This window comes from Rhizobium sp. NZLR11 (genome assembly GCF_019685115.1).
In the GTDB taxonomy this organism is placed as follows: Bacteria; Pseudomonadota; Alphaproteobacteria; order Rhizobiales; family Rhizobiaceae; genus Rhizobium.
The window spans coordinates 1-55,108 of sequence record NZ_JABDWD010000003.1 but is presented as its reverse complement, the minus strand read 5'-3'; the positions used below and the strand labels follow the sequence as shown (position 1 = coordinate 55,108).

58 protein-coding genes and 1 pseudogene (1 of these 59 cut by a window edge) are annotated in these 55,108 nt (G+C 62.1%); 22 read left to right on the top strand and 37 right to left on the bottom strand.

Annotated elements, in window-relative coordinates; translation table 11 throughout:
• Positions 1 to 1,211: the 3' portion of a PAS domain-containing sensor histidine kinase gene (locus tag HJB83_RS06555; RefSeq protein ID WP_221131463.1), read on the top strand. Its footprint begins 1,099 nt before the window's first position; the window shows 1,211 of its 2,310 coding nt (coding positions 1,100-2,310); the start codon falls outside the window, past its left edge; it ends in the stop codon at positions 1,209 to 1,211.
• 24 nt (positions 1,212 to 1,235) lie between these two features.
• On the opposite strand, the gene HJB83_RS06550 is transcribed toward HJB83_RS06555, so the two are convergent.
• The 12 genes and pseudogenes from HJB83_RS06550 to HJB83_RS06495 all read right to left on the bottom strand — a co-directional run bounded on the left by HJB83_RS06550 (position 1,236) and on the right by HJB83_RS06495 (position 15,420).
• Positions 1,236 to 4,193 carry a bifunctional [glutamine synthetase] adenylyltransferase/[glutamine synthetase]-adenylyl-L-tyrosine phosphorylase gene (locus tag HJB83_RS06550; protein ID WP_221131462.1) on the bottom strand — a complete coding sequence of 986 codons (2,958 nt, stop codon included), beginning with the start codon at positions 4,191 to 4,193 and terminating at the stop codon, positions 1,236 to 1,238.
• 137 nt (positions 4,194 to 4,330) lie between these two features.
• Positions 4,331 to 5,740: a HAMP domain-containing sensor histidine kinase gene (locus HJB83_RS06545; RefSeq protein WP_221115325.1), complete on the bottom strand. Its 1,410-nt coding sequence runs from the start codon at positions 5,738 to 5,740 to the stop codon at positions 4,331 to 4,333.
• Entirely contained in the window at positions 5,737 to 6,492 is a 756-nt protein-coding gene (locus HJB83_RS06540; protein ID WP_405048986.1) for a response regulator transcription factor, read from the bottom strand. Before HJB83_RS06540 ends, HJB83_RS06545 begins: the two co-directional genes overlap by 4 nt.
• 67 nt (positions 6,493 to 6,559) lie before the next feature.
• On the bottom strand, positions 6,560 to 8,161 hold the full coding sequence (locus tag HJB83_RS06535) for a Do family serine endopeptidase (RefSeq protein WP_207583553.1): 1,602 nt from the start codon (positions 8,159 to 8,161) through the stop codon (positions 6,560 to 6,562).
• A gap of 170 nt (positions 8,162 to 8,331) precedes the next feature.
• Entirely contained in the window at positions 8,332 to 8,787 is a 456-nt protein-coding gene (locus HJB83_RS06530) for a cytochrome c-type biogenesis protein (RefSeq protein ID WP_207583552.1), read from the bottom strand.
• On the bottom strand, positions 8,784 to 10,781 hold the full coding sequence (locus HJB83_RS06525) for a heme lyase CcmF/NrfE family subunit (RefSeq protein ID WP_207583551.1): 1,998 nt from the start codon (positions 10,779 to 10,781) through the stop codon (positions 8,784 to 8,786). Before HJB83_RS06525 ends, HJB83_RS06530 begins: the two co-directional genes overlap by 4 nt.
• A complete protein-coding gene (gene ccmE / locus HJB83_RS06520) occupies positions 10,778 to 11,266 on the bottom strand; it encodes a cytochrome c maturation protein CcmE (RefSeq protein ID WP_221131461.1) in 489 nt (162 codons plus the stop codon). Before ccmE ends, HJB83_RS06525 begins: the two co-directional genes overlap by 4 nt.
• A pseudogene (ccmI, locus tag HJB83_RS06515) lies at positions 11,263 to 12,457 on the bottom strand (c-type cytochrome biogenesis protein CcmI). Before ccmI ends, ccmE begins: the two are co-directional and overlap by 4 nt.
• Before the next feature lie 51 nt (positions 12,458 to 12,508).
• Positions 12,509 to 12,934 carry a hypothetical protein gene (locus HJB83_RS06510; protein WP_207583548.1) on the bottom strand — a complete coding sequence of 142 codons (426 nt, stop codon included), beginning with the start codon at positions 12,932 to 12,934 and terminating at the stop codon, positions 12,509 to 12,511.
• Between the two features lie 118 nt (positions 12,935 to 13,052).
• On the bottom strand, positions 13,053 to 14,456 hold the full coding sequence (locus HJB83_RS06505; RefSeq protein ID WP_116405261.1) for a HAMP domain-containing sensor histidine kinase: 1,404 nt from the start codon (positions 14,454 to 14,456) through the stop codon (positions 13,053 to 13,055).
• A complete protein-coding gene (locus HJB83_RS06500) occupies positions 14,446 to 15,117 on the bottom strand; it encodes a response regulator transcription factor (RefSeq protein WP_207583547.1) in 672 nt (223 codons plus the stop codon). The genes HJB83_RS06505 and HJB83_RS06500 overlap by 11 nt, the downstream gene beginning before the upstream one ends.
• Before the next feature lie 54 nt (positions 15,118 to 15,171).
• Complete coding sequence (locus tag HJB83_RS06495) at positions 15,172 to 15,420, bottom strand: hypothetical protein (RefSeq protein WP_207583546.1); 249 nt, start codon at positions 15,418 to 15,420, stop codon at positions 15,172 to 15,174.
• 287 nt (positions 15,421 to 15,707) lie between these two features.
• Between HJB83_RS06495 and HJB83_RS06490 the strand changes: the two genes are divergently transcribed.
• Entirely contained in the window at positions 15,708 to 16,931 is a 1,224-nt protein-coding gene (locus HJB83_RS06490) for an MFS transporter (RefSeq protein WP_221131460.1), read from the top strand.
• Between the two features lie 286 nt (positions 16,932 to 17,217).
• Here the strand turns inward: HJB83_RS06490 and HJB83_RS06485 are convergent, their stop codons facing one another.
• Positions 17,218 to 17,523 carry a Dabb family protein gene (locus HJB83_RS06485; protein WP_221131459.1) on the bottom strand — a complete coding sequence of 102 codons (306 nt, stop codon included), beginning with the start codon at positions 17,521 to 17,523 and terminating at the stop codon, positions 17,218 to 17,220.
• A 20-nt stretch (positions 17,524 to 17,543) separates the two neighbouring features.
• Positions 17,544 to 18,230, bottom strand: a complete 687-nt coding sequence (locus HJB83_RS06480) for a hypothetical protein (protein ID WP_207583543.1) — start codon at positions 18,228 to 18,230, stop codon at positions 17,544 to 17,546.
• A gap of 156 nt (positions 18,231 to 18,386) precedes the next feature.
• Here HJB83_RS06480 and HJB83_RS34005 point away from each other — a divergent pair, with 156 nt between their 5' ends.
• Complete coding sequence (locus HJB83_RS34005) at positions 18,387 to 18,518, top strand: hypothetical protein (protein ID WP_259669581.1); 132 nt, start codon at positions 18,387 to 18,389, stop codon at positions 18,516 to 18,518.
• 108 nt (positions 18,519 to 18,626) lie between these two features.
• Here HJB83_RS34005 and HJB83_RS06475 read toward each other — a convergent pair whose 3' ends face one another.
• The 4 genes from HJB83_RS06475 to HJB83_RS06460 all read right to left on the bottom strand — a co-directional run bounded on the left by HJB83_RS06475 (position 18,627) and on the right by HJB83_RS06460 (position 21,409).
• Positions 18,627 to 19,187, bottom strand: coding sequence for a TetR/AcrR family transcriptional regulator (locus HJB83_RS06475; RefSeq protein ID WP_207583542.1), 561 nt, complete (start codon positions 19,185 to 19,187; stop codon positions 18,627 to 18,629).
• Positions 19,188 to 19,214: 27 nt separating this feature from the next.
• Entirely contained in the window at positions 19,215 to 19,676 is a 462-nt protein-coding gene (locus HJB83_RS06470; protein ID WP_207583541.1) for a nuclear transport factor 2 family protein, read from the bottom strand.
• A 107-nt stretch (positions 19,677 to 19,783) separates the two neighbouring features.
• A complete protein-coding gene (locus HJB83_RS06465; RefSeq protein WP_221159545.1) occupies positions 19,784 to 20,737 on the bottom strand; it encodes a pyridoxamine 5'-phosphate oxidase family protein in 954 nt (317 codons plus the stop codon).
• A gap of 60 nt (positions 20,738 to 20,797) precedes the next feature.
• On the bottom strand, positions 20,798 to 21,409 hold the full coding sequence (locus HJB83_RS06460; protein WP_221131457.1) for a glutathione S-transferase family protein: 612 nt from the start codon (positions 21,407 to 21,409) through the stop codon (positions 20,798 to 20,800).
• 145 nt (positions 21,410 to 21,554) lie between these two features.
• Here HJB83_RS06460 and HJB83_RS06455 point away from each other — a divergent pair, with 145 nt between their 5' ends.
• Positions 21,555 to 22,481 (top strand): LysR family transcriptional regulator, encoded by a 927-nt coding sequence (locus HJB83_RS06455; RefSeq protein WP_221131456.1) that lies wholly within the window; start codon positions 21,555 to 21,557, stop codon positions 22,479 to 22,481.
• Here HJB83_RS06455 and HJB83_RS06450 read toward each other — a convergent pair.
• Positions 22,451 to 22,819, bottom strand: coding sequence for a DUF983 domain-containing protein (locus HJB83_RS06450; RefSeq protein ID WP_003587713.1), 369 nt, complete (start codon positions 22,817 to 22,819; stop codon positions 22,451 to 22,453). The genes HJB83_RS06455 and HJB83_RS06450 overlap by 31 nt on opposite strands.
• A gap of 341 nt (positions 22,820 to 23,160) precedes the next feature.
• Entirely contained in the window at positions 23,161 to 24,564 is a 1,404-nt protein-coding gene (locus HJB83_RS06445; RefSeq protein WP_207583537.1) for a PLP-dependent aminotransferase family protein, read from the bottom strand.
• A 288-nt stretch (positions 24,565 to 24,852) separates the two neighbouring features.
• Between HJB83_RS06445 and HJB83_RS06440 the strand changes: the two genes are divergently transcribed.
• Positions 24,853 to 25,758, top strand: a complete 906-nt coding sequence (locus HJB83_RS06440) for a S1C family serine protease (protein WP_207583536.1) — start codon at positions 24,853 to 24,855, stop codon at positions 25,756 to 25,758.
• Positions 25,759 to 25,825: 67 nt separating this feature from the next.
• Here HJB83_RS06440 and HJB83_RS06435 read toward each other — a convergent pair whose 3' ends face one another.
• Positions 25,826 to 26,713, bottom strand: coding sequence for a LysR family transcriptional regulator (locus HJB83_RS06435; protein WP_221131455.1), 888 nt, complete (start codon positions 26,711 to 26,713; stop codon positions 25,826 to 25,828).
• Positions 26,714 to 26,815: 102 nt separating this feature from the next.
• Here HJB83_RS06435 and HJB83_RS06430 point away from each other — a divergent pair, with 102 nt between their 5' ends.
• Positions 26,816 to 27,433, top strand: a complete 618-nt coding sequence (locus HJB83_RS06430) for an NADPH-dependent F420 reductase (RefSeq protein ID WP_221131454.1) — start codon at positions 26,816 to 26,818, stop codon at positions 27,431 to 27,433.
• 202 nt (positions 27,434 to 27,635) lie between these two features.
• Positions 27,636 to 28,016, top strand: a complete 381-nt coding sequence (locus tag HJB83_RS06425; RefSeq protein ID WP_221131453.1) for a VOC family protein — start codon at positions 27,636 to 27,638, stop codon at positions 28,014 to 28,016.
• A 125-nt stretch (positions 28,017 to 28,141) separates the two neighbouring features.
• Here HJB83_RS06425 and HJB83_RS06420 read toward each other — a convergent pair whose 3' ends face one another.
• Complete coding sequence (locus HJB83_RS06420; RefSeq protein ID WP_221131452.1) at positions 28,142 to 29,104, bottom strand: LysR family transcriptional regulator; 963 nt, start codon at positions 29,102 to 29,104, stop codon at positions 28,142 to 28,144.
• A 124-nt stretch (positions 29,105 to 29,228) separates the two neighbouring features.
• Here HJB83_RS06420 and HJB83_RS06415 point away from each other — a divergent pair, with 124 nt between their 5' ends.
• From HJB83_RS06415 to HJB83_RS06395, 5 genes are all read left to right on the top strand, one after another.
• Positions 29,229 to 30,629, top strand: a complete 1,401-nt coding sequence (locus tag HJB83_RS06415) for an MFS transporter (protein WP_207583527.1) — start codon at positions 29,229 to 29,231, stop codon at positions 30,627 to 30,629.
• Between the two features lie 94 nt (positions 30,630 to 30,723).
• Positions 30,724 to 31,101 (top strand): hypothetical protein, encoded by a 378-nt coding sequence (locus HJB83_RS06410; RefSeq protein ID WP_221131451.1) that lies wholly within the window; start codon positions 30,724 to 30,726, stop codon positions 31,099 to 31,101.
• Positions 31,102 to 31,243: 142 nt separating this feature from the next.
• Complete coding sequence (locus HJB83_RS34000; RefSeq protein ID WP_311044274.1) at positions 31,244 to 31,522, top strand: hypothetical protein; 279 nt, start codon at positions 31,244 to 31,246, stop codon at positions 31,520 to 31,522.
• A 369-nt stretch (positions 31,523 to 31,891) separates the two neighbouring features.
• Positions 31,892 to 32,035, top strand: a complete 144-nt coding sequence (locus HJB83_RS06400; RefSeq protein WP_204330206.1) for a hypothetical protein — start codon at positions 31,892 to 31,894, stop codon at positions 32,033 to 32,035.
• Between the two features lie 315 nt (positions 32,036 to 32,350).
• Complete coding sequence (locus HJB83_RS06395) at positions 32,351 to 33,418, top strand: fatty acid desaturase (RefSeq protein ID WP_246762734.1); 1,068 nt, start codon at positions 32,351 to 32,353, stop codon at positions 33,416 to 33,418.
• Between the two features lie 111 nt (positions 33,419 to 33,529).
• Here HJB83_RS06395 and HJB83_RS06390 read toward each other — a convergent pair whose 3' ends face one another.
• Positions 33,530 to 34,444 (bottom strand): SDR family oxidoreductase, encoded by a 915-nt coding sequence (locus HJB83_RS06390; RefSeq protein ID WP_207583524.1) that lies wholly within the window; start codon positions 34,442 to 34,444, stop codon positions 33,530 to 33,532.
• A gap of 90 nt (positions 34,445 to 34,534) precedes the next feature.
• On the opposite strand from HJB83_RS06390, the gene HJB83_RS06385 reads away from it, so the two are divergent.
• Entirely contained in the window at positions 34,535 to 35,098 is a 564-nt protein-coding gene (locus HJB83_RS06385) for a TetR family transcriptional regulator (RefSeq protein WP_221115333.1), read from the top strand.
• Positions 35,099 to 35,206: 108 nt separating this feature from the next.
• Here HJB83_RS06385 and HJB83_RS06380 read toward each other — a convergent pair whose 3' ends face one another.
• Positions 35,207 to 35,686: a YcgN family cysteine cluster protein gene (locus HJB83_RS06380; RefSeq protein WP_207583522.1), complete on the bottom strand. Its 480-nt coding sequence runs from the start codon at positions 35,684 to 35,686 to the stop codon at positions 35,207 to 35,209.
• A 217-nt stretch (positions 35,687 to 35,903) separates the two neighbouring features.
• On the opposite strand from HJB83_RS06380, the gene HJB83_RS06375 reads away from it, so the two are divergent.
• The 3 genes from HJB83_RS06375 (at position 35,904) to HJB83_RS06365 (ending at position 39,548) form a co-directional block, all read left to right on the top strand.
• Positions 35,904 to 38,078, top strand: coding sequence for a transglycosylase domain-containing protein (locus tag HJB83_RS06375; RefSeq protein ID WP_207583521.1), 2,175 nt, complete (start codon positions 35,904 to 35,906; stop codon positions 38,076 to 38,078).
• A 341-nt stretch (positions 38,079 to 38,419) separates the two neighbouring features.
• Positions 38,420 to 39,007 carry a DUF1214 domain-containing protein gene (locus HJB83_RS06370; protein ID WP_207583520.1) on the top strand — a complete coding sequence of 196 codons (588 nt, stop codon included), beginning with the start codon at positions 38,420 to 38,422 and terminating at the stop codon, positions 39,005 to 39,007.
• Positions 39,000 to 39,548, top strand: coding sequence for a DUF1254 domain-containing protein (locus HJB83_RS06365; RefSeq protein WP_207583519.1), 549 nt, complete (start codon positions 39,000 to 39,002; stop codon positions 39,546 to 39,548). Before HJB83_RS06370 ends, HJB83_RS06365 begins: the two co-directional genes overlap by 8 nt.
• 13 nt (positions 39,549 to 39,561) lie before the next feature.
• On the opposite strand, the gene HJB83_RS06360 is transcribed toward HJB83_RS06365, so the two are convergent.
• Positions 39,562 to 39,729, bottom strand: a complete 168-nt coding sequence (locus tag HJB83_RS06360; RefSeq protein WP_207583518.1) for a hypothetical protein — start codon at positions 39,727 to 39,729, stop codon at positions 39,562 to 39,564.
• Between the two features lie 540 nt (positions 39,730 to 40,269).
• On the opposite strand from HJB83_RS06360, the gene HJB83_RS06355 reads away from it, so the two are divergent.
• Both HJB83_RS06355 and HJB83_RS06350 read left to right on the top strand, forming a co-directional pair.
• Complete coding sequence (locus tag HJB83_RS06355) at positions 40,270 to 40,476, top strand: hypothetical protein (protein WP_207583517.1); 207 nt, start codon at positions 40,270 to 40,272, stop codon at positions 40,474 to 40,476.
• Between the two features lie 248 nt (positions 40,477 to 40,724).
• A complete protein-coding gene (locus tag HJB83_RS06350; protein ID WP_207583516.1) occupies positions 40,725 to 41,774 on the top strand; it encodes a DUF2336 domain-containing protein in 1,050 nt (349 codons plus the stop codon).
• A 30-nt stretch (positions 41,775 to 41,804) separates the two neighbouring features.
• On the opposite strand, the gene HJB83_RS06345 is transcribed toward HJB83_RS06350, so the two are convergent.
• From HJB83_RS06345 to HJB83_RS06335, 3 genes are all read right to left on the bottom strand, one after another.
• Complete coding sequence (locus tag HJB83_RS06345) at positions 41,805 to 42,149, bottom strand: DUF1491 family protein (protein ID WP_207583515.1); 345 nt, start codon at positions 42,147 to 42,149, stop codon at positions 41,805 to 41,807.
• Between the two features lie 129 nt (positions 42,150 to 42,278).
• Entirely contained in the window at positions 42,279 to 43,202 is a 924-nt protein-coding gene (locus HJB83_RS06340; protein ID WP_207583514.1) for a peptidoglycan-binding domain-containing protein, read from the bottom strand.
• Positions 43,174 to 44,715 (bottom strand): HAMP domain-containing sensor histidine kinase, encoded by a 1,542-nt coding sequence (locus HJB83_RS06335; RefSeq protein ID WP_207583513.1) that lies wholly within the window; start codon positions 44,713 to 44,715, stop codon positions 43,174 to 43,176. The genes HJB83_RS06340 and HJB83_RS06335 overlap by 29 nt, the downstream gene beginning before the upstream one ends.
• A gap of 451 nt (positions 44,716 to 45,166) precedes the next feature.
• Here HJB83_RS06335 and HJB83_RS06330 point away from each other — a divergent pair, with 451 nt between their 5' ends.
• A complete protein-coding gene (locus HJB83_RS06330; RefSeq protein ID WP_207583512.1) occupies positions 45,167 to 45,661 on the top strand; it encodes a DUF5330 domain-containing protein in 495 nt (164 codons plus the stop codon).
• A 304-nt stretch (positions 45,662 to 45,965) separates the two neighbouring features.
• Positions 45,966 to 46,388, top strand: coding sequence for a SufE family protein (locus tag HJB83_RS06325; RefSeq protein WP_207583511.1), 423 nt, complete (start codon positions 45,966 to 45,968; stop codon positions 46,386 to 46,388).
• A 204-nt stretch (positions 46,389 to 46,592) separates the two neighbouring features.
• On the opposite strand, the gene HJB83_RS06320 is transcribed toward HJB83_RS06325, so the two are convergent.
• From HJB83_RS06320 to HJB83_RS06280, 9 genes are all read right to left on the bottom strand, one after another.
• On the bottom strand, positions 46,593 to 47,024 hold the full coding sequence (locus HJB83_RS06320; RefSeq protein ID WP_007626776.1) for a MucR family transcriptional regulator: 432 nt from the start codon (positions 47,022 to 47,024) through the stop codon (positions 46,593 to 46,595).
• Positions 47,025 to 47,462: 438 nt separating this feature from the next.
• The gene (mnhG, locus tag HJB83_RS06315) at positions 47,463 to 47,795 is read right to left on the bottom strand and encodes a monovalent cation/H(+) antiporter subunit G (RefSeq protein ID WP_207583510.1); all 333 of its coding nucleotides are present in this window, start codon (positions 47,793 to 47,795) and stop codon (positions 47,463 to 47,465) included.
• Positions 47,792 to 48,145 (bottom strand): cation:proton antiporter, encoded by a 354-nt coding sequence (locus HJB83_RS06310; RefSeq protein WP_207583509.1) that lies wholly within the window; start codon positions 48,143 to 48,145, stop codon positions 47,792 to 47,794. The genes mnhG and HJB83_RS06310 overlap by 4 nt, the downstream gene beginning before the upstream one ends.
• On the bottom strand, positions 48,142 to 48,615 hold the full coding sequence (locus HJB83_RS06305) for a Na+/H+ antiporter subunit E (RefSeq protein ID WP_207583508.1): 474 nt from the start codon (positions 48,613 to 48,615) through the stop codon (positions 48,142 to 48,144). The genes HJB83_RS06310 and HJB83_RS06305 overlap by 4 nt, the downstream gene beginning before the upstream one ends.
• Positions 48,612 to 50,198, bottom strand: a complete 1,587-nt coding sequence (locus tag HJB83_RS06300) for a Na+/H+ antiporter subunit D (protein WP_221115334.1) — start codon at positions 50,196 to 50,198, stop codon at positions 48,612 to 48,614. The genes HJB83_RS06305 and HJB83_RS06300 overlap by 4 nt, the downstream gene beginning before the upstream one ends.
• A 250-nt stretch (positions 50,199 to 50,448) precedes the next feature.
• Positions 50,449 to 50,826, bottom strand: a complete 378-nt coding sequence (locus HJB83_RS06295; protein ID WP_207583506.1) for a Na+/H+ antiporter subunit C — start codon at positions 50,824 to 50,826, stop codon at positions 50,449 to 50,451.
• Complete coding sequence (locus HJB83_RS06290) at positions 50,826 to 51,266, bottom strand: Na(+)/H(+) antiporter subunit B (RefSeq protein WP_221115335.1); 441 nt, start codon at positions 51,264 to 51,266, stop codon at positions 50,826 to 50,828. Before HJB83_RS06290 ends, HJB83_RS06295 begins: the two co-directional genes overlap by 1 nt.
• Positions 51,266 to 53,629: a putative monovalent cation/H+ antiporter subunit A gene (locus tag HJB83_RS06285; RefSeq protein WP_207583504.1), complete on the bottom strand. Its 2,364-nt coding sequence runs from the start codon at positions 53,627 to 53,629 to the stop codon at positions 51,266 to 51,268. The genes HJB83_RS06290 and HJB83_RS06285 overlap by 1 nt, the downstream gene beginning before the upstream one ends.
• Positions 53,630 to 53,755: 126 nt before the next feature.
• A complete protein-coding gene (locus tag HJB83_RS06280) occupies positions 53,756 to 53,971 on the bottom strand; it encodes a hypothetical protein (protein ID WP_207583503.1) in 216 nt (71 codons plus the stop codon).
• Between the two features lie 187 nt (positions 53,972 to 54,158).
• Here HJB83_RS06280 and msrB point away from each other — a divergent pair, with 187 nt between their 5' ends.
• Positions 54,159 to 54,572 carry a peptide-methionine (R)-S-oxide reductase MsrB gene (gene msrB / locus HJB83_RS06275; protein ID WP_207583502.1) on the top strand — a complete coding sequence of 138 codons (414 nt, stop codon included), beginning with the start codon at positions 54,159 to 54,161 and terminating at the stop codon, positions 54,570 to 54,572.
• A 234-nt stretch (positions 54,573 to 54,806) separates the two neighbouring features.
• On the top strand, positions 54,807 to 55,108 hold a 302-nt coding region (locus HJB83_RS06270; RefSeq protein WP_221131449.1), incomplete at its 3' end, for a transposase.

Here is a 55,108-nt window from a genome sequence, read left to right as displayed (position 1 = left end):
TGACCGAGCAGCATCGGCTCGCGCAGCGCTACGCCGAAGCCGACCAGCGCCTCGCCGACGCCATCGAATGCACCTCGGAAGCCTTCGTGCTCTGGGACAAGAACGATCGGCTGGTCATGTGCAACACGCATTTCCAGCAGGCTTACGGCTTGCCGGACAGCGTGCTCGTGCCCGGCACTGAGCGCTCGGCCGTCAATGCTGCCGCCGCCCGTCCTGTCATCGAGCGGCGGATTTCCGATGCCGACGGCTCCGGCTATTCACGGACGACGGAAGTGCAGCTTGCCGACGAGCGCTGGCTGCAGATCAACGAGCGGCGCACCCGCGACGGCGGCAGGGTCTCGGTCGGAACCGACATCACGCTGATGAAGCGCCATCAGGAACGGCTGCGCGAATCCGAACGCCGGCTGATGGCAACGATTGGCGACCTTTCCGCCTCGCGCCAGACGCTGGAGAGCCAGAAATCGGAACTTTCAACGGCGAACGCCAACTATCAGGCTGAGAAAGAACGCGCCGAGGCTGCCAACCAGGCGAAATCGGAATTCCTTGCCAACATGTCGCATGAGCTGCGCACGCCGCTTAACGCCATCCTCGGCTTCTCGGAAATTCTGCAAAACGAGATGTTTGGTCCGCTCGGTTGCCTGAAATATGACGAGTATGCCCGCGATATCCATGACAGCGGCAAACATCTGCTCAACGTCATCAACGATATTCTCGACATGTCGAAGATCGAGGCCGGCCACGTCAGGCTGCACTGCGAGCGCATCGATCTCGTGCCGCTGATCGAGGAAAGCCTGCGCTTCACCGCCATGCCTGCGGCTGAAAAGAACATCGTCATCGACCAGCGTATCTCATCCGGGCTGACGCTGATGGCCGACCGCCGGGCGATGAAACAGGTGCTGCTCAACCTGCTCTCCAATGCGGTGAAGTTCACCGACAATGGCGGCCGCATCGCGGTGCGCACACGCCGTGTCGACGGCGCCGTCGTCGTCACCATCGCCGACACCGGCATCGGCATTCCACGCTCGGCGCTGGCGAAGATCGGCCAGCCCTTCGAGCAGGTGCAGAGCCAGTATGCCAAGAGCAAGGGCGGCTCCGGCCTCGGGCTTGCCATCTCCCGCTCGCTGACCTCTCTGCATGGCGGCCGCATGAAGATCCGCTCCCGCGAAGCGGTGGGCACGGTGATCTCGCTGCGCATTCCCGATGACGTCTAAAACACGCCGCAGTTCGTCGATGCATCAAGCCTTCACGATTTTCAGGAAAATCTTTCTGACCGCTTTCGAAAGCCGCTTCAGCTCGCCTTCCAGCGTCCTGATGTCGGGGCAATCGCCGGCGCGGCAGACGAGTTCGACGAGGCCGGAAGGTGCTTCCTTCGGATCGAACAGGCCGTCGATGGAGAGGCGGATCAGTTGCGAAAGGCCGGTATAGAGCGCGAAGGCCTCCAGGCAAATGTCGAGATCGACTGTTGCCATCAGCCTGTCACCAAGCAGCTTCAAGGCCTCGCCGGTGCTCATGCCGTTCACCGCAATGCCGACGCCCCTGGTGGGCGCGATCAGCGCCAGGTACTGCGCGATGAATTCCAGGTCGATGACGCCGCCGGGGATCAGCTTCAGGTCCCATGAGCCGGCGGGCGGCTTTTCCTTATCGATCAGTTCGCGCATCTCGGCGACGTCATGCGCCACCTTGGCAATGTCGCGATCGGCCGACAGCACCTCGCGGACGATATGTTCGGCCTCGGCGATGAGGCTCTCATCGCCTGAGATCAGCCGGGCGCGGCTGAGCGCCATATGCTCCCAGGTCCATGCCTCTTCACGCTGATATTTGCCGAAGGCATTGATGCGGGTGGCGACCGGCCCTTTGTTGCCGGACGGGCGCAGCCGCATGTCGGCCTCATAGAGCACGCCTTCGGCGGTCGGCGCCGAGAAGGCGGCGATCAGCCGCTGGGTGATGCGGGTGAAGTAACGCGTCGCGTCGAGCGGCTTTTCCCCATCGGATTCGGAAGCGTTGTCGTCATAATCATAGAGCAGGATCAGGTCGATGTCGGAACCGGCCGTCAGCTCGAAGCTGCCGAGCTTGCCCATGCCGGCGACAGCAATGCGCCCGCCGGGATAGTCGCCGTGCGTTACCCGCATCTCGCTCACGACGGCCTCGAGTGCGGCTGCGATGATGAGGTCGGCAAGATGGGTGAAGGCACGTGCGGCCATCTGGCCGTTGATCGCGCCGGTCAGCAGTCGAATGCCGATCAGGAAGCGCTGCTCGGCAGCGAAGATACGCAACCGATCGAGCACTTCCTCATAGTGGCGCGCCTGGACAAGCGAGCCCTTCAGCCGCTCGCCGAGATAATCGCGGGTCGGCAGTTCGGCCATCAGGCCGGGATCGAGCATGCCGTCGAAGACATGCGGCTTGGCGGCGATCACCTCGGCAAGCCGTGGTGCCGAGGACATGATGTTGACGATCAGCGACAGCAATGCCGGGTTGCTGCCGAGCAGCGAGAAGAGCTGGATGCCGGAGGGAAGGCCCGAAATGAAGCTGTCGAAGCGCAGCAGCGCTTCGTCGGCGCGCTTGCTTTCGCCGAAAACCCGCAAAAGCTCCGGCGCCAGCTCCGTCAGCCTTTCGCGCGCCTCGACCGATTGCGTCGCGCGGTAGCGGCCATAGTGCCAGGTGCGGATGATGCGGGAGATGTCGGACGGTCTGCCAAAACCGAGTTTCTTCAGCGTCTCCAGCGTATCGGGATCGTCGCCCTGGCCGGTGAAGACGAGGTTTCCGGTGTCGGTGGAAAGCTTGCTCTCCTGTTCGAAGAGATGGGCATAACGCCGCTCTACCGTCTTCAGCACGCCGACCAACCGTTCGGAGAAGCTTGGCGTGTCGGAAAAGCCCATCATGAAGGCGATGCGCTTCAGGTCGACATCCGTCTCCGGCAACAGGTGGGTCTGCTCGTCGCGCACCATCTGGATGCGGTGCTCGACATCGCGCAGGAACCAGTAGGCCTCGGTCAGTTCGTCACGGGTCTCGGCGTCTATCCATTTCGCCTTGGTCAGTTCGCCGAGTGTCTGCTCCGTTGCCCGGCCCCGCAAGGCCGGCATGCGGCCGCCAGCGATCAGCTGTTGCGTCTGGACGAAGAACTCGATCTCGCGAATGCCGCCGCGGCCGAGCTTGACGTTATGGCCCTTGACCGCGATCGCGCCGTGGCCCTTATGCACATGAATCTGCCGCTTGATCGAATGGATATCGGCGATGGCGGCGTAATCGAGATATTTTCGAAAGACGAAAGGGGCGAGCCCACGCAGGAATTCGCTGCCGGCCGTCAGGTCGCCGGCCACGGCGCGAGCCTTGACGAAGGCTGCCCGCTCCCAATTCTGACCCCTGCCCTCGTAATAGATCATCGCTGCGTCGACCGGGATCGCCAGTGGCGTCGAGCCGGGATCGGGGCGCAGTCTGAGATCGGTGCGGAAGACGTAGCCGTCAGCGGTGCGCTCCTGCAGGATGCGCACCAGCCGGCGCATCATCCTGGGGAAGATCTCGATCGCGTCATCCGGGTCGGGCACGATGCCTGCCTCCTCGTCGAAGAAGACAACGAGGTCGATATCGGAGGAATAGTTGAGCTCGGAAGCGCCGAGCTTGCCCATGCCGAGCACGATCAGGCCGGAGCCGTCGCTGGGTGCTGCCGGATTGTGCAGCTTCAACTTTCCGCCCTCATGCGCCGACAGCAGTAGGTGGTCGATTGCGGCCGCGACCGAAGCTTCGGCCAGCGCACTCAGCCAGGCCGTCGTCGCCCGCCCGTCGAAGATCCGCGCCAGATCGGCGAGTGCGACGAGGAAGGCCACCTTGCGCTTGATGACGCGCAGCCTGCTCATCACCACGGATTCCGTAGGTGCTGTCCCCTCGCCGTTCGGCCGCCAGCAGTGCCGGGCCTCAGCGACCAGCGCCTCGATTTGCGGCTCCAGCGGCTCGCTGATGGCGCCAGCGAGGACGGCAGGGTCGAGATTGGCGATTTCGCGCAGGTAAGGCGACAGCGTCAGCGCGGCGGCGATGAAATCGCGCAGCGGACCGTCGGTCTTGAGCATTGCAGCCACCGACCGCTCGCTCTTGCCGGCCTCCTGAAGATCGGCCATCGCCAGCTTCAGCTCCGTCTGGCTCAGCGGACGAAGCAGCCCTTCGACCACATCCTTCAGGCCATGCGTCGATTTCGTCAGCATGCGCTCTCCCTGGCTTTTGAGCGGAAGAAAACGGCCACATAGAATCGCGAACCGTCTGCTTCGATCGGAATTAAACTAGGGTCTTGGCGCCAAACCGCCAATACGCGATTCGGCCGATGGTCATTCGGCAGAAGAGTTCAGGCGGCCTTGGCCGGAAAAATCATGCTGACGGTCAAGCCGCGCTGTCCGGGTCTGTCGGGATCGGTGTCGGAGAGTTCCAGCCGGCCGTTGTGCAGCTCCATCACCGCTTCCACCAACGAAAGCCCGAGCCCCGTCCCGGGCTTCGAACGGCTTTCATCAAGGCGGACGAAGCGCTTCACCACGTCGTCGCGCCTTTCGGCGGGAACGCCCGGTCCGTGGTCGGCCACCGAAAGGCAGATGCCATCCGGGCGGCGGGCAAGCTTCAGCGATACCGTGCCTGCTCCTTCGGTATCGGAGGAATATTTGATGGCATTGTCGAGCAAGTTGAAGATTGCCTGGCCGATCAGCTCGCGATTGCCCTGCACTTCGACACCTGGTTCGACGCTGGCGGTGAGGCCTAGCCCGGCTTCCTCGGCCGCCGGTTCGTAAAGCTCGGCGCTGTCGGAAACGATCGCCGAAAGCTCGACCGGCGACATCTCGGCCGCCACCGATCCGGCCTCGACGCGAGAGATCATCAACAGCGCGTTGAAGGTGCGGATCAGCTGGTCTGATTCGGAAATAATGCCTTCGAGCGCTCCCCGCCGCGTCTCGCCATCGGCGATATCGAGTGCATCGGCCGCCTTGTTGCGTAGCCGGGTCAGCGGCGTCTTGAGATCGTGGGCGATATTGTCGGAGACCTGCCGCAGGCCCTCGTTCAGCTTCTCGATGCGCTCCAGCATGGTATTCAAGGACATCGACAGCCGGTCGAACTCATCCCCGGATCCGCCGACCGGCAGGCGTTGCGACAGGTCGCCGGCCATGATCTTCTTGCTCGCATCCGACATGCGGTCGATGCGTTTCAGTGCATTGCGGCCGATGGCGAACCAGATAATGATGGCGCCGAGCCCCATGATCGCCAAGGCCACCATCAGCGCCTGGCGTACCAAGAGACGAAAACGCTCGGGATCGCCGAGGTCGCGGCCGATCAAAATCCTCAGGCCGTTGTCGAGCACGAAGATATTGGCGATCGCCTTGTGGCGGCGCTCGACGCCGCTGTCGGTATAGCGCTGATAGATGAAAGACGCGGACGTCCAGCCGATTTCCTCGAAAACACCCGGCTGCACCGAGGCGACGTTGCCGGCGAGAATATCGCCCGAAGGACCGGCGATGATGTAGAGATTGGCGCCTGGCTGACGGGCGCGCCGCTCCATGGTACGCAAGAGAAGGTTCATGCCGCCAGTGTCATAGGCGCGCTGTACCTGCTCCACCTCCTGCTTGACGGCATCGCGGATCTGGCCGGTCAGCAGCCGTTCCGACATCGCCGTCACATAGAAGACGAGCGTCGCGGCGCAGATGGCGAAAAGCAGGATATAGAGTGCCGAGAGGCGGACTGCGGTGGACTTGAAAAGAACCCTGAAACGGCTCATCCCTCGTCCTTGATCATGTACCCCGCGCCCCTGATGGTCTTCAGGAGCGGCTGGCTGTAATCCTTCTCGATCTTCGAGCGCAGGCGCGAGACGTGCACATCGATGACATTGGTCTGCGGATCGAAGTGATAGTCCCAGACATTTTCAAGCAGCATGGTGCGGGTCACCACCTGGCCGGCATTTTTCATCAGGTATTCGAGCAGGCGGAATTCGCGCGGCTGCAGCAATATCTCCTTGCCGCCGCGGCGTACCTCGTGGGAAAGTCGGTCGAGTTCGAGGTCGGCGACACGATAGACGACGTCCTGATCCGGCGTGCCCTTGCGGCGGCCGAGCACCTCGACGCGGGCCAGCAGTTCGCTGAAGGCATAGGGCTTCGGCAGGTAATCGTCGCCGCCGGCACGAAGTCCGGTGACGCGGTCATCGACCTGGCCGAGCGCCGAGAGAATGAGGACCGGCGTATGGATCGCCTTGCGGCGCAGCTCGCTGATAACGGAGAGACCGTCCCGGCGCGGCAGCATGCGGTCGATGACGATGACGTCGTAGGTATTTTCCGACCCCATGAACAGGCCGGCCTCGCCATCGCTGGCGTGATCGGCGACGATGCCCGCCTCGCGAAAGGCTTTCGTGAGGTATACCGCGGCTTCGAGATCATCTTCGATGATGAGAATCTTCATGCGGCCGACATTACCCACCGGCTGCGTTTCGGCAAGGCTCAAAGCATCTTCCTGCGGGGCGGCGCTCATCGCGATCATCCTTCAAAGGTCAGAAGAATTGAGCCGCGCGGATTTTCATCCGCACGGCTCCTGTTTTCTTAAAGGATCAGCCCTGGCCGTTGATTGGAAGCGCGACGAAACGGCTTCCTTCACTGGACTGGATCTGGAAGAGCGCGCGGGTGCGGCCGTCCTTCTTGGCCTGGTTCAACACCTTGACGACATCGGCGGGGCTGGAGACCTCCTGGTTGTTAACCGAGGTGATCTTTTCACCTTCCTTGATGCCCTTGTCGGCGGCGTCGGAGTCCGGGTCTATGCCGGTGATCGCCAGGCCCTTGCCGTCATCGGCAGGACCGACCGTCAGGCCGAGATCGGCAAGCGCCTTCTCGGAAGCCGGTGCCTCAGGCTGCTGCGGCTGGCTGTTGTCATCGGCGGACGCATCCTTCTGGTCGGCCGGCAGCGTGCCGAGTTCGACGGTGAGAGGCTGGGCCTTGCCGGCGCGCCAGACGGAAAGCTCGACCTTGCTGCCCGGCTGCATCGCACCGATGCGGCGGCTGAGGTCACGCGCATCCTTGATCGTTTCACCGTTCAGCGCCGTGACGACGTCGCCGGCCTTCATGCCGGCCTTGTCACCCGGCGATCCGGCCTGCGGGGCGACGACGAGGGCGCCGCTCGGCTCGGAAAGGCCGATGGATTCGGCGATGTCCTTGGTCACCGGCTGGATCTGCACACCCAGCCAGCCACGCGAAACCTGGCCGTCCTTCATCAGATCGGCGACGACGTCCTTGGCGGTCGAGGCGGGAATGGCGAAGGCGATGCCGACGCTGCCGCCCGACGGCGAGAAGATCGCGGTGTTGATGCCGACGACTTCGCCGCTGAGGTTGAAGGTCGGACCACCGGAGTTGCCGCGGTTCACGGCGGCATCCACCTGCAGGTAATCGTCGTATGGACCGGAACCGATATCGCGGCCGCGGGCCGAGACGATACCGGCTGTGACCGTGCCGCCGAGGCCGAAGGGGTTGCCGACCGCAACGACCCAGTCGCCGACGCGGACGTTATTGTCGTCGGCCCAGTTGACGTAGGTGAACTTCTTGCCCTTGCCGTCGACCTTCAAGACGGCGAGGTCGGTGCGCGGATCCTTGCCGATCAGTTTGGCATCGAGCTCGGTGCCGTCATTCATGACGGCGACGAAGGCCTGGCCATCGGAAACGACGTGGTTGTTGGTGACGATGTAACCGTCCTCGGAGATGAAGAAGCCGGACCCTTGAGCGACCGGACGCAGACGGCCCTTGCCGCCGGGGGCATTCGGGCCGCCGGGACCATTCGGGCCGCCCGGGCCGTTCTGGCCAAAGCGCCGCTGATGGCCCTGCTGATCATTTGGGTCCTGACCGCCGAACTGCTTGAAGAAGCGCTTCAGCGGATGATCATCGGGAAGATCGTCGAAGCCGCGGCCTTCGATGGAGAAACCGTCATTGTCAGAGACCGGATTGACGCGGTTTTCAACGCGGACGGAAACCACGGCCGGCGAAACGGCATCGACGACATTGGCAAAGCTCGGGACAGCAGGTGCTTGAACCTTGACTGCTTCGGCATAAGACCGGGTGATTTCGAGCGGAACGCCGGTTGCAAGCACAGCGGCTGCGATACCGGCGACGGTAGAAGCCTTGAGCACAGTGGCGAGGGACGGACGTCCGTTGAAATTCTTGAGCATTGGAGCACCTTCTCTTGTTCTTAAATCTTCAGACCGGCGGCGCCGGATCAGTCGATGAATGAAGATATAGGACGCCGCACCTTACTGCGAACTGTCCGGCCAATGAAAAATTGGTAATGTATGAAAATGCTTGGCCCGGTTGCGGCGGACGATTGCCGCCGGCGGACTGCCTACTTTTTCAAAAGCTCGCTCAACTTCGCCTGCTCATCCGCCGTCAGCTTGCTTCCCGTCGGCTTGCCGGCCCTCCTGCGCGCAAAAACCAGCAGTGACAGCCCGCCGGCGAGCACCAGCAGCGCCGGGGCGCCCCATAGCAGGCTCGTCTTCATGCTGAAACGCGGCTTCAGCAGCACGAACTCGCCGTAGCGCGAGACGATATAGTTCAGCACCTCATCGTCGCTGTCGCCGTCGGTGATGCGCTCGCGCACCAGCAGACGCAGATCCTTGGCGAGATCGGCATTGGAATCGTCGATCGACTGGTTCTGGCAGACCATGCAGCGCAGTTCCGCCGAAAGGCCCCGCGCCCGCGCCTCCAGCGCCGGATCGGCCAGCACCTCGTCCGGATTGACGGCGAAGGCCGGCGCGGCCATCAGCACCAAAGCCAAAGCCAGGAGGAGACGTCGCATCATTCCGCCGGCTCCATTGCGGGCGCTACCGGCTTTGCGGCCTTCGCCTTCCTGCGTGGGGCGCCGACGCGCAGGCGCCGGTCGCTGAGCGAGACGAGGCCGCCGAAGGCCATGAGCACCGCTCCGCCCCAGATGCAGAGGATGAACGGCTTCCACCAGATGCGCACGACGATGCCGCCGTCCTTGGTGGCGTCACCCAATGAGACATAGAGCTGGCTAAGCCCGAAGGTGAGGATGCCCGCCTCGGTCGTCGGCATCTGGCGGGCGGTGTAGAGGCGCTTGGCCGACCAGGTATCGGCGACCGCGACACCGGCGCGGCGAATAGTGAAGTGGCCGCGCTCCTCGGTATAGTTCGGCCCGGTCGCCGGCTGCATGCCGTCGAAATGCAGGCTATAGCCGCCGGCATCGGTGGTCTCGCCGGGCTTCATCTCGACCACATGTTCGGTCTGAAACGTCGTCACCGCGACGATGCCGAGCACGGTCACGCCGAGCCCGGCATGGGCAAGGGCGGTCCCGAAGGCCGAACGCGGCAGGCCGGTCAGACGGCGCCAGGCGACGTTGCCCGCCACCTTGCCGATGCCGGCGCGATACCAGAGATCGGCCGCAGCACCCAGAACCAGGAACAGCCCGGCTGCCAGTCCGAGCACGGACAGTACCGGGCCGCCATGTTGGAGATAGAAGAAGACCACCGCAGCAGTGAAGGCGAGACCTGCGACGACATAGAGCCGCTGCAAGGCGCCGAGGAGATCACCGCGCTTCCAGGCAAGCAGCGGTCCGAATGGCACGACAACGATCAGCGGCGCCATCAGCAGGCCGAAGGTCAGGTTGAAGAAGGGCGGCCCGACAGAGATCTTGTCGCCGGTCAGCGTTTCCAGCAGCAGCGGATAGAGCGTGCCTGTGAGAACCGTGCCGCAGGCAACCGTCAGGATCAGATTGTTGACGACAAGCGCGCCCTCGCGCGAAATCGGCGCGAACAGGCCGCCGGCCGACAGCTTCGGAGCGCGGAAGGCAAACAGCGACAGCGCGCCGCCGATAAAGATCAGCAGGATGCAGAGAATGAAGACGCCGCGGCTCGGGTCGCTGGCAAAGGCATGCACCGAGGTCAGCACCCCGGAGCGCACCAGGAAGGTGCCCATCAGCGACAGCGAGAAGGTGAGGATGGCAAGCAGCACCGTCCAGATCTTCAGCGCCTCGCGCTTTTCCATGACGAGGGCGGAATGTAACAATGCGGTGCCGGCGAGCCACGGCATGAAGGAGGCGTTTTCCACCGGGTCCCAGAACCACCAGCCGCCCCAGCCGAGTTCGTAGTAGGCCCAGTAGGAGCCCATAGCGATGCCGAGCGTCAGGAAAGTCCAGGCGGCCAGCGTCCAAGGCCGCACCCAGCGGGCCCAGGCGGCATCGATGCGCCCTTCGAGGAGTGCTGCAACCGCAAAGGAAAAGCAGACGGAAAAGCCGACATAGCCGAGATAAAGCAGCGGCGGGTGGATCGCCAGGCCGATATCCTGAAGGACCGGATTGAGATCGCGGCCCTCGGCCGGCGCCGGATCGAGCCGCAGGAAGGGATTGGAGGTCAGCAGAATGAACAGCGTGAAGGCGACCGAAATCCAGGCCTGCACGGCCAGCACATTGGCCTTCAGCGTCTCCGGCAGATTGCGGCCGAAGACGGCGACCAGGGCGCTGAACAGCGTCAGGATCAACAGCCAGAGCATCATCGATCCCTCGTGATTGCCCCAGACGCCGGAATATTTGTAGATCAGCGGCACCAGCGAATGCGAATTCTCCCAGACGTTCTCGACCGAGAAATCCGAGACGACATGGGCATAGGTGAGCACGCCGAAGGAGAAGGCGACAAGCGCAAACATCGCCAGCGAACCGACCGTCGCCACATCCATCATCGCCCGGTCGTGGCGACGGGCTCCCATCACCGGCACGATGGAAAGGATGAGCGCTGTTGCCAGCGCCAGCACCAGCGCGTAATGGCCGATCTCGATGATCATTGCGTCGCCTTCACTTCCTGGGCTTGACCTTCCTTCGTTGGGCCTTGGCCTTCCTTCCACAGCCCCTGCTGCTTCAGCCTGTCGGCCACGTCCTTCGGCATATAGGTTTCGTCATGCTTGGCAAGCACGGTATCGGCAACGAAGACGTTGGTCCCTGATGCAAACATGCCTTCGGTGACGACACCCTGGCCTTCGCGGAAGAGATCAGGAAGAATGCCGGTATATTTGACCTTCACGGCATTGGCGCTGCCGTCGGTGACGGCAAATTCCACGGTCGAGCCTGTGCCGAGCACAACGCTGCCTTCGCCGACCAGGCCGCCAAGCCGGATGCGGGTTTCCGGCGCCACCGGCGTCTTCGCCAGATCGGCCGGCATATAGAAATAAGCGACCGACTGGCTGAAGGCGAACATCACCAGCAACACGGCGGCGGCAATGAAGCCCATGCCGCCCGCGATCACCGCCAGGCGCTTCTGCTTGCGCGTCATTGCGTCATTCCCTCCGTGGCGATGCCGAGTTCCCGGGCCAGCGCCAGCAATTGCCTGCCCTGCTCGCCGGCCGACGGAAAGGCAGCAAGCCCGCGCTTCAGCGCAGCGGCGGCGCGATCCTTATCGTTCAATACGGCGTAAGAGCGGACGAGCCGCACCCATCCCTCGAAATTGTTCGGATCCTCGTTCAGCTTGGCGTCGAGGCTCTCGACCATGCCGCGGATCATCTGCTGCCGGTCGCCGGCGCTCATGTTGTCCGCCGCGGCCACATCCTGCTGCGTGGGATTGCCCGGGGCAGCCGGGGCAGCCGGGGTAATCGGGGCTGCTTGATCGGGAACTGCCGGCGCGCCGCCGTTCATGGCGATATGCTGGTTGACCAGCGGCAGCCAGGGCGCATCGGCCGGCGATTGTTTCGCCAGCGCCTCGAAGGCCTGGCGCGCCTCATCGGGCCGTCCGGCCTGCTCCATGCTGAGCGCGATATAAAAGCGGGCGCGGGGATTGTCGGGTTCCAGCGTCAGCGACTGTTCCAGCACTTGGCGCGTCTCCTCCGTCACGACGCCGTCGGAGATCGCCATCAGCGTCTCGGCCAGGCCGTCGAGCCGGACCGGACTTGGGCCGAGAAGCCGGATGGCATTGCGATAGGCCAGTTGCGCATCGTTCACGCGCATCGTGCGGACATAGATCGGCGCCAGCACGTCCCAGCCCTTGCCGTCATCGGGATTCTGCGCCAGGTGCCGTTCCGCCTTGGTGATCAGCACAGCCATATCGTTGCCGGGATTTTCCAGCCGCGCTTCCAGCGGCTGCGAGGGCAGGTCCGGCCTGCCCGTCGTCAAATAAAGACAGAGCCCGAGAACCGGCAGGACCAGCAGCACGAAGGCCTCGGTGAAACGGCGATGCCGTGCGGGTTTCGGCGTTTCTTCCCGCTCATCGGCAGAAACGGCGATCAGCCGCCGGCCGATTTCAGCCCTGGCATAGTCAGCTTCTTCAGGCGTGATCAGTCCGCCATTGAGATCGCGGTCGAGTTCGCGCAGTTGGTCACGGTAGACTGCCGCCTCGCCCGCGCGGATATTCTCCGCCGCCTTCGCTCCGCGCAGAAGGGGGTAAAGCAGGATGATGGCGACGGCTGCCGTCAGAACGGCAACGAGAATCCAGAACAGCATATCGGCCCAAATACTTGATGCGCGCCGCCATTCCAACTGCCAAAGCCGGAATGACAAAGATTTGAGCCGCAACTCACCAGATTCAGCCGAGCGGCGACCAGCTTCCGTCATTGTTGCGGCAGGCAACGCCTCGCACCACGGTGTCCTTGCCGTCGGCGGTCAGCGTATGGGTATATTGGCGGCAGTTCTGCGAACCGACCTGATAGGGTGCTGCCGCGACCACCTTGCCGGTGACGTCCTCGCCGGTCCACAGCACCGGCTGGCCGACGGCTGCGCCTTCCAGCGCCCGATATTCTGCCTCGAGCGCCCGCTGCTTGTCGCTATCGCTCAAGCTCACGCCGCTGCGGCCGGCAAGGCCGCCTTGCAGCGCGGTGAGGAAGGCTGCCGAGGCCGAGGGCTTGCTCGAAAAAATGCCGCGTGAAGCGGCACCCTTCGTCGTCGTGCAGCCGGTGAGCGCGACGGCGACGAGAAGAGCGGAAGCGATCATGCCTTGCGAGCGTAAAATCATTGCGTCGAACCACGATCAGGGGTCAATTTCAGCCGATCGAAGTGCAGCGTCCCCGTGTCAGCATTAAGGCAAAGCATGCTATGCATTTGCCAGTATCTTTGTGACATCAAGCAGTTGCTCATGCAACATCCTTTGTGATGCCGGGCAGGATAAGCTTCGCCTTGAGCCCGCCCCATTCGCCGCGGGAAAGCTCGAGCCGTCCTTGATACTCACTGGAGATCTCGGTGACGATCGAAAGGCCGAGCCCGGTTCCGGGCTTGCTTTCGTCGAGCCTGCGGCCGCGCTTCAGCGCCTCGCGGATCTGATCGGGCTCGAGGCCCGGCCCGTCATCCTCGACGGCGAGCTCCACCCAGTGGCGGCGCGCACTCGCCTCCGCTCCCTTGACGTCGTCGCCGGCCTCGACGGCCGAAAGCCGTACCTTGCTTTTGGCAAAACGCGCCGCATTCTCCAAGAGATTGCCGACGGTCTCCTCGAGATCCTGTTGCTCCATAGCGACGGCCAGATGCGGCGGCGAGACGACGAGATCGAATTCGGTATCGACGTTCAGCCGGCGCATGACGCGCACCAGCCGCTCGAGCGCCGGCTCGGCATCGGTGCGGGCGAGCACGGATTCGCGTTGCGCAGCGATGCGGGCGCGGTTGAGATAGGACTGCACCTGTCCCTGCATCGATTCCGCCTGGCTGCGCACCAGTTCGCCATGGGATTTTTCGAGCACGCGCGCCTCGTTGAGAAGCACGGCAATCGGGGTCTTCAGCGAATGGGCGAGATTGCCGACCTGCATGCGGGCCCGCTCGACGATGCGGCGGTTGCTGTCGATCAGCGCGTTGACCTCGTTGGCGAGCGGCAAAATCTCACGCGGGAAGTCGCCTTTGAGCTGCTCGCTCTCGCCGGCGCGGATGCGCTCCAAGGCGGCACGTGCCTTGTCGAGTGGCTTCAGGCCATAGAGAATCGCCAGGGCATTGACGATCAGGCTGCCGACGCCGAAGCCGGCCAGCGCCAGATAGAGGCTATGGGAAAAGGTGCGCACGTCGTCTTCGACGACATCGACATTGCCGGTGACGCGGACGCGCGCCGCGCGCCCGTCAGTATCGAGCACCACTTCGGTTTCCGCCACCTGCACGCGGTTCCCGGAGGCATCCGTCACCTGATAGTAGCGTTCGTAATTCTTGTCGAAAGGCGCCTCGACGACGGAGGGAACCGGAATGAGCGCCGAGCCGAGCGAGGGCGACACCAGCGGTGCCGTCGTATAGGTGCCGAGCGGCTCCACCACCCAATACCAACCGGTCTTCGGCTGGGCAAAACGCAGGTCGCCGAGCTGCGGGCTGCCGCTGAGCGCTCCCTGATCGCCGATCGTCACAGAGTTGATGACGTTATAGAGCTGCGCCCGCAGCAGATCCTGGAAACCGCGTTCGGCGCTCTTGCGGTAGAGGGTGGAGATCAACAGGCCGATCACCACCAGCGCCACCGTCGACCAGACTGTGGTCAACAACAAAACACGTGCGGTGAGCGACTTAATTCGCATGTTTCGGCGCTTGGATGCGGTATCCGAGACCGCGCACCGTTTCGATCAGATCGACGCCCATCTTCTTGCGCAGACGGCCGACAAAGACCTCGATCGTGTTGGAATCGCGGTCAAAATCCTGGTCGTACATGTGCTCGACCAGTTCTGTGCGGGAGACGACCTCGCCCATATGATGCATGAGATAGGCGAGAAGGCGGTATTCGTGCGAGGTCAGCTTCAGCGTCGTGCCATTGACCGTCGCCTTGGAGGATTTGGTATCGAGCCGCACCGGCCCGCAGATGATCTCGGATGAGGAATGCCCCGCCGCGCGCCGGATCAGCGCCCGAATTCGCGCCAGCACTTCCTCGACATGGAAGGGTTTGGTGACGTAGTCGTCGGCCCCTGCGTCGATACCGGCGACCTTGTCGCTCCAGCGGTCGCGCGCCGTCAGGATCAGCACCGGCATGCCGCGGCCGGCGCCGCGCCATTTTTCAAGGACGGTGACCCCGTCCAGCTCCGGCAAGCCGATATCGAGAATTATGGCGTCATAAGGTTCGGTATCGCCGAGGAAATGGCCTTCCTCGCCGTCGAACGCCTGGTCGACGACATAGCCCGCCTCCTTCAGCGTGTCGGCCAGCTGCCGGTTCAGATTAACATCGTCTTCGACTACCAGAATGCGCATCGGTCCGCCTTCGCCCGCTTCAAATCGATCATGTCCTGAATAGACCGATTCCGCCTACATCGGAACCTTTACCGTCACTTTGCGTGGACGCTGGCCGTTTCCCGACACCAGAACGGTGATGATGCAGGTGTCGCCCACCGGTTGCACGGACAGGAGCTGGCCGCCCGTTTGCTCAACCACCTGGGCTGCGGCGGCGCTGCAGTCACCTGCCACGCTGTGAACGAGAGTGCCCACGACGTCCGATGAGGGCGCCGATACCACCAGTCCGGCGGCCAACGCTGCGACGCTCAGAGGAAAGGCCATGTGCTATGCTTTCAAGGTAATGCCAATGTGGCCCGAATATGTACTCACGCGACCTGAATGGCAAATGAATGCGCTGTAACGCAGGGCATTTAGAACCATTCTCGACTGCTGACGGCAACCGGTGTCAGCTGCTGAAAACCGCTGCCGCGGCAGGCTTCGGCGGCCTCCTCCGCATCGGAAAAAGTCGTTCGGTATCAGGTGTGGCGGGAATTGCGATCGCAACTTTTACCGGCCGATTGAAACTGGTATGTCCTTGGTGTTTCCGCATTCAGGCCATTTCAGCACCAATGCCAAATTCCTTCCGCTTCCGCTCGGCGCAGACGGTCACCGTGCTTGCCATCACCCAGTTGATCGGCTGGGGCACGACGTTCGACATGCTCGGGGTCATGGGCCGCGTCGTGGCACCCGCTCTTGGCTTGGCGAACGAGGTCGCGTTTGCCGGCCTGACGATCATGATGATGGTCAGCGCCATCATTGGTCCCGCGACCGGCCGCTGGCTCTCCCGCTACGGCGCCGCCCGAGTGTTATCGGCCGCCTCACTGACCTTTGCGCTTGGCTTGCTTCTGCTTTCCGCCGCAAACGGCATCGTGTTTTATGCCGCCGCCTGGGTGATCATCGGCATCGGCGGCGCCTGTGGCCTTTCGGCACCGGCCTATACGGCCGTCGTCGAGCGCGAAGGGGCGAACGGCAAACGCGTCATCGCTATTCTCATGCTGTTCACCGGGCTTTCGAGCGCCATCTTCTGGCCGATCCTCAGCCTGCTCAACGAGACGCTCGGCTGGCGCCTCACCTTTCTCGTCTGCGCGGGGCTGCAATTCTTCGTCTGTCTGCCGCTGCATCTTTTCGCCCTGCCGAAACCGATCGTAATGCATATCGAAGGCAGCGCGGCAGACATTGCCCCGGTGCCGCTGTCGAAGGTGGCACGGCGCAAAGCCTTCCTGCTGATTGCCGCGGCGACGACGATCTCGACCTTCATCACCTTCGGCATCTCGCCATCGCTGCTCGAAATCTTCCGTCAGTCCGGCGCCTCGCCGGCCTTCGCGCTGCAGCTCGGCTCGGCACGCGGCGTGCTCGGCATCTCGGCGCGTTTCCTCGACATGCTGCTCGGCCGGCGCGGCAACCCCATGCTCAGCGCGGCGATGGGCATCGGCCTGATGATGATCAGTTTCCTGATCATGCTGGTCGCCGGCTCGTCAACACCGCTGCTCGTCACCTTCATTCTGCTCTACGGCTTTGGCGCCGGCGTCATGACCGTCGCCCGCGCGCTTCTGCCGCTGGCGCTGTTTTCACCTGCCGAATACGGTCTGCAGTCGGCCCGGCTGTCGCTGCCGCAAAACCTCGCCAACGCCATCGCCCCGGTCATCTTCACCGCCATCCTCGACCGCGCTGGCACCGGCCCGGCACTCGTCGCCTGCGCCGTTCTCGCCGCCTTGTCGTTGAGTTTCGTGCTGACGTTGATGGCGGTGGTGCGCAGCGCCCACGCATCGCACCCGAGCCCGGTCGTCTCGTGAGAGCCCGGGCCCGGCAAGTCAGCCATTCTTAATCTGTCTTGATTATCATCATCATCAGGACGAGAGCGGCTTTCCGACCGCGTATCGCGACTGCTGCAGCCAGCTGACCATTAGCACGCAGCCCGCTTTGGCGAATCTTTTGAATCGCTTGCCGCCGCTTTTTCGAAAGTTGAGTCCGGCGGCTCAACAGTTGAGTGAACTTCGGGGCGCGACCCCCCTCCGGAAAATCAGTCTTCCATCTGAAATTTCGACGGAATGTGGCATGGCAACAGCACGCTTGCGAGATTCAAAGCGGCCGCGTCACCGCCGTGGAGCAGTCGTAATCGGCGGCGATGCGCTTTTCCCGGAGCGGCCGCACGCGCTCGATCGAGAGCTGGTAATCCGGATGGGCCTTATAGGCGGCAAGGGCCGCCTCGTCGTCGAATTCGCCGTAGACTACGAGATCGATCTCGGTGCCCAATTGATCGGTTTTCACATTGGTGCCGATCTCCAGCAACCGCGCATGAGGAATGCCGGTCAGAACCGAAAGCCCGGCCCTCACCTCCTGCAGATGTTCCTCCTGCACGGTGAAGAAGACGATATGGCGGATCACGCGGAAGCTCCTGTCAAGTTTCAGAGGGTCAGCCGGGCGATAACACGCAAGCCCCAGGCCTTCAACCGCGCGAACATGCCATGCGGGGCATCCGGACGTATCGCCGCAGCGAAGATGATGGCGTAAGCCGCGAGCTTTTCCGCCCGGTCGGTGCCGTTGACGATGCGGCGTGCGTTCACCCAATCCTCCGTCGTCAAGTTCAGGTGATCGGCGAGCTTGTGGCCGGTAAAGCTGCCCTGCAGCATGCCTTCGATCAGGATCGTTACCGCCGCCGCCATCTCCATCGCCCGGTCGGGATCGGCAACGAGGTCGATGCCCGTCAGCGTGCTCATCGCCTCATAGTTCCGCTTGTGGGTGAGTTGCACCAGACCGCGTCCATGCCAGCTGCGACCATCCTCGTCCGGCCGCCAGTACGGGGTTTTCACCCAGGAAAGCTTGCCTGCAGCAAAGGCCGTCTCCAGGATCTCGACCGCGCGTTTATCGCTGTGCGCCAGCGTCTCGCGCACCGGCTGCATCGTATAGGCGGTCTCATGGTAAGCGGTTGCGAGGATATAGGCGAGCCACCGCCGATCGGCATGGGGAAACCGCTCTTCCCAAGCGTCGATAATCGCAGTGATGCCCACTACCTGAGGATGCGTCATCTCTCCCTTGAAGAGTTGGTCCCGCACCGCATCGAAAAAGAAACCCCGGTCCATGTGGACAACCATTCCGCGCTTCCCAAAAATATCGTGGTTAAAACCGTCTTAATCGATTAAAATCTATTTAATCGTTTAAAGTGTTTAAGCCACTGATTTACACGCCTTTTGTCTTGTGCGATGCATCTCTTTGCCCTGAAGCCTTACCACAGAACGAGGAGACTTCCGATGCAGACGCCCGCCACAACGCAAACCACCATTCCCCAGCACGTCGTCGACCAGATGGAAAATGAATGGCGCCAGATTCGCCCTGAACGGGAAAATCCGCGCCCGACCCAGCAGCCTCAACAACAACGCTGATATAAGATCGAGCGCCGCCCAGCGCCCGATCGAGGCCCCGGCCAATCAATCGTGGCCGGGTGAATTCTTTACGGCTGCAATGGAACATCCCAGCCGCTTTGACCGCCCTCATCGCATCACGACTTCGAGCCGTTTCGCCAGCGTCTGCAGCGATCGGGTGAAGACCGTTGTGTCGTCCAGCGCCCGCGACAGCACCAGTGCGCCTTGAATGCCGGCGACGCTCTCCTCGGCCAGCGCCTGCGCCTCCTCCTCTGCACAGCCCGCCCGCATCAACGCCGAACGCAAGGCGTCGATCCAGCGAATGAAATAGCCGCCGATTGCTGGCGAAAATCGTTCCCGGGTCTCATCAAGCGCGAAGGCGCCGACGAGGCAGATGCGCCGGCCGGAGCGAAAATAATCGTTCACATGCGTCCACATCGCCGCGATAGCCTGACGAGCGTCGTCCTTTCTTAACGGCTGATAGATCGCCTGTTCGAACCAGGCATCGACATCGGCGAGCACGGCACCCGCCATCTCCTCCTTGCCACCGGGAAAGAAGTGATAAAGACTGCCCTTGCCGATGCCGATGCGTTCGGTTATGCGGCTGAGCGACGTGGCCTCATAGCCGAGTTCGCGGAAGATTTCCGCCAGCAACGGCACGATGTCGGCGCGTTCGTAGACGGTCTTCACCGGCGGAGTTCCTTGGCCTGGCTTGCGTCAGAGGCCGAGTTCGCTCAGACCGGGATGATCGTCGGGCCGCCGGCCGAGCGGCCAGTGGTACTGTCGTTCCGATTCCCGAATCGGCAGGTCGTTGATGCAGGCGAAGCGGCGCTGCATCAGACCGGCGGCATCGAATTCCCAGTTCTCGTTGCCATAGGAGCGGAACCAGTTGCCGCTGTCGTCGTGCCATTCGTAAGCGAAGCGCACGGCGATGCGATCATCGGTGAAGGCCCAGATCTCCTTGATCAGCCGGTAGTCCAATTCCTTGGCCCATTTGCGGGTGAGAAAGGCGACGATCTCGGCTCGACCGTTGACGAATTCGGCGCGGTTCCGCCAGCAACTGTCCGGCGTATAGACGAGCGAGACGCGCTCCGGATCGCGGCTGTTCCAGCCGTCCTCGGCAAGGCGGACTTTTCGGGTGGCGGTCTCAAGGGTGAAGGCTGGGGCCAGGCTGGACATGGGCGCTCCTGTAGTGAATGGTTATCATTGTACCGATCGGTACAATTGTTGCAAGGCGCCAAGGTAACGTTTTGCCGCAGAGGTCGAGATGCAGCCAAGCGTCCCCCTCACCCGCGGGAACAGCGCAGCAGATCGGCGCTCTCCTTGCTCCATCGCAGCGGCAGAGCATCCGGGCGAAACACGATCTCTTCCGGCGTGAAACGCCACAGCCGTTCCGCCCTTTGAAAGCTGGTGATTTCGGGCGAATCCACCAGCACTTCTGCCGTTCCGGTCATCTGCAGCATGTCGCCGGTTTCAAAATCGATGAAGACCAGACCGGCCTTCGGGTTGACGAGGAAATTGCCGAGGGTGTTGAAGAACCGATTGCCGGCAAAATCGGGAATGGTCAGCACGCCGCCAGCACTGAGACGGACGAAGCCGGCATCGCCGCCGCGATGGGAGACGTCCACCTGCCGCTCGCCATTGTCGCGATCAACATAGGAGGCGACGAAGAAGGTGTCGGCACCCTCGATCATCTGCCGCATGCGATGGTCGAGTTGACCGGAATGCAGCGGCGCCACCGCTGTCGGCCTATCGGGATCGCGGACAAAGACGGAAGAGCGCGGCTGGATATACTGCGGGCAGTTGCCGAAGCTCTGGCCGACACGCACGCGGAAAGCTTCGGCATCCGTTCTGCGGATCACGCCGTTCAGCCGGTTGCGCCGGCGGGTCTCGAGTTGGATGCCGAGCATTGCGATCGCATTGCCGTCCTCCATGCCGGCATCGGCGGGATCGGCCGGGTCGCGCCGCAGGTCGACATCCAGGACCTCCGGATCCGGTGAGGACATGAAGCCCGGTCGCTCAGCCTGCACCGTCGCCCAGACATCGCCTTTGGCATCGACGGCGCCGAGGACGACAAAAGGCAGCATTGGAAAGAAGGCGCGGTGCTGCTCCGGCATTGCCTTGCGGACGAAATTGCGTCCGGGTCCGTCCATGCGTTCGACGACCCCGACGCTACGCTGCATGGCGAGTTCACCTTGATGCCAGGGTGATGTGGCGTCCTGTCTTGTCTGCTCCAGCATTACGGCCTCCTTGCGGGCACCATTTGGGAAACCGGGACGGTGATCCGTCCCGGCGACGTCTCATGCGGCAAGGCCGATCTTCGTCTTGCGAAAGCCGACGAAACCCGGCAACGCCTCGATGCGCGCGAGCCAGGCGCGGACGTTTGGATAAGCCGAGAGATCGACATTGCCCTCCGGCGCATTGGCGATGTAGCTGTAGAGCGCGACGTCGGCGATCACCGGATTGTTGCCGAGTAGGAAATTGCGGTCGGCGAGTTCCGCGTCGATCAGCGCGAGAATGCGGTGCGCCCGGGTGATCACCTCCTCAGTACGGAAATCGGCGCCGAAGACGGTCACCAAGCGAGCAGCGCACACCCCGTAGGCGATTTCGCCTGATGCAACCGACAACCATTTCTGTGTTCGCGCCGCGGCCAATGCCTCTTCCGGCAGCCAGTCGTTACGGCCATATTTGCGCGCGAGATAGACGAGGATGGCAGAGGAATCGGCAATGACCGTGCCATTATCGTCGAGTACCGGCACTTGGCCAAAGGGATTGAGCTTCAGAAACTCCGGCGCTTTGTGGGCGCCTGCCGCCAGGTCGAGCTCGACCAGTTCATAGGGCACGCCCAGCAGAGACAGGAACAGGTGAACCCGGTGCGAATGACCGGATAGCGGATGGTAGTAGAGTTTCATGATGGTTTCCTCTGATCTTTGCGATCGACGGGCCGCGATTGATGATGGCCGCTTCGAACCATCTGCGGCATAATTTATTGCCTTCCATTTGCGTGCAGTAGAGTGCTATTCTGGAAGGTATATTCCCAATTTATGGAAGGATAGGATGGACCGCCTCGACGCCATGACCGTGCTTCTTGCCGTGGTCGAACAGGGCAGCCTGTCGGCCGCCTCCCGGCATCTGCGGTCCCCGCTGGCAACTGTCAGCCGCAAGGTTTCCGAACTGGAAGCACATCTGAACGCCCAGTTGCTGCAGAGAACCAACAGGAAGGTCGCGCTGACGGAGGCAGGCCGCTCCTATGTGGAGGCGGCGCGGGAAATTCTCGATCGGGTGGAAGAGGCGGAACGGGCGGCGGCCGGTGAATACAGCGTACCGAAGGGCGAGTTGACGATGACTGCGCCGATCGTCTTCGGGCGGCTGCATGTCCTGCCTGTGGTGGTGGATTTCCTGAAGGCCTACCCCGATATCAATCTGCGGCTGATGCTTGGCGACCGGCTGTCCAACCTCGTCGAGGATCATATCGATGTGGCGCTCCGTATCGGCAACCTGCCGGACAGCAACATGATCGCCACCAGGCTCGGCGCAATCCGCCGGACGGTCTATGCCAGCCCGGATTATCTGACTCGGCACGTCGCACCTCAGCAGCCAGGCGATCTCACCGCCCATGACTGCGTCACCTTCGAGGCCATGGCCTCGACGCTGAGTTGGACATTCACCGAGGGAAAACGTGACCTCATCGTGCCGATCCGCTCACGGCTTGGCGTCAACGCCGCCGAGGCTGCGGTCGATGCGGCGGTCGCCGGCCTCGGCATCACCCGGGTACTTTCCTACCAGGCCGCAGGCGCTGAGATGGCCGGTCAACTCACGCCGCTGCTTGTCGATTTCGAACCGCCGCCGGCACCGGTGCATCTCGTCTATCCCCAGCAGGGATTGGTGCCGCTGAAATTGCGGGCGCTCATCAATTTCGCCACGCCGCGCCTGCGCGCGACGCTGAACAGATCTCAGGCGAGTTTGCCCTCTTCCGCCTTGTAGAAATACTGGCTGGCGACCAGCCAGCCCTTCAGCGGCCGCAGCGGCGGTATGCAGGTGGCGAGCATGAAGGGGCCGGTGACCAGAAGCTGCACCCAGATCGGCGCCGTGAAAGCGACCTCCAGCCAGACGCCGAGCAGCACGCTCGGTATGCAGGCAAAGCAGATGACGAAAAAAGCCGGACCATCAGCCGGATCGGCGAAGGAATAATCGAGGCCGCAGGCCTCGCATTCCGGCTGCAAGGTCAGGAAGCCCTTGAACATATGGCCCTGGCCGCAGCGCGGGCAGCGTCCCCTGATGCCGGTCTGCAGCGGAGGAAGCGGGGGGTATTCGGTCTCCATGATGATATCGCCTTTTCTGCGCGGAACATCGAGTCAATCAATGCTCAGCAATGTATGCATTCAATATAACTACATCATCTCGACATTACCAGTCAATTCGTCAGAATGCCGCACAGTCCCGCCGGCTGGCGGCAGCTGACGGCTAATGCGCGTCGCATTGGACTAGATTCATGCGATGCGCATTAGCTCTTGTTTTTATGCATGTCCTTATCCCGGAACCGCTGCACACTTCCGGGCGACATGCATTAGGCTTCATCTTGGGTGAATCATGGCGCGGCCGATTACCCCGACCGCTTCCGGCTTTCGGATGCGTCGACGGCGTCAGCCACGAGGCTTGAACGTCAGAAGAACGAAGCCGCCATTTCCGGCGGGCCCTCAAGCGCATGGGCCATGAACTCCAGCGCGCCCTGCAGCTTCTCCCGGGTGATCGGCCCGCCAAGGCAGACACGCACGGCCTCGGGTGCCGTCCCCTCGACTGTGAAGACATCGCTTGCCGCGACGCCGATGCCGGAGGAGCGGGTGTGGCTGCCGAAGGTGGAGCGGGTCCAGCCGTTGGAGAGCGGCAGCCAGATATTGAAACTGATCGGATCGGCGCGGTAGCTGTCGGCCGGCAGGATGGCAGCGACCATCTGCTGGCGGGCGGCGGCCTCGGCGCGGATGAAACGCAGGATCGTATCGGCGGTGCCGTCCTCGATCCAACGGGTGGCGAGCGCCACGGTCAGCGGCGAGGCCATGACATTGTTGGCGCGCATGGCGCTGACGAAGGGCCAAACGGCCTTGCTATCCGGCGCCACGACATAGGCAAGGCGCAGACCCGCGCCGATGCATTTCGCCAGTCCGCCGATATGCCAGGTGAGATCGGGGGCTATTGCCGCGAGGGGCGCCGGGCCTTGCAGCGGAATGAAGCCGTAGGCATCGTCTTCGACGATCGGCACGTGGTATTTGCGGGCAACAGCTGAGATTTCCTCACGGCGCTTGGCCGGGATCGTCAGCGTCGTCGGGTTCTGCAGCGTCGGATTGAGATAGAGTGCCTTCGGCTTCAATCTCTCGCAGGCCTCGGCAAAAGCGTCCGGCAGGATACCGTCCTCGTCCATCGGCAGACCGGTCAGATTGAGCCGCAGCTGGGCAGCGATCGATCGCATGCCAGGATAGGTGATGATTTCCGAAAGCACGGTTTCACCCGGCTTTGCCAGCAGGCCGAAGATCGCCAGCAGGGCCGGATGGGCGCCAGGGGTGACGAATATCCGCTCCTGCGAGGGCACCAGCCCGCGACGGCTGAGCCAGGCGGCGGCGGCATCCTTGTCCATGCCGGAGCCGCCAAAACCCTGATAGCGCAGAAGCGGAATGAGGTTGGCGGCCACCGCCGACATGCCCTCGCGCATGCGGGCGAGCAGTTCCGGATCGTTCGGTTCCGGCGGCATGTTCATCGAGAAATCGACGACGGATGCGCGGCGCGGATCGGGGGCGGCGCCGGGCGCGAAACCTTGGCGCTCCTTATCGGCGCCACCGGTGACGAAGGTGCCGCGGCCGACATGCGAATCGACAAGCCCGCGCTTCTGCGCCTCGACATAACCTCTCGCCACCGTCGTGAAATCGACATTCAGCCGCTTGGCGAGTTCGCGTTGCGGCGGCAGCCGGTCGCCGGCCACCAGATGGCCGCTGCGCAGATCCATTTCGATCACATCGGCGATCGCCATATAACGAGGGCTGCTGCTGCGGCTGAGATCGGGATGCCAGTCTTTCATGTCGTAAATCCGTGTCAGCCTGATTCCTGATAGGATTGACCGTATATTGTTGCACGGTGACGCTGTCATCAAAAATATCGCGTCCACAAGTTTGGTTGTGCCGAACCTTGGCACGGAACGGCCATTTACAACGTATTTGATCGCGCATTGAATGCATCCCCTGGGTTTCCCCGATTTGGAAATTCCATCCGCTGCAGCCTTGCCGCCACCCGTCCGTCTTCTTACTTATTCAGGGTGAAATGCGCCGGCTTTCATCCTTTCGGGCCGGTGCCTCATCGGGATGAAAGCATGAATATTGATCCGATTTTGCGGTCAGTCGTGGCCGTTCGTTCTTCCATTCCGGAAGATGCCTTCACAGCGGAGACGCTGGGCATTGTCCGGGAGGGCAGCGGCGTGGTCATTCGCGACAATGGGCTGGTGCTGACCATCGGCTATCTCATCACCGAGGCCGAAGAGGTCTGGCTGACCACCCATGACGGGCGCGTCGTTCCCGCGCATGCACTCGCCTATGATCAGGAAAGCGGCTTCGGCCTGGTGCAGGCGCTTGGGCCCCTTGATGCGCCGGCCGTGGATCTCGGCGACGCGGCAAGCGCCAAGGCCGGCGATCCTGTCGTGCTTGCCGATGGCATCGGAGAATTCGTCGAGGCAAACATCGTCGCCCGGCAGGAATTCGCCGGCTACTGGGAATATCTGCTGGACGAAGCGATTTTCACGGCGCCGGCCCATCCCTCATGGGGCGGTGCGGCGCTGATCGGTTCGGACGGCAAGCTTCTCGGCATCGGTTCCCTTCGCCTGCAGATGAGCCAGGGCGACGAGGTCGCCGATATCAACATGGTCGTGCCGATCGACCTTTTGCCGCCGATCCTCGACGATCTGTTGAACCGCGGCCGGGTCAACAAGCCGCCGCGGCCCTGGCTCGGCGCATTCTCCGCCGAGAGCAATGGCGGCGTGGTGGTGATGAGCGTTGCCGAAGACGGTCCGGCCGCAAAGGCCGGCCTGCGACAGGGCGACATCATCTCGGAGATCCGCGACGAAGAGGTCGATGGTCTGGCCGACTTCTATCGCAAGGTTTGGAGCAGCGGCCCGGCCGGCGCTGAGATTCCGATCCGGATACTCAGGAACGGCCGCGAAGCCTGGCTGCGCATCAAATCCGCCGACCGCAACAGCTTTCTCAAGAAGCCGCAGCTGCAGTAAGGTCGGCCGGCAGCGTGAAATCTGCCGGGGACTGCACACCGCCAACCGCGCTTTCTGCCTGCACCATCTAACGGCGGAGATCTCCGGCGATCCAGCCGATCGCGGCCTTCACCCGTCGCGGCACGAATTGCCGCGACGGGTGAACCGCATGGATCGGCAGGCTATACTTTTCCCAATCGGCGAGCACCTCAGTCAGCCGCCCAGCGGCGATGTCTTCCTCTACCAGGACCAGCGGTGCATAGACGATGCCGGCGTCCTCCACCGCGGCAACACGCATGGCTTCGCCATTGTCGATACCGATATTGCTGTTGATCTTTGCCGCCAGCGCCCGTCCATCTTTATCTTCGAAGTGCCATTGATCGCGCGGGACGAGATTGAGGCTTAGGATGCAGCGGTGCTGTTGCAAGTGCTCGGGATGGGTCGGCACGCCGTTCTTGGTGAGATAACCGGGAGACGCGCAGCAGACGAAGCGATAGGTGCCGATCCTTCTTGCGATCAAGGAAGATGGCCGCAGATGCGCCACCCGAACGGCAAGGTCATAGCCTTCCGCGATCAGATCGACGTTTCGGTCCGTAAGATTAAGCTCCAGGCTGACAGCGGGATGCTGATTGGCAAAGCGAGCAATGGACGATGCCAGCCGCTTGACGCCCAGAGTCGTCGGGCCGCTGATGCGGAGGTGGCCGGATATTTCGTGGTTGGCTGGACCGGCGAGGTCGTTCAACTGCTCCAGCTCATCGATGACCCTGCTTGCTCTCTCCAGGAATCTGAGGCCGATCTCGGTGAGCCTCTGGGTTCGCGTGGTGCGCTCGATCAGCTTGACACCATAATCTGTTTCCAAAGCCTGAATGCGCCGGCCCACCATGGCGGGCGATAGGTTCAGCCTGGCGGCAGCTTTGGCGAAACTACCGGCCGTCGCGACGGCTACAAAAGTCTTCAAATTGGCGAGATCGGTCATTCGATACTTTTATGCAATTATGTACAGACATTCAATGCTATTCATGATGGGATCGCGGTCGGCTATATCCAAGTCATTCAACTCGATGAAGGAACCGACCATATGAAAACCGCTATTATCGGAACTGGAAACATGGGTGCCGGCTTGGCGCGTCGCCTGGCAGGCAAGCGCGAGCTCATCCTCGCATCGCGGAATGAGGCCGCGGCAAAGTCGCTTGCCGAGGAGATCGGCGCTACGAGCGCACCGATCTCCTCGGCCGTGGCCGAAGCCGATATTCTTGTACTCGCGCTGCCTTATGCTTCGGCGCTCGAATTTGCCGGAACCGCAGCATTGCAAGGCAAAATCGTCGTCGACATGACCAATCCGCTAAAGCCCGATTTCTCCGGCCTGCTGTTTGGTCACGATACGTCGGCAGCCGAGGAAATCCAGCACAGGGCGACAGGCGCCAAGGTCGTGAAGGCCTTCAATACCATCTTTGCCGAACTGTTTGCGGCTTCCCCAAAGCACACCTCCACCATACCGGTGTTCCTGGCCGGGGACGATGACGCTGTCGACACGTCCGCAGCGCTGGTGAAGGACGCCGACTTTGCTGTCGAGAAAACTGGCTCGCTCGATGCCGCTCGCCTGCTCGAACCCTTGGGAATGCTTAATATCCGCCTGGGTTACGGCCTGGGTCGCGGTACGGGTATTGCCCCGAAATGGGCTGCCGTCGACGGCTGAGATCACGACTGGTCTCGCCCATGCGGGGCCAGTCATTCCTATCGCCTGATTGGACAGCTGACCGACTTCCGCCGCTGCCTGCCAAGCCGTGACGACCAAAGCCGGCCGTTAATTTGAGACGGCGGTTGAAAGATGGTGGCGTCGTGCCATCTTGAGGATGAAAATCCCTCTGGAACGAGCGGTGATAGGAGTTTTGCGGTCCATGTTCGATCATGTTTCCATTGGCGTAAAAGACCTCGACAAATCCCGCCGTTTCTATGATGCGGCACTGGCGCCGCTCGGATATGAGCGCCTATCCAATTCCGACAAGATGATCGGCTACGGCCCGGAACAGGTCGGGCTCTGGGTGATGCAGGTCGAGCAACCGGTTGTTGCCGATATGCGATCCGGGCTGCATTTCTGCTTCGTCGCGCCGAATGAGGCGGCGGTCGATGCCTTTTACGCGGCCGCAGTCGCATCCGGCGGCACCGACAATGGCGAACCGGGTATCCGGCCGGATTATGGACGCTTTTATTACGCCGCGTTCATCATCGACCCGGATGGCTACCGCCTCGAAGCCTATTTCCACAAAGGCGAGCTATAATAGGGATCAGCATTTTATTTTTACGCAATTCCGGACGGAAAACCGCTTCGCACTTTTCCTGGAATTGCTTATTATTTCTACGCAATTCCGGACGGAAAACCGCTTCGCACTTTTCCTGGAATTGCTTAGGCCGCCGCTCTCATGATCGAGACGCGGCAGCCGGAGGCTATGAGCGCCTCGCCGGCGACGTCGAGGAACAGGCGGCGGAACCAGCGCGCCCGGCCGTCGGCTTGGTCGACCCGGCGGTAGAGCATGGTCACCGGATCGGCCGGCAGCGAAAGCGGCGGCGCTGAGATGGTCAGCCCATGCAGTTGCGCCATGCAGCGACCGATCGATTCCGGCACGATGGCGATGGCGGGCATCGCCCGCAACGCCGTCGGCAGGGCGGAAAAGCGCGGCACCGTCGCCACCACACGCCTGACATGGCCGGTGCGGCTCAGTGCGGTGTCGATGCTGGTCGAGGCATTGCCTTCGAACGAGACGGTGAGATGGGCGACAGTGGCGAAATCCTCAAGGCTCAGCGGCGCCTTCAGCCGGAGTTGAGCGTCATCGTAAATGCAGATCGAGGCCTGGTCGAACAGCGGCGCGCGGATGTGCCAGGAGGCCGGTTCGTCATGCACGGAAACGCTGAAGTCGAAGACCCCCTCGTCCAACCGGCGGGCGGCATCGCGCTTTTCGGACGCGATGCCGATCAGCCGGGCGCCCGGCGAAAGCTGGAGAAGACGGGCGGCAAGCGGGCCGAAGAAAGCTGATTCGAGATTGTCGCACATGCCGATGCGGAACTCGCCCTGCCAGCTTGCCGGATCAAACTCGGCCTGCGGGCGGATGGCGCGTTCGATGCCCGATAGCGCATCCTCGATCGCCGGGGCAATGGAAAGGGCGCGCGGCGTCGGCTGCAGACCGCGGCCGACACGCACGAAGAGTTCGTCATCCAGCGCCTCGCGCAGGCGCCGCAAAGCGGCCGACAGGCCTGGCTGGCCGAGCAGCAGGCGCTCGGCGGCGCGGCTGACATTGCGCTCCTGCATCAGCACCGAAAAGGCCAGCAAAAGGTTCAGATCGATTTTTCGAAGCGTAGCATCATTCATCATCGTGAGTAATACCTGGCATGGCTACTATCAATTTGCAATAGGTTAGGAAGCTGTACATTTTCTCGTTCCCTGCCGTCCGCGCAACCTCCCTCGACGAGGCGGCAGCAAAGAAGGAACGATTTCGATGACACTTTCCAAATCGAAAGGCGGAGCGGGGCTGGCACTGCTGCTGCTCTGTGCCGCCAACTTTCTCGACGCCATGGACGTCTCCACCATCGGTGTCGCGCTGCCCGCCATCCAGGCCGAACTCGGCATGGAGGCGACATCGCTGCAATGGGCCGTCAGCGCGTATGTGCTCGGCTATGGCGGCTTTCTACTGCTCGGCGGCCGGGTTGCCGACGTCTTCGGCCACCGCCGCGTCTTCCTGTGGTCGCTGGCGATTTTTGCCGCCGCCAGCATCGCCGGCGGCTTTGTCGACAGCGGGCCGACGCTGATTGGTGCCCGATTGATCAAGGGCATTGCCGCCGCCTTCACCGCGCCTGCCGCCCTTGCGCTGCTGCTCTCCGTCTTCGGCGAGGGGAAGGCGCGGGCAAAAGCGCTTGGGGTCTTCGCCTCCACCGGCGCCACCGGCTTCGTGCTCGGCATGGTCCTCGGCGGTGCGGCGACGATCTTCAGTTGGCGGGCGACGCTCGTCATGGGCGCGCCGGTTGCCATCCTGACGCTCTTTCTTGCGCCGTTGGCGCTGCCGGCCGACCCGAAAAGAACGGGACCGCGGCCCGCCTTCGACTGGGCCGGCGCGCTGACGATCACCCCCGGCCTGTTGCTCTTCGTCTTCGGCATCACCAATGCCGCTGCCGCCGGCTGGCAGGCTTTTGCGACCTGGGGTTCGCTCGTCGCGTCGCTGGCGCTGATCCTGCTCTTCCTGCTGGTCGAAGCGCGCCATGCCGATCCGATGGTGCCGCTTGGCATGTTCCGCCGGGCGAAACTCCGGCATGCCAATGCGATCGCCGCCCTCTTCCAGGGTTCCTATGTCGGCTTCCAGTTTCTGGCGACGCTCTATTACCAGAACGTCATCGGCTGGTCGGCCTTCACCACCGGCTTCTGCTTTGCGCTTGGCGGCGTCTTCGTGATGTTCCTGGCGCCACGTTTTGCGACACTCGCGCAAAATCGCGGCGCCACCGGCCTGATGGCGGCGGGTGTCGGCCTGCAGGCCTTCAGCTATATTTTCTGGGTAACCGCACTCGGACATGTCGACCCGATCCTGCTTGTGCTGTTCTCACAAATCCCGCTCGGCCTCGGTTACGCCCTGACCTACCCTTCAGTGCAGGTCGCAGCCCTTTCCGACGTGGAGGATGACAAATCGGGGCTTGCCTCCGGACTGCTCTTCGCTTCTTTCCAGATCGGCGGCGGCATCGTGCTCGCAGCCGCCTCGGCAGTGTTCGGCGCCGCACCGCATTTCGGCTGGGATCCTTATGTCGCCGGCATCGCCTTCGTCGCGCTGCTCGCGGTCGCGATTACCCTGCTTGCAGCCGCCGGTCCGCGGACATCGGCCGCCCGGACGTCGGCCTATCAGGCGGCGGAATGACCGTTGCGCCCGCACCCTGATCGGTGCGGGCTCTTCATAAGACAAAGCGAATATTAGCAGCAGAATCCCGTTGCCTTGCTCCGGCGAAAGGCGCATGGTCTCGCCTTCGGCAGCCATTGTACGGGCGCTGCCGACTGAGGGTTTTCATACCCTCGCCCCGATGAAAGGAGGACCTATGTCTTCCACTTCCGAAAAGTCACATCTGACCTCGTCCGATCTCGACATGCTTCAGGGCGTGCTCGACGACGCCGGTTATGACGCCAGAATCCTGATCGAGGACCAACGGGTCTTCAACGTCGCCGCCGTGCTTTTGATCAGATTGTTCGAGGAGGGTGTCACCTCGCCGGCCATGCTCTCACGGGCGCTCGAATACCATTTCGGCAAGCCGAAGGCACCGCCGAAACCGGTCGTCCCGGTCTGTAACCGATATGCGATACAGGGATTGCCCCGCGAAAAACGTGCCGCCGTCTAATGCCCCGCGCGTCTTTCAGACGCTCCAAGGACGCTCTCACTTTGAAACTGCGCATAACCGAGCTACCCGGCTCCGAAGGATTATTGTGCGAAAAACCCTGTTGCTCTGTATCTGCGTTGCAGCGGCCGGTTATTTTGGATGAGTGCAGTTCGGGGCTTACCAACAACGACAGCATGCCGAGGAACTTGCAGAGATTGACAGGGAGCGCCGGGTGGCGCTCCTCGAAGCGGACGGTTGCCAGGCGCGGCTGGACCTGCTTTTGTCGATGACCGACCGCCTGCTCAAGGCCGGCGGCATGCAAGTACCTGTCGATATCGGGCGGGATAGAGGCCTTTGCCTGGCCTGTGGCATCATGTCGGCATCAGGCCGAGCGGAAATGGAAAGAACCAAGCTGATCCGCCTGTTTCCCATCAATGATTAAGCCCTGTGGAAATATGGCTTTCTTGCGGCAATGGCCTTAATGGCACCGTAATTTCAGTGTAAGAAGATGGCTCGCTGATTTGGCCGATGTGGCATTTGCGGTGACCGGATTCCGGCCCCGCCATTTTCCTGATCGCGAAGCATGGTGACGTCCCGTCTCAACGTCGGGTTTGGCTTTTGGTGACCTCTCAGGTCATCCGCCTCCAGACTTCGATGCGGTTTCAGCAGGCATCATTTTATTCAATTCCTGCGGCCCGGCGTTGTCGGGTCGCCCTCATGACGACCCCGCGATCTCCGGTCGCGACCGACAAGTGGGCGAACACCGCGCAGGCTGCGGCTTTCAGTTTTCGATCAAACGGGAGATTTATCCATGGCAAAAGGACAGGTAAGAAGCAATCGTGAGGTCCGGAAGCCGAAGAAGGACAAGCAGGCGGCTAAGACGGAAAGCACATTCGCCAACCAGATGAAGACGGCGACCACGACCGCCCCGCAGGGCAGTGCTCCAAAGAAATAGACGCTCTCATCGAGCCCCCACGCACATACAGCGGAAATCAGGATCGATTTGCGCACAAAATCATGTGTGATTTGAAGGTGATGGCGCGTTCTATCGGCCGCGCCGCGCGCCGGCGTGACATTATCGCCATTGACATGTTTTCAGAAAAACGGGAAGTGCTGCAGCCATGACCTCTTTTCATACAATGTACCGTTTCGACTATCCGCTCTTTCTCATTCGCTCGGCTGTGGTGATCGCACTCGGCCTTTCGAGTATCGCGGCCTTTCATGGCGCTATTCTGTGATCGAATCCGCGCGCCGCAACGAGAGCGAGGAAATGCAAGTGGCCCCTTTGGCCGAACCCGCCGCAACCTTGGAACCCTCCGCGGGCCACAACGAGCTTTTTGCTGAAAAGCGCTGGTTGAAGATTCTTGCCGGATATCGCCAGCCGAGAGCCGGACGTAGCGCTTTCGAGCTTGCCGTCACCGTCGTCCCCTTCGCGCTGTTTTGGGCTGCCGCATGGGCCTCGGTTCATTACAGCTTCTGGCCCGGCCTGATCCTGGTCGTTCCCGCCGCCGCTTTTCTGCTGCGGCTGTTCATGATCCAGCATGATTGCGGCCATGGCTCGTTTTTCGCGCGCCGCGGCGTCGACGACTGGGTTGGGCGCACGATCGGCGTCCTGACGCTGACGCCTTACGACTATTGGCGCCGGGCGCATGCGGAACACCACGCCTCGGCCGGGAACCTGGACGAGCGCGGCGTCGGCGACATCGAAACGCTGACGATCGCCGAATACAATGCGCTGTCGCGCTGGGGCCGTCTTGGCTATCGGCTTTACCGGCACCCGATCGTGATGTTCGGGATCGGGCCGGCATGGCTGTTCCTCATCAAGCAGCGCCTGCCTTTCGGCATGATGCGCTCCGGCGCTCTGCCCTGGGTCTCGACCATGGCGACCAATCTTGCCATCGCACTGGTCGCAGCGCTGCTGATCTGGGCCGTCGGGATCGTCCCCTTCCTCCTGGTGCATCTGCCGACCGTCCTTCTGGCCGGTGCTGCCGGTGTCTGGCTGTTCTACGTCCAGCATCAATTCGAGGAAACCCATTGGTCGAAGGATCCGGACTGGCAGTTCCAGCATGCCGCCCTCCACGGCGCCTCGCATTACGACCTGCCGCCGGTGCTGCGCTGGATTACCGGCAATATCGGCATCCACCACGTGCATCATCTGTCGAGCCGGGTGCCCTATTACCGGCTGCCGGAGGTGCTGCGAGACCATCCTGAGCTTGCCGACCTCGGCCGGATCACGCTCATGGAAAGCCTGCGTTGCGTCAAGCTTGTGCTGTGGGACGAACAGACCAAACGGCTGGTGTCGTTTCGCGATGCGGCGCGGCTCGCAGCCGCGCGGTAATCAGAGGCCTTAAAGCGCGTTGCATCAAATTTGATTGATGCGATGCGCTTGATCCTTTGTTTTAGGCAGGTCGTTATTCCGGTACTGCTGCACACTTCCTGATGACATGCATTAGCGATAGCCGGTCACGTCCGCCGGCTTGCCCGGCTCCTGCACTTCCACCATGTAGCGCCAGCAATCCGGCCGCGAGCCGTCGATGTCATCGAAGCCGTAGACCTTGGCCAGTCCACCGCTCGACAGCGACTGGCCGTTCCAGCGGGCGCGGTCGGGATCGGCGGCGATGGCCGCCACCGCGCGGCCGACGAAGCGCGGGGTTTCGGAAATGGCGAAATGCGGCTGCGTCTTCGTCGCCTCGCGCCAGTTCTCCTCTCGAACACCAAAAGCATCCAGCATCATTTCGGAGCGCAGCCAGCCAGGCGTGATTGAAACCGCAGTGGCGCCGCGTTTTGCCAAATCCTGAGAATGCGCCCAGGCCATGCGGGTGACACCCGTTTTGACGAGGTCATAGAAGGGCGACAGCCGGTAATGGCTGGCGTTGTATTCGGCCGTGCCGTCGGTCATCTCCACCAGCAGTCCACCCGGCCGTTCGATCATCAGCGGCAGGGCGTAGTGGGCGGTGATCAGATGTGTTTCGATGCCGAGCCGCAGCATGCGCAGGCCGTTGTCCAGCGAATGCTCCCAGACCGCCTTGTCCCATTCGAACAGCTTCTCGCCGCCCCAGATGTCGTTGACGAGAATATCGAGCTTGCCGGTCTCCGCCCGGATGCGGGCCACCAGCGCCTCGACCTCAGCCACAACGAGATGGTCGACCTGCACGGCAATGCCCCTGCCGCCCGCAGCCGTTACCAGTTCGGCCGTCTCCTCGATCGTCTCCGGTCGCGCATATTCGGATTGCCGGGCACGCGTCGTGCGTCCTGTTACGTAGACGGTGGCGCCGACAGCACCGAGTTCCACCGCGATGCCGCGGCCGGCGCCGCGCGTTGCGCCTGCCACCAAAGCCACTTTCTCCCGCAAGTTCGCTGTCACTTCTCCATCCTCCACGCTAGAACTCAAAAAAAGCCGATTGTATATAAACGAACGTTCGTTCATAAATAGAGCGAATGCAAGAGGAATTTCATGCCGCGCCGCCGCACGCTTTCCGATGAACAGCTTCTCGCCATGGTGCTGGCGCTGATCCATGCCGAGGGGCCGGATGCGGCAACTTTTGCTGCAGTGGCCAAAGCCAGCGGCCTTTCCGGCTCGACGCTGGTGCAGCGGTTTGCGACTAAGGCGGCGATGCTGCGTGCAGCGCTGCTATACGCCTGGGACGGGCTGGATGCGGAAACGACGCGGCTTGCCGAGAGCGTGCCGAAAACCCCGGAAGGCGCGATCGCCCTACTTGTCGGCCTGTCGCTGGATTACGGCGACAATGCCGCCGCCTATGGCGAGGGACTGCTGGTGCTTCGTGAAGACTTTCGTGATCCGGTGCTGCGCGCCCGCGGGGCCACCTGGGGAAAAGCGCTGACGGTGGCGGTCGCTCGCTGTTTCGGATCGGCAACCGCGCCGGAGACGATCGCCCGGCTGATGCTGTCGCAATGGCAGGGCTCGCTCACTTGGTGGGGTTTTGGCGCAGACGGGCCGGTGGACGCTTATGTGGAGAGAGAACTGCGGCGTTTCCTCGCGGCGGTAGCCCGCATCTAGAGCATGATGCCGAAAAGTGTGAGCGGTTTTCTTATGACATCATGCTCTAACTCTTTAATTGAGAACAGGATTCAGATTTTAGGCGGGCCTAAAATCATCCTGCTCTAGCTAGGCTTCTTCTTCCTCATCCTTCTCTTCGCCCACGGTCAGCGGCCAGTCGACGACGTAGTCTTCGAGATCGTCGATATCGATCTCATTTTCGTTGATCGTGCGGCCTCGGGCGGAAATGCCGGCGGCATGAACGGTTTCCGGATCGCCGGAGACGAGCGGATGCCACCAGTAGAGGTCGCGGCCTTCGTTGACCAGCCGGTACCCGCAGGTAGGCGGCAGCCAGGCGATATCGGGCACATTCTCCTTGGTCAGCTGCACGCAATCCGGCACGAAATCCCAGCGGTTCTCGTAGCTGGAGCAGCGACAGCTTTGGCCGTCGAGCAGCTTGCAGCTGACCGAGGTGAAATAGATATCGCCGCTATCCCATTCCTCGATCTTGTTGAGACAACAAAGGCCGCAGCCGTCGCAGAGACTTTCCCATTCGGCGACGGTCATTTCGGCCAGTGTCTTGCTCTTCCAGAAGGGCAGATCGTTCATCGTTCGTTTCTTGCAACAGCGGCCCGCAAATTCACGTGACCCCCATCTATCTCTCTTGTTATCAGGCGCAAAATCAATCAATTCTTCAGCATGCTCCTGGTACCGGAGAACTTTCTTCTGGTATCGGAGAGCATTGCGGCCATATGGCGGCCTCGCGCTTTCGTCGCTTTCCGACGGTCGGATATGAGCGAAGCGCGATCAGGCGGGAATACAGGACGTGCAGGATCCGGACAACCCCGAAAAGGGGCCTGAAAATGAACCAGAAAAAGCGGCGGACAAGCGGCCGACGAAGAGCCGTCACATTCTGCTGCGCATCGATTCGTGGATCGATTCGACCGTCTGGAACGCAGGCTTCCGTGCCGCCGAGATCTGGGAAGACATCACCATCTTCTTCCGCCGCTTCCGCGTGCGCGGCTGGAAGCGCATGGTATTCGAACTTGCCGGCGAAGGGCTGACGCTCGGGGCCGCCGGCTCGGTGCTGATGCTGCTGCTTGCCCAGCCCGCCTTCGAGGCGACCAAGGAGGACTGGCGTAACCGCGGCGATTTCGCCGTCACCTTCACCGACCGCTACGGCTACGTCATCGGCCATCGCGGCGTCATCCATCAAAATTCCGTGCCGATCGATGAACTGCCCGATTCCCTGATCAAGTCCGTGCTCGCCACCGAAGATCGGCGCTTCTTCGACCATTTCGGCATCGACGCCATCGGCCTCTTCCGCGCTATGGTCACCAACGCCCAGGCCGGCGAAGTCGTGCAGGGTGGCTCGACGCTGACCCAGCAGTTGGCCAAGAACCTGTTCCTCTCCAACGAACGCTCGATCGACCGCAAGGTCACCGAGGCATTCCTGGCACTTTGGCTCGAGGCAAACCTTTCCAAGAAGGAAATCCTCTCCACCTATCTCGACCGGGCCTATATGGGCGGCGGCACGTTTGGCGCAGCCGCGGCGGCACAGTTCTATTTCGGCAAGAATATCACCGATGTAAACCTCGCCGAATCCGCCATGCTCGCCGGCCTGTTCAAGGCGCCCGCGAAATACGCCCCGCATGTCAACCTGCCGGCAGCGCGTGCGCGCGCCAACGAGGTGCTGACCAATCTCGTGCAGAGCGGGCTGATGACCGAGGGCCAGGTGATTGCCGCCCGGCGCAACCCGGCCACCGTCGTCGACCGCAACGAGGTGGAATCGCCCGACTTCTTCCTAGACTGGGCCTTCGACGAGGTGCAGCGGCTTTCGCCGCGTTTCCACCAGCATTCGCTGATCGTGCGCACGACGATCGACATGGGCATCCAGCAGGCGGCTGAGGATTCAGTCGAAACGTCGCTGCGGGAATATGGCGAGGCCTATCACGCCAAGCAGGGCGCCATGGTGATGATCGAGAATGGCGGCGCCGTGCGCGCCATGGTCGGCGGCCGCGATTACGGCGAGAGCCAGTTCAACCGCGCCACCAGGGCGCTGCGCCAGCCGGGCTCCTCTTTCAAGGTCTATACCTATTCGGTGGCGATGGAGAGCGGGATGACGCCGCAAACGACCATCGTCGACGCGCCGATCTCCTGGGGCAATTGGAGCCCGCATAATTATGCCAACCACTATGCCGGCCGCATAACGCTCGAGACCGCGATCGCCCAGTCGATCAACACCGTGCCGGTGCGGCTCGCCAAGGAAAAACTCGGCATTCAGCCGATCCGGGCGATGGCGAAAAACCTCGGCGTCGAGACGCCGATCCGCGACGACGTCACCATTCCGATCGGCACATCCGAGGTGACGGTGCTCGATCAGGCGACGGCCTATGCCACCTTCCCGGCCGGCGGCTACCAGTCGCGTCGCCACGGCATAACCCAGGTCCTCGATTATGACGGCGACGTGCTCTACGATTTCGACCGTGACGAGCCGGCAGCCAAACGTGTGTTGTCCGAAAAGGCCGACGCCTACATGAACCAGATGCTGTCGCGCGTTCCCTATGTCGGCACGGCGCGCAAGGCAGCCCTCGACAATGGCATTCTGACAGCCGGCAAGACCGGCACGACCCAGGCCTATCGCGACGCCTGGTTCGTCGGGTTCACCGGCAACTATACCTGCGCCGTCTGGTTCGGCAATGACGACTACACCTCGACCAACAACATGACCGGCGGCTCGCTGCCGGCGATGACCTTCAAGCGCGCCATGGACTACGCCCATCAGGGTGTGACGCTGCGGGCCATACCTGGGGTCGAAAATCCCCTGCCCTCGGAAAAGGATCTCGCCAAGACCGCCGCCGCCAAGCCGCAGGATGGATTGCCGCAGCTCATCCGGCCGCGCATGCTCTCGGTTCAGTCGACGAATATCTTGAAAGATCTCGGCAAAAAGCTGAAGGATGCCGTTCCGCTTGCGCCGCAGAAAGTCGCGAGTGTGGAATAGATTCTGGGTGGATGCGGCGCTTTTGTTCGTGTCGGCACAATGCCAAGGAGATCGGCGAGGCGGGCCCCTCCTCCGCCTGCCGGGACCTTCTCCCCGCAAACGGGGCGAACGGAGATAGCCTCGCCCTCCCCGTTTCTCGCCTGCCTCTCGCATGGCACGTCCCCTCGCCCCGTTTACGCTAGGGCATATACACATCTCCCAAGGCCCACCCGTCGGGGTTAGGGTGAGGGGCAGCTTTCGACGTTAACCGGACTGATCGGCATCCATGTCGTCTCGTGGCATTCCACCCCGCCAGAATCAGTGGTAACCCTTTCATCTGATATGGTTTCCAAGGTCATGACGTGTTTCGGTTTCCCCTCTTCATCCTGGTCACGCTGATCGTCGCCTTCGGCGGCGGGATCATGATTTCGCTTTATGCGCTGGATGCCACACAGGGTTTCGGGGCGATCAAGCTCGGCGCCTGGGAGGCTTTTCCGGCGTTGCAGACGGTCGAGGCCGATCCTTATGCCAAGTCGCACCGCGCGCGCGCCGGCAAACTGCTTTATGGCAGCGCCGAAGGCCTGACCTTTACGGCGAGCGTCGACGATGATGGCGCGCGGCTGAATGCCGGTTGCCGCTACCGCATCAGCGGGCAGACGCCGCCTGCCCGGCTCTGGACCCTGTTTACCGCCGACAATGGCGGCAATCCGGCGGCGGTGACGACCGGACATCCGGCAGCGCTCAATTCCTGGACGGTGCTGCGCCAGCCGGACAGCAGCTTCTCGATCGAAATCTCAGCCGTCGCGCAGCCGGGCAACTGGCTGGCCTTGCCAGAGGCCGGCACCTTCCGGCTTGTGCTGACGCTGTTCGACACGCCGACCGCCGGCAGTTCCGGGGTGATCGACCTTGCCATGCCGAAGCTCACCAAGACCGGATGCGGCAATGCTTAGGATATTCTTCGCCATCCTGACCGGCCTTTTCGGCGCCGCGCTGCTGCACCTCGTCATCATCCTTTCGCTGCCGCATTTCACCGGCAAGGATGCGGCGACCCGTGTAGAGGCGGAGGGTGACCTGAATAATTTCACCCTGCTCGGCGGCCGATATGACGAGGCAGGCCTTGCCAATGGCGACCCCTTCGTGCGCACCGCCGTCTGCTCCTTCGACGTCGAAGATGCGCCGGTGCATTTCACTGCCAAGGGCAATGTGCCCTTCTGGTCGATCGCGATCTACGACAGCGCCTCCAACGAGGTCTTCAGCATGAACGACAGGACCTCTGTCGGCGGCGCGCTCGATGTGCTGGCAGGCGGTCCGATCCAGCTGACCGACCTGCGCAAGAACCTGCCGCAGGAATTGCAGCAGGCGATTCTGGTGGAGATGGCCCGACCGGACGGCTACGCCGTGCTGCGGACGCTGGCGCCGCAGGCAAGTTTCGATGAGGCAGCGCGGAACTTCCTGACGGAAGCCGGCTGCGAGCAATTCATCGCCCGCTAAGGTTGAGCAGGCGTCACTTCGTGTTGACGCGCGGCGCGGGCGCCGGCACGCGCCTGGGGCTCTCGGCCAGCCGCTCGTAGCGGACGCCGGTGAACCATAGGATCTTGGCTTCGCGGGGTTGTTTGTCCGGGCGACGCGGCGCCCGCGGCTGCCAATCCGCCAATGCGACTACTATTGCCATTCTCGTCTCCATGCACTGCCCGAGACGGATGAACTTGCGATGGATTTCACCCTGCCCGCCAATGTGCGAGCCAGCGCGTCCTGCAGTGCCGGAGTGACCGGACCGAGGGCATTCGCGCCTTTCCCACGGCACCTGATTGAAATACCGTGATCAGGACTTTCAACGATCCAAACACTCAAATCGCGTCGTTCCTAGCCGAATTGAGACAGATGTCAGTTAACAGCTTACTAATGTTCGGTGGACGCCAAACACAGTTCACGTTACTTCCTCTCTAACGCGCGAAGAGATGATTTGGTTTCACCCGCCCACGCAGAGACACGGCTTGGCATCGATGTATAAAATTAGAAACAATTCATATGGTTGGCATGAACACCGGCAGGTTACTCGGCCGGAAATGCATACTGTTGCAAAAATACTTCATGAAAATATTTAATTGCGACCGATTCGGATGCGCGTATGGTTCAATCGTCGATCACACGTTTCCGGGCACCGGTCGATCGCGGATATTGCGCGCTCTTGCCGGAATGCGGAGGGCCGGCGATGTCTTTGCTGGTGAATTCATCTTTCTCGCCTGAGGATCTCGACGTGTTGCGCGGTGCACTCGATGCCTGGTGCGCGGAACGGCGCATCGACGTCAAGAGCGTCGAGGCGCAGTTTGCGGCATCCGCAGCCCTCGACCTTTATCAGGCCGGTCACGACAGCCGCGAAACCCTGCTGCACGCGCTACGCGATCGCAGGGCCGCCTGAACTTTCCCCCCGTCACCAGCGATGAGCAATCGCTGCAACGCCTTTTCAAATCGGCATTGTTGGACTGCCGGCCGATGATGTCGCGACACGTCACGCGTGTATAATTCCGTCAAATTTTAATAAAATCTTCAGCATGCATTAACCGTACCGGTGTAGGATTTGTTCATAACCCATGTGGTCCGACATGCGTTCCGCCAGTGCATATCGGCCCGTGGTTCCCCTTGGTTCGGCGTTTTCGGGGTGTTCTTGTGCGTGACCGGTTTCGAGACCTAGAGGGCCCATTGGCCGTCAGGAAAAAGGACGTGGTATTGATGGCGACTGTCAGCAGTTTTGAGAACCTGTCTCATCCGACACGGTCCGAACTGCGCCAATTCGCCGAGCTTTTCATGCCGCTATTCCAGGCCTCCTCCGATGAGGCCAAGCGCCAAGCGGTCGCGGCGCTCTCCCAATGCGCAAACATGCCGGCAGCCGTGGCGCTGTTCATCGGCAACCAGCCGATCGAGATCGCAGCCCCTTTTCTTGCCGCCTCCAAGGCAATTGCCGACGACACGCTGATTACCATCGCGCGCACGCAGGGTGCAGCGCATGTCAGGGCGATCGTCAGCCGCGATTCACTCTCGCCGAAGGTCATCGATGCGCTGGTGGCGCTGCGCCAGAGCCAACCGCGGCCGGCGGCCGCGCCAGCGCCAATCACAGAAGCGCAGACGGTTGCGCTTTCGCCGGCGCCGACCGAGACCACTGAGGCGGAGGCGCTACAGGGGCAGAGGATTGCCAATGAGGAGGCGCTGCGCGAGCGTATCCTCGGTCTTGCCGGTCATCTCGGCCGGGCCGACGAGGACAGGCTCGGCCTGCGCACGCTCACCGATATTCAGGAGGCTTTGCTGGTACGCTTCGCCCGCTCGCGCGAGGCGACGCATTTCGCAACCGCGCTTGCCGATGCGCTGTCGGCCAGCCGCTGGCTTGCCGAGCGCATCATGCTCGATCTTTCCGGCCAACAGCTCGCGACGACGCTGACGAGCCTCGGCATGGGCTTTCTGGACGCCGTCTTCGTACTCGAGAAGCTCTATCCACACCTTGCCGAACAGCAGCACAACGTCACACGCGGCTGGATGGTGCTCGATGCGCTCGATCCAGAAGAATGCCACGAACGTGTGGACGCCTGGCGCCGCGCCGATCGCTACACCTATAAGCCCGAAGTGGCTAATGCGCCGGCGCTCCAGGAAACGGAAAACCACCGCTTCATCCGACAGTCACCGCCGCAACGCGACTTGCGTGTCCTCGGACGGCGATCGCGCTGAGCTGACAGCCTCGGTCATTCGGCTCGGCTGTCAGCCATCTTTTGCAAGCGGGAGCATGTCTCCCAATTCCTCCGCCTCCAGCTCGACGATCCAGAGATCGGGGTCGAACCTGCGTTCGCGCTCCAGCATGGCACGCACCGCTTCCGGATCGCTGCGCGACAGGCGGATTTCGAACAGCCGGTCGCCGGCCTCGCTCTCGCCGAAGGCGGTCTGCGGCGCTGGCGCATAGAGCGTTTCCAGGCCATCGCGGAAGTGCTGGAGGATGAAGATCGCACCCGCCTCCTCCGCACCCTTCTTTTCGACGGCGGCAAAATCGCCGCTGGCGAAGACGCGGCGCAGGAGTGCGGAAACGAAGATGTCGGCGCGTAATCTCATCGGGGCGGTATAGACCGGGGCGCGGACGGCGGCAATGCGGCGATCGCCGCAATTGGCGGTGTTCCAGACAACATCGCCAGGCCCCTGAGGCTGCGAGAGTTTCCGGTCATGGTAAGGGCGGTTTCGAGTTTAAATCGCGCCGATTTCCTTGAGTTTTTTCAGAACCGCCTGGTTTGGCTCGCCATCTTCGAGCAGGTTGTAGTGCTTCTGGAAATGGCGGATGGCCGCGCGGGTCTGCTCGCCGGCGACGCCGTCGACGCCGACATTGGCATAGGCCATGTTGGAAAGACCCTTCTGGATCTTCAGCACCAGGTCGACATTGGTGATTTCGCTTGATGGAACCTGCTTTGCGGATGACGAAGCGGTTCTGACGGTCTTCTCGGCGCTGCGGATCGCCGCTGCCACCGGGTCTTCCGCCGCCGCCTTCGAGCTCACATCCTCGGGCGGCTTTTCCGCGGGCACGGTCGATGGGCCGGCGGCATCGGTCTTCAGCGCCGCCAGTACCCCGGGTGTCGGATCGCCGGTCTGGACCATGCCGACGGTTTCCTCGAAGAACAGGATGGCCGCACTGGTGCGGGGGCCGATGACGCCGTCGGGTATGCCGTTATAGAGGCCACGGCGCACCAGCTGCTGTTGGATGTCCATGACAAGTTGGTTCGGCTGCTGGCCGGGCGCGGCAGGCGCCGGCGTTGCGTTGGTGGTGGTCGCGGTATCCTCCGGCCGTTCGATCCGGAAGGTGGTGACGTCGCCCTGCTGCTCCTCGGCTGGGCGGCGGGCGCCGAGCACATTTGGAGACTGCGGATCGCGGGTGCGGAAAATCGGATGCGGATGCAGGCCCGGCTGATACCAGAGCGCGTTGGCGGCGACGAAGGAGAAGATGACGACGAAGGTGATCGTGCCGCCGGCAACCGAAGGATTGCGGCCGATGACGCCGCCGAGCACGGATGCGCCCTGCAGGCTGAGACCGCCCAGGGCGGCGGCACCTGACATCAGGAGGCCCGGCTGCTGCCGTCCCCTTTTTCCCTTAGGCGATTTTCGCTTGCGCGCGGCCATCGAAACGCCCCTCCCCCAGTTCTGCACCTGTATGGACCGCGCCCTTCAGCCGCGGCGGGAACTCGACAGTCGCGCCATGACCGGCGTCTTCGGCGCACACGGCGCCCGAGCCGTCCACCGCGATCTCGATGGTGATGATCGTGCCTTCGCCGGGCTGGCTGGCGATGGCGAAATGCCCGCCATGCAGCGCCACCAGCCCCTTGACCAGGGAAAGACCAAGGCCGGTGCCTTCGAAGCGGCGGGTATAGTCGTTCTGGATCTGGACGAAGGGCTGGCCGAGCAATGCCAGCTTGTCGGCCGCAATACCGATGCCGGTATCGCTGACCGTTAGCTTGAGGATGCCGTCGCGCGCCGCCGCATCGACCGAGACGACGCCGCCTGCCTCGGTGAACTTGATGGCATTGCCGACGAGATTGATCAGGATCTGCTGGATGGCGCGCTGATCGGCGACGATCTCGCCGAGACCGCGCTGGATACGGCTGGTCAGCGTCAGGCCCTTGGTCTTGGCCTGCAATGCCAGCATCGATTCGCAGGATTTGACCGAGCTTGATATATCGAAGGCATCGAGGATCAGCTCGTAACGGCCGGCTTCGATCTTGCTCATGTCGAGCATGGTGTTGACGACGGACAAGAGGTGCGCGCCGGATTCGCGCACAAGGCCGACATATTCGCGCTGGCGATCGTTTTCGAACTTGCCGAAATATTCTCCGATCAGGATGTCGGAAAAACCGAGAATAGCGTTCAGCGGCGTGCGCAGCTCGTGGCTGACGGCGGCGAGGAAGCGCGATTTGGCGTCGTTTGCCGATTCGGCATCGGCGACGCGGTTTTGAGCCTCGGCACGCAGCTGCTGTTCGACGGAGACATCGTGCAACTGGGCAATGACAGCGGCAAGTTCGCCATCGGCGTCGCGCCGGGCCGTCATGTCCATTCTGAGATAAGCGAACTGGCGTTGATCACGCGCGACCGAGGGGCGGTCGATGCGCAGATCGACGCATTGAGCATCCTCGCCCCGGCGCAGGCCATCGAGCGCCTGCAGGAAAAGGATGCGGTCGGAGACATGCACCTGTTCCAGGAAACCCCTGCCCTTGGGATCGCGCATCCAGGCGAGAAAATCGCGCCGGTCACGGCCGCCGACAGTCGCCACGCTGCCATGCGGGTCGAGGAAGAAGACGAGGCCGGGGGTGGCGGCAAGGAAGAAATCCTCGGCCGATTGCGTCGCGATACCGGCGGATGAGCCCTGACGGGCGAGCGCGATGCTGCCGACGGCAGAAAAGAGAAAGGCAGCGCAGACCATGGCGACACCTGCCGGCAAGGCGACGGCCGGACTGGTGACCGCCGAGAGGCCGACAGGAGCGGCAATAAGAGCGGCCGATGAGAACAGCACGAGGCGGCGCAGGATCGCGAGCTCGCGTTGGCGCACGGCTTCGCCGCCGCCCGTCCGGGAGAGCCAGCTTGTCGCCGCCCGGTCTACGAGGGCCGTCACCCAGCCGCCAATGTTACTCAATACACGCACGCAATACCCGCCCGAAAGGCTGTCTATCGATCCGGACAATAGGCCTTGGCGACTTAAAGAAAGGCTAAGGCAAAAGCGCTGTTCACAGCCCGAAACCCCCGAAATTCCCGTTTTGAAGCATCTGGAAGGCTCTTTGCCTTTTGTGGTTAATAGCAGGTAAGCGACGGATTTTCCTCATATTTCAGCATTGCATTAACTCCTGTGGCAAGGCGAGCCGGCAAAAGCCCTGCAATTGCAAGCAGGTGCTGCCCTGATGCTTAACGGCGATCGCTCGCATTCGACTAAAATGTCCGTCAAATACCGTTCGCTAAAATTTGAACTAAATTTGCCGCAAATGCCCGTGAGTTTCGAAAAGCGGCGTTCGCAACTTGGCGGTAGGGTGAAAACACACCGGACAACCGGCCTGATTCGGCGACAAGAACCGGACGGGAAAACAGGATGGGCAACGACAATGTGGTTTCTGATCAAAGGATCCTTCTGGTTTGGCCTTGTGCTCGTGCTTCTTTCCGTCTTCAGCACGGAGAGTTCCGACAAGCTCGCCAACGGCCCGCAATTGCAGCTTTCCGACGCGTTTACGGCGGCAAGCGGCGCCTATGACTATCTCACAGGCATGTGCTCGGAAAAGCCCGAGGTCTGCGCCAAGGGCGCCGAAACCGCCACGGCGCTCGGCTACCGGGCCCGTGAAGGCGCTCGCGTCGCCTACGAACTTCTCGACAGCCAGTTAAAGGACGAGGCGCCGGCGACCGCAAAGCGCGCCGAACCGCAGGTGCCGGTGGCGCTCAACATGCCTTCGCTGGCCGCACCTGCAATCCAGGAAAAGCTGCGTGAGGCAAAGGCCGCGCTGAACCAGCCGATGCCTTACCGGCCGCCGGTCGAGGATGACGCCTCTGCCGAGACCGTTGTCACCGGCGCGATCCCGCTACCCACGCCGAAGCCGGCGATCTGATTTTTCTGAACTTGCATCGGTAGTCCGCATGACGCGGAAATGCCCCATGCCTGACGTGCCTGCCCTGTTTAATTCAGCATGTTGCTGCGCCGTGAGGATGCCCATCCCTCGCGGCGTTTCTTTTTATCTTTGTGTACGCAATTCCGGACGAAAAACCGCTTCGCACTTTTCCCGGAATTGCTTTAACGGTTCAAATCCGCCGATCTTTCACCTATATGCACATCTAGAGCATTTCCTGACGCATTCCGGACCCGAACCGCTGCGCAGCTTTGTTGGAATTGCTTGAATCGTGAAAGGCTTCTCCATGGCATCCCTCGACCAGATCATCGACGACTTCGCCTTCCTGGACGATTGGGAAGACCGTTACCGCTATGTCATCGAACTCGGCAAGGCGCTGCCCGACCTGGCCGAGGAGAAGCGTACGTCCGAAAACAAGGTAATGGGCTGCGCCAGCCAGGTGTGGCTGGTGACGCATACGACAGGCGATCCCGACAACCCGGTGATGAGCTTCGAGGGTGATTCGGACGCCCATATCGTGCGCGGCCTCGTCGCCATCGTGCTCGCCACCTATTCCGGCAAGACGGCATCCGAGATCGCCGGGCTCGATGCCTTCGAGATTTTCTCGAAGATCGGTCTGGTGGAGAACCTGTCGTCACAGCGCTCGAACGGACTGCGGTCGATGGTCAACAGGATCCGGGAAGAAGCAACGATTCGCGCCGCGGCTTGAAGTGTTTGACGGGCTTTGCCAGATCCCGGGCCAAGCGATTCGCACAGCGCCGGCTCAGCGGATCAGTATATTAACACTTGCTGATAGTACAGGAATACAGTCTGCGGCCGCCAGCGAAGCATAGAGCAGCGCCCCCGCCTCGAGCGCATACAGAAAAGCCGGGCACAAGACCCGGCTTTTGTCGTTGGTGGCTTTCGAAAAAGCTCAGCCGCGGCCGCGCTTGCGGCGCTGACCCAGGCCCATCTCCTTTGCCAGGCGCGAACGCGCTTCGGCATAAGCGGGCGCTACCATCGGGTAGTCGGTCGGCAGGTCCCACTTCTCGCGGTAGTCTTCCGGCGAGAGGCTGTGATGCGTCATCAGGTGACGCTTGAGGGACTTGAAGTTGCCGCCGCATTCCAGACACGTGATCTGCTCGTCCTGTACGGACTTGCGGACAGAGACTGCAGGCTTCTGTTTTTCGACGATGGCCGCAGCAGGCTGCGGTACGGACGTGTTGCTCAGTGCCGAATGCACGTCGGAAATCAGATTTGCCAAGTCGCTGACCGGGACAACATGGTTGCTGACATAAGCCGCGACGATGTCGGCCGTCAGTTCCACAAGCAGCTCCGGCGCATTGCCGGTCGCCATTTCCGTCATATTTTTTCTCCTGTTAGCATGCTCAAACGGCCTTTGACTGTTACGTCAAAGACCCGCCTCGTAGAAGCGAACAGCAAAAGCACATGACCGACCTTCTGTTTCGAAAAACGCGAAATCCACCCCTAGATTCCGAAGAGCGAGACCTGTTCTTATACTGCCTGACTGCAAACCACTACGTCATGCCCCAGGCGATGGCCGCAGTTTAGACATAAAAAATCAAAACTGAGGGACTTGGAAGCAGTACGATTGTAACTCACAATCAGAACTCTACTTGCATTTTCAAATAGCATCGTTTGGCCAAAAGGCCAATTATTATTTGTCGTTTTTCTTGAGAAAAAATGACAGATGAAGAATTAAGGCACCCACGGGCAAGATTTACTCACAGGTTCCTGTGCATAAGTTTTGCATAAATCTGGTAAAGCAGCACACAGCATAGGCTCAGCGCTTGTGCATATCGTCGCGGACCGAAACAGCCCCGAGCTCATATCCCGAGAGGTGGGCGGCTCTGGCCAACAGATGGGCAGAGACCGGCGCCGTCAGCAACAGGAAGACGAAGCCGGCAATGGCGCGGACGAGAATCGCCAGGTCCTGCGAATAGAGACCGGCGGCAAGGAGCAGCAGCCCGGCGCCGACGGTACCCACCTTCGAGGCCGCGTGCATGCGGGTATAGAGATCGGGCAGCCTGACCAGGCCGATCGCCGCCGAAAGAGCAAAAAACGCACCGGCGATCAGCAGCAGAGCGACAATGGCCGCCAGAATATAATCGATCATCGCTTCTTTCCTCCCGCATGACGCCCTTTCGCGCCGGTCTTTACCGGAGAGGCAGATGCCGGCGATTTGATGTTGCCGCGCGACAGCACGAATCGGGCGAAGGCGACCGTCGCCAGGAAGCCGACGAGGCCGAGCGAGATGGCGATATCGATATAGAGCGAAAAGCCTGTTTTGATCGCGATGACGGCGATGAAACCGATAGCGATGCCCGTCAGCATATCGAGGGCGAGGATGCGATCCGGCAATGTCGGGCCGGCAACGACGCGCCAGACCGTCAGAATCGACGCCAGGCCGAGGATGACAAGGGCAGCCGAGGATGCGACCGCGATAATGGCGGCAGGTGTGATCACCGGAAAGCCTCCATGATCTTGCGTTCGAAACCATTGGCGATATCCCGCCTGGTTGTCTCGGGATCGGAGCAATCGAGCGCGTGGACATAGAGCGTGCGGCGATCGGTGGAGACATCGACCGAAAGCGTGCCGGGTGTCAGGGTGATGAGGTTTGCGAGCAAAGTGATCTCGAAATCACTCGTCACCGTCAGAGGGAAGGCGAAGATGCCCGGCTTCAGCTTCATATCAGGCGAGAGGATGGTGAGCGTGACTTTCCAAGCCGACAACGACAATTCCTTCAGGAACAGAGCGGCGAGCGAGAGCACCAGACGAGCGCGGCGCAGATATCCCGTGCCGCCGAAAGGTTCGCGGATGACGGCCAGCGCCAGGGCGCCAAGCAGGAAGCCGAAGACGAGATTGTGCAGCGAGCCGCTACCGGTAACGGCGACCCAGGCAATGGCAAGCAGCAGGTTGAAGAGAAAGGCGATCACCGCGCGTCTCCGGGGAAGACCGAATGGAGATAGGCCGCTGGATCGGCAAGACCGGCAGCGGCCGATTGCGACAGCGCCAGCAGCTGTTCCGGCAGGATGCCGAAGCCGATGGTGAGCGCCGTTAATGCCGCCAGTGGCAGGCCGGTGCGCCATCTGGCCTCGGACGGCATCAGTTCTACCGGCGCCGGGCGCCAATAGGCGAGCAGGAAGAGGCGGCCGAAGGCGATCGTCGTTAGAAAACCGCCGACGAGGATTACGGCCGCCAGCCACCAGTCACCGAGATCGAGCGAGGCCTTGACGAGAATGACCTTCGGCCAGAAGCCGGAAAAAGGCGGTAGGCCGCAGGCGGCAAGGAAGAGAACGAGGGAGAGCGCGGCGAAGGCGCCGCTCTGCCGATAGAGCCCGCCGAGCTCGGACAGTAAAAAGCCACCGCCACGCCGAGCGATCTCGCCGGCAGCCAGATAAAGCGCCGTCATCAGAACCATGGAATGGAGCGCATAGAAGACCGCGCCGCTGACGCCGTCAATGCCACCGCCTGGGCCACCGCCTGGGCCGCCGCCGGGGCCACCAAGGGCGACGCCGGCGAGCATGTTGCCGATGCCCGAGATGACGACATAGCCGAACAGCCTGCGGATATCGTTTTCGGCAAGGGCGCCGAGAGCGCCGACGACAATGGTCGCGGCGGCGGCAAGCGCGATCACCAGGCTCAATTCCTGTCGCTCTACCGGCAGCAGCATGACCATCACCCGGATCAGTGCGTAGATCCCGACCTTGGTGAGTAGGCCGGCAAACAGCGCGGAGACCACGATACGCGGCGTATGGTAGGCGGCGGGCAGCCAGAAATTAACCGGGAAGGCTGCCGCCTTCATGCCGAAGGCGAGCAGGAAGAGGCTGGCCAGGGTCATCAGCGGCGCGGTACCGCGCAAATCCTTCGCCCTTGCCGCGATATCGGCCATGTTGAGCGTACCGAAGGCAGCATAGAGGATGCCGACGCCAATCAGGAACAGCGTCGTGGCGATGAGGTTCAGCACCGCATATTTCAGCGCACCGTCGATCTGTTGACGTTCGGAGCCAAGGATGATCAGGCCGAAGGAAGAGATCAGCAGAACTTCGAACCAGACATAGAGATTGAAAACATCGCCAGTGAGAAAGGCGCCGCTGACACCGGCCATCAGCAACATGAGCAGCGGAAAGAAACCGTACCGCCGGCCACTTTCGCCGATATCGGCAAGCGCATAGATGCCGGCGGCAAGCGCCACAAGGGCTGCGGTGAAGGCCATCAGCGCACCAAGGAGATCGACAGTGAAGGCGATGCCGAAGGGCGGCAGCCAGCGGCCCATGACCATGGTGAGCGGCCCTTCGGCCGAAACCTTGGCGAGCAACGCCGCATCGATCAGTGCCAGCATCGCAAGGCCTGAGATGGCGAGCCATGCCTGCAGGCGGGGATGGTTGCGCAGCATGAGCAGAACAGCACCCAGCGTGATGCAATGGGCGACCGGCAGGATCACCAGCCAATGGCCGATGGGAACCGGGGCGGTGATCAGGGCGGCGGCGAGATCGACGGTGGAGGTGGGAGCGGCCATCAAGTACGGCCCTCGGCATCGCAGGGGGCGTACCGTGGCGCACCCCCCTCTGCCCTGCCGGGCACCTCCCCCAAAAGGGGGGAGGTCGGCAAGACGCGCCCGCTTCCCGATATATTAATTGCACCCCCATCCGCTTCGCCCATCCCAGGCATCTGACCATGGTGAGATTTCGCCCCCAGCCGATCTCCCCCCTTGTGGAGGAGATGCCCGGCAGGGCTGAGGGGGGTAATCACCGACACCGACATCCGCCTCAATACCCCAATGGCGGCAGCGGCCGGTCGTCGGGCTCGGCGGCGCGCATTTCGCTGGTGTCGTCGGTGCCGAGGTCCTGATAGGCGCGGTAGGTCAGCACCAGCAGGAAGGCGAGGAAGGAGAAGGAGATGACGATCGCCGTCAGGATGAGGGCCTGCGGCAGCGGGTTGGCCGTGCCGGCAGGCAAGGCGTCGAGACCGGCCGGGATGATCGGCGGCACCCCACGCGTCAGCCGGCCGCTGGTAAAGAGCAGAAGGTTGACGGCATTGCCGAGGATGGCGATGCCGAGCATGATGCTGATCGTGAATTTCGATAGCATCAGATAGATGGCTGCGGCGAAGAACAGGCCGACGAGGATCGCGAGAAGCGGTTCCATCATTCCATCTCCTTTTCTTCCAATGCCACTTCCTTTTCTTCCAATGTCAGGGCGATCGAGGTGATGGCGCCGAGCACGACGAGATAGACGCCGATGTCGAAGAGCATGACGCTCGACAGCGGCACTTCGAGACCGAAGAGGTTCGGATAGATCCAGAGGCCGGTCATGAAGGGAACGGCGAAGAGAATGGAGAGAAGACCTGCTACCGTCGACAGCAGCAGGCCGAAGCCGGCAAGCGACAGCGGATGGAAAAACAGCGCGCGGCGAACGGCGGCAACCCCGCGGGCAATGCCATAGATCGCCAGTCCCGAGGCGGCGATCAGCCCACCAATGAAGCCGCCGCCCGGCTCGTTGTGGCCGCGCAGCAGCACGAAGACCGAAAATAGCAGCATCAATGCGGTGAGGAACGGAGCAACCGTGCGGAAAATCAGGGTGTTCATCAGCCCTCTGTCTCCACCGCAGGGTCATTGGCCGCAAGTTTGCGCTCGGTGCCGGCGCGGATGCGGATCAGTGCAAGGATGGCTAGGCCGGTGACGGCGACGACGGCGATTTCGCCGAGCGTGTCGGTGCCGCGGAAATCGACGATGATGACATTGACGACATTGGCGCCGTGGGCAATCGTTTTCGAATAGGCGTTGAAGAATACCGTCAGCGCGTCGTTGAACGGCACCTGGGTCGCCCGCAGCAGCAGAAGCGTGAAGCCGAGGCCGCAAATGAGTGCAAGCGCACCATCGAAGACCCTGCGACCGAGCGGGCGCCCGTCGGCCGGCAAAAGACGGAGCCTGGTCATGACCAGGGCGAGAATGACCACCGACAGAGTTTCGACCATGAACTGGGTGAAGGACAGATCCGGCGCGCCGAACAGCAGGAAAATGATGGCGACGGCAAAACCCTGGATGCCGAGCGAGACGATCGCCGTCAGCCGGTCGCGGGCAACGAGCACGGCGGCAAGGCCGAAGGTGGCAATCAGCAAAACCGCCCATTCATAAAGCTCGACATCGGCCGGCCAGGCGGGAGGGTGCGGCAGCTCACCGTAGACGATAGGGGGAATGATGAGGATGGCGGCGACTGAGAGGAAGGTGCAGGCAACATAGGTCTGCAGCCGCCCCGGCTGGAGAACACGCATGGTGCGGGCGGCGAAGCGAACAAGGCCGGATATGGCAAGGTCGAAACCGTGATCCGGGCCGCTCCCGGCGGCGCGCAGGAAGACAACCATCAAAAAGCGGGCGCGATCGAGCTGCCAATAGACGCCGATACCAAGCAGCGCGGTCAGGGCGGAGAGCGCCAACGGCCCGCCGAGATGCGGCGTCAGCGAAATGTCGATCTCTACAGGGTCCTGACGGATGGCGGCGGCGATGGAAGAGGACAGGACGGCGTGAGTGAAGTCTGAAAAGATCGCGCCAAGAAAGCCGAGGGAGGCGAGAACGGCCGGGCCGAGCCAGAGCAGCACAGGCGCTTCGTGCGGATGGTTCGGCGTTTCCGCCGGTTGGCCGAGAAAGGGTTTCAGCGATACCGCGAAGGCGACGGCGAACATCAGCGCGTTGCCGAAAACGGTGATTGCGGTGAAGGTCAGCGCGCGGACATCGCCGCCGACCAGGGCCGTATAGATCTCCTCCTTGGCGAGGAAGCCGAAGAATGGCGGCAGACCGGCCATGGAGAACGCCGCCGCAAGCGCAATTACCCATGTCAGCGGCATCGCCCGCATCAGGCCGCGGAGCCTGGTGATATCACGTGTGCCGGTCTCGTGATCGATGATGCCGGCGACCATGAAGAGCGCGCCCTTGAACAGCGAATGCGCCACCAGATAGAGCGCCGCCGCCTCCACCGCATGTTCGGAGCCAAACCCGATCAGCATGACGAGCAGGCCAAGCGAAGAGACGGTGGTATAGGCGAGCTTGAGCTTCAGGTCCGTCTGGCGGATGGCAAGCGCGGTGCCGACCAACAGCGTCAGCCCGCCGAAGAAGGGCAGAAGGATTTCCCAGGCCGGCGTCGCCCCCATGACCGGGTTGAGCCGCATCAGCAGATAGACGCCGGCTTTCACCATGGTGGCCGAATGCAGGTAGGCAGACACCGGCGTCGGCGCCTCCATGGCGTTCGGCAGCCAGAAATGAAAGGGAAACTGCGCCGACTTGGTGAAGGCGCCGCCAAGGACCAGGATGAGAGTGGCGAGATAGAGCGGGCTTTCGCGCACGGCATCGCCAAATCCCATAAGCTGCGACATCTGCGTGACGCCTGAGATGTTCCAGAGCAGCAGCAGGCCGGCCAGCAGGCAGAGCCCTCCCCCGCCGGTCACCACCAGCGCCTGCAGGGCGGCGCGGCGAGCCGCCTGACGCTCGTGATCGAAGCCGATCAGCAGGAAGGAGGTGATCGATGTCAGTTCCCAGAAGATGAAGAGCATCAGGAAACTGTCGGAAACGACGACGCCAAGCATGGCGCCCATGAACAGAAAGATGAAGGAGAAGAAGCGGCCTTGATCCTTGTGTCCCTTGAGATAGCCGCCAGCATATAGCACGATCAGGGTGCCGATGCCGGTGATCAGCAGCGCGAAAGCCAGCGACAGGCCATCGAGGAACCAGGAGAAGGAGAGATTGTAGCTCGGCACCCAGGAATAGCCGCCGGTGACGACCTCGCCGCGCGCAACCTCGGGAACGAAACGCAGGAAATGCAGGAAGGCGAGCAACGGAGCGATCGCCAGGAGCCAGGCGCCGTTAGCGCCGAAGATGCGGATGACGAAGGGGGCGGCAAGAGCGCCGGCGAGCGGCAGACACAGGGCCAAAAATGTCAGAGCCGTGACATCGGCCATGTCTCCTCCTCTACCAGCAACAGACGAAAGCCGGAGAAAACCGGCTGCCCTCTGACTTAGGCGAAATGGTAGAGCGTCTCAAGCAATTTCGATCGGAGGGCGAAGGGGCGCAGCGATGGTGATGGATCAGGCCGCCGATCGAGAACGGCGCGTCAGCAGCCGGGCGACGAAACCGTGCAGGATGAAGATCAGCAGCGTTAGCGGCCAAAGCAGGCAGGCGAAAAGCCCGGCGAGACGATGGAGCGTCAAGCCGTCATGGTTGGCCCAGCCTTCCAACAGCGTGACCGCCAAGGCGGCCACGGCTACGAGGCCGTAGAGCAGGACGATTGCTGCTTCAAACACCAGTGATCCCCAATGCACGTAACATTAACCCTAACAGAAACTCCCTAACGGATGTAAAAGCAAGCGTCTTCCCCCAATTGCGGTATGCGGCCAATCTCACGGCGCGCCGCTCTAGACTTGATGAACTGACGACGGCACACCACATTTCTCGCGAAACGGAACCGCCCCTCGGCGAAAGGAGCATGGCATGTCCGAAACTGCAACCACCGCCAAGATCCATAAGACCGATGCCGAATGGAAAGAGCAGCTCACCCCCGAGCAGTACCGCATCACGCGCCAGCACGGCACCGAGCGCGCCTTCACCGGCCCCTATTGGGATTCCTTCGAGACAGGACTTTACCGCTGTGTCGGCTGTAATGCCCCGCTTTTCCGCTCCGACACGAAATTCGATGCCGGCTGCGGCTGGCCGAGCTATTTCGAAGCGGTGTCGCCGGATGCGGTGACCGAGCATCGCGATACGGCCTTTGGCATGGTGCGCACCGAAATCCGCTGCGGCAACTGCGAAGCCCATCTCGGCCACGTCTTTCCCGACGGCCCGCCGCCGACCGGCCTGCGCTACTGCATCAATGGCCATTCCATGGTGTTCGAGGCTGGGAAGTAAGCGTTCGGCGCAGAAGCCAGCCTTGCCCCTCATCCGCCTGCCGGCACCTTTGTAACTTCCCTTTACCCGCTATTGGCGTAGTACTGCCTGTTGCGGTGGCGGATGGAAGACCGTTGCACCTTTGGGACACCAAGCCCGTGGGAGCCTGGGTCTCCGTCCGCCGTTCCATTGAACCCGAACAGTCGCCGGGGCCGCTTGCGAAAGCAAAGCCCGCTTAGGCAAGGATGGGATCAGATGGAGATGAATGAGGGGGTGGTTGTCGGTATCGATGTTTCCAAGGACCGATTGGACGTGGCGCTGCACCCTTCAGGCGAGCACTTCGCGGTCAGCAACGACCACGCCGGCCTTGAGGAATTAATCACCGGGCTGGTCGCCTCCAGGCCGACGATCGTCGGCCTGGAGGCGACCAGCGGCTACGAGATGTTAGCGGCGGGTAGCCTGTCGGCAGCTGGTTTTGGGGTGGTTGTTGTCAATCCGGCGCAGGTGCGCGCCTTTGCCAACGCGCTCGGCCGCAGGGCCAAGACCGATCCGATCGA

What these genes read in the sequence shown, in the direction of transcription:
- HJB83_RS06290 (WP_221115335.1), bottom strand. Translation starts at nt 51,266, where the DNA reads ATGAACACCCTGATTTTCCGCACGGTTGCTCCGTTCCTCACCGCATTG.
- HJB83_RS06415 (WP_207583527.1), top strand. Translation starts at nt 29,229, where the DNA reads ATGACACTTTCCAAATCGAAAGGCGGAGCGGGGCTGGCACTGCTGCTG.
- HJB83_RS06395 (WP_246762734.1), top strand. Translation starts at nt 32,351, where the DNA reads ATGCAAGTGGCCCCTTTGGCCGAACCCGCCGCAACCTTGGAACCCTCC.
- HJB83_RS06525 (WP_207583551.1), bottom strand. Translation starts at nt 10,781, where the DNA reads ATGATCATCGAGATCGGCCATTACGCGCTGGTGCTGGCGCTGGCAACA.
- HJB83_RS06510 (WP_207583548.1), bottom strand. Translation starts at nt 12,934, where the DNA reads ATGATTTTACGCTCGCAAGGCATGATCGCTTCCGCTCTTCTCGTCGCC.
- HJB83_RS06480 (WP_207583543.1), bottom strand. Translation starts at nt 18,230, where the DNA reads ATGGTTGTCCACATGGACCGGGGTTTCTTTTTCGATGCGGTGCGGGAC.
- HJB83_RS06430 (WP_221131454.1), top strand. Translation starts at nt 26,816, where the DNA reads ATGAAAACCGCTATTATCGGAACTGGAAACATGGGTGCCGGCTTGGCG.
- HJB83_RS06505 (WP_116405261.1), bottom strand. Translation starts at nt 14,456, where the DNA reads ATGCGAATTAAGTCGCTCACCGCACGTGTTTTGTTGTTGACCACAGTC.
- HJB83_RS06450 (WP_003587713.1), bottom strand. Translation starts at nt 22,819, where the DNA reads ATGGAGACCGAATACCCCCCGCTTCCTCCGCTGCAGACCGGCATCAGG.
- HJB83_RS06440 (WP_207583536.1), top strand. Translation starts at nt 24,853, where the DNA reads ATGAATATTGATCCGATTTTGCGGTCAGTCGTGGCCGTTCGTTCTTCC.
- HJB83_RS06490 (WP_221131460.1), top strand. Translation starts at nt 15,708, where the DNA reads ATGCCAAATTCCTTCCGCTTCCGCTCGGCGCAGACGGTCACCGTGCTT.
- HJB83_RS06420 (WP_221131452.1), bottom strand. Translation starts at nt 29,104, where the DNA reads ATGATGAATGATGCTACGCTTCGAAAAATCGATCTGAACCTTTTGCTG.
- HJB83_RS06400 (WP_204330206.1), top strand. Translation starts at nt 31,892, where the DNA reads ATGGCAAAAGGACAGGTAAGAAGCAATCGTGAGGTCCGGAAGCCGAAG.
- HJB83_RS06545 (WP_221115325.1), bottom strand. Translation starts at nt 5,740, where the DNA reads ATGAGCCGTTTCAGGGTTCTTTTCAAGTCCACCGCAGTCCGCCTCTCG.
- ccmE (WP_221131461.1), bottom strand. Translation starts at nt 11,266, where the DNA reads ATGACGCGCAAGCAGAAGCGCCTGGCGGTGATCGCGGGCGGCATGGGC.
- HJB83_RS06495 (WP_207583546.1), bottom strand. Translation starts at nt 15,420, where the DNA reads ATGGCCTTTCCTCTGAGCGTCGCAGCGTTGGCCGCCGGACTGGTGGTA.
- HJB83_RS06330 (WP_207583512.1), top strand. Translation starts at nt 45,167, where the DNA reads ATGTGGTTTCTGATCAAAGGATCCTTCTGGTTTGGCCTTGTGCTCGTG.
- HJB83_RS06435 (WP_221131455.1), bottom strand. Translation starts at nt 26,713, where the DNA reads ATGACCGATCTCGCCAATTTGAAGACTTTTGTAGCCGTCGCGACGGCC.
- HJB83_RS06530 (WP_207583552.1), bottom strand. Translation starts at nt 8,787, where the DNA reads ATGATGCGACGTCTCCTCCTGGCTTTGGCTTTGGTGCTGATGGCCGCG.
- HJB83_RS06540 (WP_405048986.1), bottom strand. Translation starts at nt 6,492, where the DNA reads ATGATCGCGATGAGCGCCGCCCCGCAGGAAGATGCTTTGAGCCTTGCC.
- HJB83_RS06325 (WP_207583511.1), top strand. Translation starts at nt 45,966, where the DNA reads ATGGCATCCCTCGACCAGATCATCGACGACTTCGCCTTCCTGGACGAT.
- HJB83_RS34005 (WP_259669581.1), top strand. Translation starts at nt 18,387, where the DNA reads ATGCAGACGCCCGCCACAACGCAAACCACCATTCCCCAGCACGTCGTC.
- HJB83_RS06410 (WP_221131451.1), top strand. Translation starts at nt 30,724, where the DNA reads ATGGTCTCGCCTTCGGCAGCCATTGTACGGGCGCTGCCGACTGAGGGT.
- HJB83_RS06535 (WP_207583553.1), bottom strand. Translation starts at nt 8,161, where the DNA reads ATGCTCAAGAATTTCAACGGACGTCCGTCCCTCGCCACTGTGCTCAAG.
- HJB83_RS06320 (WP_007626776.1), bottom strand. Translation starts at nt 47,024, where the DNA reads ATGACGGAAATGGCGACCGGCAATGCGCCGGAGCTGCTTGTGGAACTG.
- HJB83_RS06355 (WP_207583517.1), top strand. Translation starts at nt 40,270, where the DNA reads ATGTCTTTGCTGGTGAATTCATCTTTCTCGCCTGAGGATCTCGACGTG.
- msrB (WP_207583502.1), top strand. Translation starts at nt 54,159, where the DNA reads ATGTCCGAAACTGCAACCACCGCCAAGATCCATAAGACCGATGCCGAA.
- HJB83_RS06470 (WP_207583541.1), bottom strand. Translation starts at nt 19,676, where the DNA reads ATGTCCAGCCTGGCCCCAGCCTTCACCCTTGAGACCGCCACCCGAAAA.
- HJB83_RS06365 (WP_207583519.1), top strand. Translation starts at nt 39,000, where the DNA reads ATGCTTAGGATATTCTTCGCCATCCTGACCGGCCTTTTCGGCGCCGCG.
- mnhG (WP_207583510.1), bottom strand. Translation starts at nt 47,795, where the DNA reads ATGATCGATTATATTCTGGCGGCCATTGTCGCTCTGCTGCTGATCGCC.
- HJB83_RS06340 (WP_207583514.1), bottom strand. Translation starts at nt 43,202, where the DNA reads ATGGCCGCGCGCAAGCGAAAATCGCCTAAGGGAAAAAGGGGACGGCAG.
- HJB83_RS06295 (WP_207583506.1), bottom strand. Translation starts at nt 50,826, where the DNA reads ATGGAACCGCTTCTCGCGATCCTCGTCGGCCTGTTCTTCGCCGCAGCC.
- HJB83_RS06550 (WP_221131462.1), bottom strand. Translation starts at nt 4,193, where the DNA reads ATGCTGACGAAATCGACGCATGGCCTGAAGGATGTGGTCGAAGGGCTG.
- HJB83_RS06285 (WP_207583504.1), bottom strand. Translation starts at nt 53,629, where the DNA reads ATGGCCGATGTCACGGCTCTGACATTTTTGGCCCTGTGTCTGCCGCTC.
- HJB83_RS06425 (WP_221131453.1), top strand. Translation starts at nt 27,636, where the DNA reads ATGTTCGATCATGTTTCCATTGGCGTAAAAGACCTCGACAAATCCCGC.
- HJB83_RS06500 (WP_207583547.1), bottom strand. Translation starts at nt 15,117, where the DNA reads ATGCGCATTCTGGTAGTCGAAGACGATGTTAATCTGAACCGGCAGCTG.
- HJB83_RS06445 (WP_207583537.1), bottom strand. Translation starts at nt 24,564, where the DNA reads ATGAAAGACTGGCATCCCGATCTCAGCCGCAGCAGCAGCCCTCGTTAT.
- HJB83_RS06455 (WP_221131456.1), top strand. Translation starts at nt 21,555, where the DNA reads ATGGACCGCCTCGACGCCATGACCGTGCTTCTTGCCGTGGTCGAACAG.
- HJB83_RS06345 (WP_207583515.1), bottom strand. Translation starts at nt 42,149, where the DNA reads ATGAGATTACGCGCCGACATCTTCGTTTCCGCACTCCTGCGCCGCGTC.
- HJB83_RS06360 (WP_207583518.1), bottom strand. Translation starts at nt 39,729, where the DNA reads ATGGCAATAGTAGTCGCATTGGCGGATTGGCAGCCGCGGGCGCCGCGT.
- HJB83_RS06385 (WP_221115333.1), top strand. Translation starts at nt 34,535, where the DNA reads ATGCCGCGCCGCCGCACGCTTTCCGATGAACAGCTTCTCGCCATGGTG.
- HJB83_RS06380 (WP_207583522.1), bottom strand. Translation starts at nt 35,686, where the DNA reads ATGAACGATCTGCCCTTCTGGAAGAGCAAGACACTGGCCGAAATGACC.
- HJB83_RS06300 (WP_221115334.1), bottom strand. Translation starts at nt 50,198, where the DNA reads ATGGCCGCTCCCACCTCCACCGTCGATCTCGCCGCCGCCCTGATCACC.
- HJB83_RS06460 (WP_221131457.1), bottom strand. Translation starts at nt 21,409, where the DNA reads ATGAAACTCTACTACCATCCGCTATCCGGTCATTCGCACCGGGTTCAC.
- HJB83_RS06465 (WP_221159545.1), bottom strand. Translation starts at nt 20,737, where the DNA reads ATGCTGGAGCAGACAAGACAGGACGCCACATCACCCTGGCATCAAGGT.